At 43.0% G+C, this 57671-nt stretch carries 48 protein-coding genes and 2 pseudogenes; 28 read left to right on the top strand and 22 right to left on the bottom strand.

Annotated features, from left to right (window positions below):
- Positions 1-16 precede the first annotated feature (16 nt).
- Complete coding sequence (locus tag LEP1GSC194_RS02490) at positions 17-409, bottom strand: hypothetical protein (RefSeq protein WP_020772138.1); 393 nt, start codon at positions 407-409, stop codon at positions 17-19.
- Entirely contained in the window at positions 406-1308 is a 903-nt protein-coding gene (locus LEP1GSC194_RS02485) for an SPFH domain-containing protein (RefSeq protein ID WP_232424449.1), read from the bottom strand. Before LEP1GSC194_RS02485 ends, LEP1GSC194_RS02490 begins: the two co-directional genes overlap by 4 nt.
- Before the next feature lie 155 nt (positions 1309-1463).
- On the opposite strand from LEP1GSC194_RS02485, the gene lfb1 reads away from it, so the two are divergent.
- Entirely contained in the window at positions 1464-1826 is a 363-nt protein-coding gene (lfb1, locus tag LEP1GSC194_RS02480) for an LIC10280 family protein (protein WP_017809691.1), read from the top strand.
- Between the two features lie 102 nt (positions 1827-1928).
- On the opposite strand, the gene LEP1GSC194_RS02475 is transcribed toward lfb1, so the two are convergent.
- The 3 genes from LEP1GSC194_RS02475 to LEP1GSC194_RS02465 form a co-directional block, all read right to left on the bottom strand.
- The gene (locus LEP1GSC194_RS02475) at positions 1929-3689 is read right to left on the bottom strand and encodes an acyl-CoA dehydrogenase family protein (RefSeq protein WP_020772189.1); all 1761 of its coding nucleotides are present in this window, start codon (positions 3687-3689) and stop codon (positions 1929-1931) included.
- Positions 3690-3761: 72 nt separating this feature from the next.
- Positions 3762-5384, bottom strand: a complete 1623-nt coding sequence (locus LEP1GSC194_RS02470; RefSeq protein ID WP_020772171.1) for a TolC family protein — start codon at positions 5382-5384, stop codon at positions 3762-3764.
- Complete coding sequence (locus LEP1GSC194_RS02465; protein WP_081605019.1) at positions 5381-8617, bottom strand: efflux RND transporter permease subunit; 3237 nt, start codon at positions 8615-8617, stop codon at positions 5381-5383. Before LEP1GSC194_RS02465 ends, LEP1GSC194_RS02470 begins: the two co-directional genes overlap by 4 nt.
- 294 nt (positions 8618-8911) lie before the next feature.
- Between LEP1GSC194_RS02465 and LEP1GSC194_RS02460 the strand changes: the two genes are divergently transcribed.
- From LEP1GSC194_RS02460 to LEP1GSC194_RS02440, 5 genes are all read left to right on the top strand, one after another.
- The gene (locus tag LEP1GSC194_RS02460; RefSeq protein WP_020772116.1) at positions 8912-9871 is read left to right on the top strand and encodes an NAD-dependent epimerase/dehydratase family protein; all 960 of its coding nucleotides are present in this window, start codon (positions 8912-8914) and stop codon (positions 9869-9871) included.
- 83 nt (positions 9872-9954) lie between these two features.
- A complete protein-coding gene (locus LEP1GSC194_RS02455) occupies positions 9955-10149 on the top strand; it encodes a hypothetical protein (RefSeq protein WP_020772122.1) in 195 nt (64 codons plus the stop codon).
- A gap of 15 nt (positions 10150-10164) precedes the next feature.
- On the top strand, positions 10165-10710 hold the full coding sequence (locus LEP1GSC194_RS02450) for a YceI family protein (RefSeq protein WP_020772173.1): 546 nt from the start codon (positions 10165-10167) through the stop codon (positions 10708-10710).
- A gap of 259 nt (positions 10711-10969) precedes the next feature.
- Entirely contained in the window at positions 10970-11569 is a 600-nt protein-coding gene (locus tag LEP1GSC194_RS02445) for a hypothetical protein (protein ID WP_036040895.1), read from the top strand.
- Between the two features lie 103 nt (positions 11570-11672).
- Positions 11673-12368 carry a DUF1003 domain-containing protein gene (locus tag LEP1GSC194_RS02440; RefSeq protein ID WP_021064663.1) on the top strand — a complete coding sequence of 232 codons (696 nt, stop codon included), beginning with the start codon at positions 11673-11675 and terminating at the stop codon, positions 12366-12368.
- A gap of 49 nt (positions 12369-12417) precedes the next feature.
- On the opposite strand, the gene gpmI is transcribed toward LEP1GSC194_RS02440, so the two are convergent.
- Positions 12418-14058: a 2,3-bisphosphoglycerate-independent phosphoglycerate mutase gene (gene gpmI / locus LEP1GSC194_RS02435; RefSeq protein WP_036040893.1), complete on the bottom strand. Its 1641-nt coding sequence runs from the start codon at positions 14056-14058 to the stop codon at positions 12418-12420.
- A 284-nt stretch (positions 14059-14342) separates the two neighbouring features.
- Between gpmI and LEP1GSC194_RS02430 the strand changes: the two genes are divergently transcribed.
- Positions 14343-16361, top strand: coding sequence for a hypothetical protein (locus LEP1GSC194_RS02430; RefSeq protein ID WP_020772130.1), 2019 nt, complete (start codon positions 14343-14345; stop codon positions 16359-16361).
- A 23-nt stretch (positions 16362-16384) separates the two neighbouring features.
- Here LEP1GSC194_RS02430 and LEP1GSC194_RS02425 read toward each other — a convergent pair whose 3' ends face one another.
- Complete coding sequence (locus LEP1GSC194_RS02425; protein WP_164481570.1) at positions 16385-17227, bottom strand: LA_0442/LA_0875 N-terminal domain-containing protein; 843 nt, start codon at positions 17225-17227, stop codon at positions 16385-16387.
- Between the two features lie 103 nt (positions 17228-17330).
- On the opposite strand from LEP1GSC194_RS02425, the gene LEP1GSC194_RS02420 reads away from it, so the two are divergent.
- Positions 17331-17879: an RNA polymerase sigma factor gene (locus tag LEP1GSC194_RS02420; RefSeq protein ID WP_036040922.1), complete on the top strand. Its 549-nt coding sequence runs from the start codon at positions 17331-17333 to the stop codon at positions 17877-17879.
- Positions 17880-18042: 163 nt separating this feature from the next.
- Positions 18043-19095 carry a FecR family protein gene (locus LEP1GSC194_RS02415; protein ID WP_020772120.1) on the top strand — a complete coding sequence of 351 codons (1053 nt, stop codon included), beginning with the start codon at positions 18043-18045 and terminating at the stop codon, positions 19093-19095.
- Positions 19096-19411: 316 nt separating this feature from the next.
- Here LEP1GSC194_RS02415 and LEP1GSC194_RS02410 read toward each other — a convergent pair whose 3' ends face one another.
- Positions 19412-19861, bottom strand: coding sequence for a DoxX family protein (locus LEP1GSC194_RS02410; RefSeq protein WP_017809732.1), 450 nt, complete (start codon positions 19859-19861; stop codon positions 19412-19414).
- A gap of 628 nt (positions 19862-20489) precedes the next feature.
- On the opposite strand from LEP1GSC194_RS02410, the gene LEP1GSC194_RS21910 reads away from it, so the two are divergent.
- The 4 genes from LEP1GSC194_RS21910 (at position 20490) to LEP1GSC194_RS02385 (ending at position 23948) form a co-directional block, all read left to right on the top strand.
- A complete protein-coding gene (locus tag LEP1GSC194_RS21910) occupies positions 20490-20660 on the top strand; it encodes a hypothetical protein (RefSeq protein ID WP_020772174.1) in 171 nt (56 codons plus the stop codon).
- Positions 20661-20734: 74 nt separating this feature from the next.
- A complete protein-coding gene (locus LEP1GSC194_RS02400; protein WP_036040888.1) occupies positions 20735-22678 on the top strand; it encodes an ABC-F family ATP-binding cassette domain-containing protein in 1944 nt (647 codons plus the stop codon).
- Positions 22679-22882: 204 nt separating this feature from the next.
- A complete protein-coding gene (locus tag LEP1GSC194_RS02395) occupies positions 22883-23218 on the top strand; it encodes a rhodanese-like domain-containing protein (RefSeq protein WP_020772191.1) in 336 nt (111 codons plus the stop codon).
- 475 nt (positions 23219-23693) lie between these two features.
- A complete protein-coding gene (locus LEP1GSC194_RS02385; RefSeq protein WP_173644570.1) occupies positions 23694-23948 on the top strand; it encodes a CopG family transcriptional regulator in 255 nt (84 codons plus the stop codon).
- Positions 23949-24477: 529 nt separating this feature from the next.
- On the opposite strand, the gene LEP1GSC194_RS02380 is transcribed toward LEP1GSC194_RS02385, so the two are convergent.
- Both LEP1GSC194_RS02380 and LEP1GSC194_RS22830 read right to left on the bottom strand, forming a co-directional pair.
- Positions 24478-25092 carry a TetR/AcrR family transcriptional regulator gene (locus tag LEP1GSC194_RS02380; RefSeq protein ID WP_020772167.1) on the bottom strand — a complete coding sequence of 205 codons (615 nt, stop codon included), beginning with the start codon at positions 25090-25092 and terminating at the stop codon, positions 24478-24480.
- 29 nt (positions 25093-25121) lie between these two features.
- On the bottom strand, positions 25122-25529 hold the full coding sequence (locus LEP1GSC194_RS22830) for a hypothetical protein (protein ID WP_020772172.1): 408 nt from the start codon (positions 25527-25529) through the stop codon (positions 25122-25124).
- A 4-nt stretch (positions 25530-25533) separates the two neighbouring features.
- Here LEP1GSC194_RS22830 and LEP1GSC194_RS02370 point away from each other — a divergent pair, with 4 nt between their 5' ends.
- The 8 genes from LEP1GSC194_RS02370 (at position 25534) to LEP1GSC194_RS02335 (ending at position 34144) form a co-directional block, all read left to right on the top strand.
- The gene (locus LEP1GSC194_RS02370) at positions 25534-26208 is read left to right on the top strand and encodes an acetoacetate decarboxylase family protein (protein ID WP_020772210.1); all 675 of its coding nucleotides are present in this window, start codon (positions 25534-25536) and stop codon (positions 26206-26208) included.
- Positions 26209-26325: 117 nt separating this feature from the next.
- Complete coding sequence (locus LEP1GSC194_RS02365) at positions 26326-27507, top strand: acetyl-CoA C-acetyltransferase (protein ID WP_020772199.1); 1182 nt, start codon at positions 26326-26328, stop codon at positions 27505-27507.
- Between the two features lie 147 nt (positions 27508-27654).
- The gene (locus tag LEP1GSC194_RS02360; protein WP_020772136.1) at positions 27655-28101 is read left to right on the top strand and encodes a hypothetical protein; all 447 of its coding nucleotides are present in this window, start codon (positions 27655-27657) and stop codon (positions 28099-28101) included.
- 488 nt (positions 28102-28589) lie between these two features.
- Positions 28590-29753 (top strand): acyl-CoA dehydrogenase family protein, encoded by a 1164-nt coding sequence (locus tag LEP1GSC194_RS02355; RefSeq protein WP_020772165.1) that lies wholly within the window; start codon positions 28590-28592, stop codon positions 29751-29753.
- Between the two features lie 86 nt (positions 29754-29839).
- On the top strand, positions 29840-31261 hold the full coding sequence (gene trpE, locus LEP1GSC194_RS02350; protein WP_020772182.1) for an anthranilate synthase component I: 1422 nt from the start codon (positions 29840-29842) through the stop codon (positions 31259-31261).
- Positions 31261-31839, top strand: a complete 579-nt coding sequence (locus LEP1GSC194_RS02345) for an anthranilate synthase component II (protein WP_020772181.1) — start codon at positions 31261-31263, stop codon at positions 31837-31839. The genes trpE and LEP1GSC194_RS02345 overlap by 1 nt, the downstream gene beginning before the upstream one ends.
- On the top strand, positions 31836-33734 hold the full coding sequence (locus LEP1GSC194_RS02340; RefSeq protein ID WP_020772142.1) for an ABC transporter ATP-binding protein: 1899 nt from the start codon (positions 31836-31838) through the stop codon (positions 33732-33734). Before LEP1GSC194_RS02345 ends, LEP1GSC194_RS02340 begins: the two co-directional genes overlap by 4 nt.
- Positions 33731-34144, top strand: coding sequence for a response regulator (locus LEP1GSC194_RS02335; RefSeq protein ID WP_017808340.1), 414 nt, complete (start codon positions 33731-33733; stop codon positions 34142-34144). Before LEP1GSC194_RS02340 ends, LEP1GSC194_RS02335 begins: the two co-directional genes overlap by 4 nt.
- Here the strand turns inward: LEP1GSC194_RS02335 and LEP1GSC194_RS02330 are convergent.
- Positions 34133-35575, bottom strand: a complete 1443-nt coding sequence (locus LEP1GSC194_RS02330) for a HEAT repeat domain-containing protein (RefSeq protein WP_020772141.1) — start codon at positions 35573-35575, stop codon at positions 34133-34135. The two genes, LEP1GSC194_RS02335 and LEP1GSC194_RS02330, sit on opposite strands and share 12 nt — an antisense overlap.
- Positions 35576-35668: 93 nt before the next feature.
- Between LEP1GSC194_RS02330 and hflX the strand changes: the two are divergent.
- Positions 35669-37496, top strand: a pseudogene (hflX, locus tag LEP1GSC194_RS02325) (GTPase HflX).
- The gene (locus LEP1GSC194_RS02320) at positions 37497-38126 is read left to right on the top strand and encodes an Rpn family recombination-promoting nuclease/putative transposase (protein ID WP_331272591.1); all 630 of its coding nucleotides are present in this window, start codon (positions 37497-37499) and stop codon (positions 38124-38126) included.
- A gap of 80 nt (positions 38127-38206) precedes the next feature.
- On the opposite strand, the gene LEP1GSC194_RS02315 is transcribed toward LEP1GSC194_RS02320, so the two are convergent.
- Both LEP1GSC194_RS02315 and LEP1GSC194_RS02310 read right to left on the bottom strand, forming a co-directional pair.
- Entirely contained in the window at positions 38207-38578 is a 372-nt protein-coding gene (locus tag LEP1GSC194_RS02315) for an STAS domain-containing protein (RefSeq protein ID WP_017810021.1), read from the bottom strand.
- Between the two features lie 79 nt (positions 38579-38657).
- A complete protein-coding gene (locus LEP1GSC194_RS02310; protein WP_020772126.1) occupies positions 38658-39947 on the bottom strand; it encodes a homoserine dehydrogenase in 1290 nt (429 codons plus the stop codon).
- Positions 39948-40103: 156 nt separating this feature from the next.
- On the opposite strand from LEP1GSC194_RS02310, the gene LEP1GSC194_RS02305 reads away from it, so the two are divergent.
- The gene (locus LEP1GSC194_RS02305) at positions 40104-40715 is read left to right on the top strand and encodes an LIC_10572 family protein (RefSeq protein ID WP_036040916.1); all 612 of its coding nucleotides are present in this window, start codon (positions 40104-40106) and stop codon (positions 40713-40715) included.
- A 108-nt stretch (positions 40716-40823) separates the two neighbouring features.
- Positions 40824-42092, top strand: a complete 1269-nt coding sequence (locus LEP1GSC194_RS02300; RefSeq protein ID WP_020772111.1) for an amidohydrolase family protein — start codon at positions 40824-40826, stop codon at positions 42090-42092.
- Between the two features lie 99 nt (positions 42093-42191).
- Here the strand turns inward: LEP1GSC194_RS02300 and LEP1GSC194_RS02295 are convergent, their stop codons facing one another.
- A complete protein-coding gene (locus tag LEP1GSC194_RS02295) occupies positions 42192-44330 on the bottom strand; it encodes an adenylate/guanylate cyclase domain-containing protein (protein ID WP_020772201.1) in 2139 nt (712 codons plus the stop codon).
- A gap of 346 nt (positions 44331-44676) precedes the next feature.
- Between LEP1GSC194_RS02295 and LEP1GSC194_RS02290 the strand changes: the two genes are divergently transcribed.
- Both LEP1GSC194_RS02290 and rlmD read left to right on the top strand, forming a co-directional pair.
- Positions 44677-45285, top strand: coding sequence for an ankyrin repeat domain-containing protein (locus LEP1GSC194_RS02290; protein ID WP_036040913.1), 609 nt, complete (start codon positions 44677-44679; stop codon positions 45283-45285).
- 59 nt (positions 45286-45344) lie between these two features.
- Entirely contained in the window at positions 45345-46526 is a 1182-nt protein-coding gene (gene rlmD, locus LEP1GSC194_RS02285) for a 23S rRNA (uracil(1939)-C(5))-methyltransferase RlmD (protein ID WP_017809512.1), read from the top strand.
- 190 nt (positions 46527-46716) lie between these two features.
- Here rlmD and LEP1GSC194_RS02280 read toward each other — a convergent pair whose 3' ends face one another.
- The 8 genes and pseudogenes from LEP1GSC194_RS02280 to LEP1GSC194_RS02245 form a co-directional block, all read right to left on the bottom strand.
- Positions 46717-49017, bottom strand: coding sequence for an ATP-binding protein (locus LEP1GSC194_RS02280; protein ID WP_020772166.1), 2301 nt, complete (start codon positions 49015-49017; stop codon positions 46717-46719).
- A gap of 1 nt (position 49018) precedes the next feature.
- A complete protein-coding gene (locus LEP1GSC194_RS02275; RefSeq protein WP_020772170.1) occupies positions 49019-50104 on the bottom strand; it encodes a metallophosphoesterase family protein in 1086 nt (361 codons plus the stop codon).
- Between the two features lie 263 nt (positions 50105-50367).
- Positions 50368-51066 (bottom strand): hypothetical protein, encoded by a 699-nt coding sequence (locus LEP1GSC194_RS02270; RefSeq protein WP_020772144.1) that lies wholly within the window; start codon positions 51064-51066, stop codon positions 50368-50370.
- A 74-nt stretch (positions 51067-51140) separates the two neighbouring features.
- Positions 51141-52598: an SBBP repeat beta-propeller lipoprotein, LipL53 family gene (locus LEP1GSC194_RS02265; protein ID WP_020772184.1), complete on the bottom strand. Its 1458-nt coding sequence runs from the start codon at positions 52596-52598 to the stop codon at positions 51141-51143.
- A gap of 203 nt (positions 52599-52801) precedes the next feature.
- Positions 52802-53488 (bottom strand): DNA-3-methyladenine glycosylase family protein, encoded by a 687-nt coding sequence (locus LEP1GSC194_RS02260; RefSeq protein ID WP_017809775.1) that lies wholly within the window; start codon positions 53486-53488, stop codon positions 52802-52804.
- A 19-nt stretch (positions 53489-53507) separates the two neighbouring features.
- Positions 53508-54725 carry a cyclic nucleotide-binding domain-containing protein gene (locus LEP1GSC194_RS02255; protein WP_020772207.1) on the bottom strand — a complete coding sequence of 406 codons (1218 nt, stop codon included), beginning with the start codon at positions 54723-54725 and terminating at the stop codon, positions 53508-53510.
- Between the two features lie 48 nt (positions 54726-54773).
- A pseudogene (locus LEP1GSC194_RS02250) lies at positions 54774-55335 on the bottom strand (tetratricopeptide repeat protein).
- Positions 55336-55630: 295 nt separating this feature from the next.
- Entirely contained in the window at positions 55631-55915 is a 285-nt protein-coding gene (locus LEP1GSC194_RS02245; protein WP_003006342.1) for an LIC10235 family protein, read from the bottom strand.
- Between the two features lie 629 nt (positions 55916-56544).
- On the opposite strand from LEP1GSC194_RS02245, the gene LEP1GSC194_RS02240 reads away from it, so the two are divergent.
- Positions 56545-57231, top strand: a complete 687-nt coding sequence (locus LEP1GSC194_RS02240) for a hypothetical protein (protein WP_036040910.1) — start codon at positions 56545-56547, stop codon at positions 57229-57231.
- The last annotated feature ends 440 nt before the right edge of the window (positions 57232-57671 follow it).

The raw sequence follows: 57671 nt of genomic DNA, 5'->3' as shown, positions 1-57671 counted from the left end.
GCTCAGCCAAATCCGTTCATTTCACTACCAAAGTTGCATTTTCCGAGGAAACGCCGATCGTTACAATCGATCCGGAGTTGAACTTAAGATAGTCCGTTTCAATTCCATCGCTAAAAATAACACCGCCCGACGGCATAAGGGATTCGATCGTTACAATCACGTTCTTTTTTGAAAAAAGAAAAGAAGGAACGTATATTCTTTCCACAATTTTGTATTTGATCTTTTTCGAGATTCTTTTCTGAATCAGATCTAAAGATTCGTGAAAGATTTCGTGTTCGATTTCGTACTCTTCGAACCGTCCTCCCAATCTTTCTATATAAAACCTGGCTTGTTGTTTCGTATTAAATCTTTCGATCAAACCTTCCAGCCGCGTTTTATTTTTTACAAGGATTGCGTATTCTACATTCATTTTTTGGAATCTTTCTTTTCCTGTAAAAGACCTTCCAAAAGTTCCGGGCTTATGTTCAGATTTCCGATTTTTTCTGCGTTTTCCGCAAGTTGTCTAAAAGCGAGAGCGATGTTGAATTTAGGGTCCGGATTGTTGTTCAAGGCGACTAACGTTCTCCAATCGATATCTCGAAACGGTTTCAAGGTCGTTTCCGTCACAAAACCCTGCGCTTCGGCTTCCTTTCTTTGATTTGCGACCTTCGTTTCTATAAACTTTTTCTTTTCCTCGACGGCTATTTCAGTATTCAACTCGCTTTCTTTGATTTTGCGTTCCTGTTCCACGGCGAAGTTTCTTCTCTCATAAATCGCCTGATCCGCTTCTTGTTGCAGCCTTTCCCGAGTTTCGGTTTCCAACGCTCTTTCCATTTCCGGATTGGGACGAATCGCAAGAATATTCACATTCAAAATTTCGATTCCCAATGTGGAGATCGTAGTGGAAGTCTGAAGCCCTTGTAGGATCTGAGTTTCGATCGTCTTTGCGGAACGGATCGAGTCTTTAAGCCCGATTCCGTGGATAAAAGAGGAGGTGGAGGTCTGCGCGTAATTGATGATTCTTTGATTGAGTTTTTCAATCTCGTTCTTTTTATACGTTCCGCTGGAATCGACCGTAAAATCCAAAAGTTCGGAGAGAGCCTTTGGGTTCGAAATTTTATACGTGATCTGTCCCTGAATCGAGACGGTTTGATAGTCGTTCGTAGACTCGTTGAAGATGAACGGAAGGTCGTTACTTCCGAGCGGGATCGCAGCTATCGAACTCGTAGGAGCAAAGTAGAAAAAGGACAAGCCTTTTCCTTCCCTCGAAACTTTTCCATTTTTATAGAGAATGACATGAGTCATCGAATCGAATTGGATATAGTTCATTCCGAACATAATTTTTTTGCATCTCCTCTTTTCCCGGTTTTCGTTTTGAAAATTATGAAATAATTTCTGTATAGAATCCGTTTGTTTTTAGAATTATGAATTGACTTTTTCAAAAATATTCGCAGAATTTCCCATTCTTTAAGGAGAAAACGCAAATGTTTCGAATCGTTTCAAAACTCTTCCTCGTTCTTCTGGTGTTCGGTTTTATTTCAACCGCATACGCGCAGATCGGCCAAATCAACCCGTCGTCAATCAGCGGCAAATACAAGGTTACCGGAACCAATCCGGACGGTTCTTCATACGGCGGAAGTGTTACGATCACAGAATCCAACGGAGAGTATCTTTTTACCTGGACCGTTGCGGGCCAAACTTTTACGGGAACCGGCACCTTGGACGGAACCACGTTAACCGTAGATTGGGGACAAGTCGATCCGGTTATCTACGAGGTAAAAAACGGCGGTAGACTTTTGGAAGGAACTTGGAATGGCGGAAGCGCAACGGAGACCTTAAGAAAATAAGAATATAGAAATATACGAATGAGGTCGATCGCGCCGATACGGCGCGAGAAAACGGGAAAATCGATTCTCCGTCTAAACGTTTTAAACGGAGAATTGATTGTGTTAGGCGGGAACCGCTTGTTTGGAAGCTCTTTCCAACTTGATCAAATTGGCGCTCGCGGTTGCGACGCTATCCAAGTTGTAGGCCCCCGAAATCGCTTTTCGTTTTTCGAGTTCTTTGCCGCTCAACGTTTTGAGGGATCTTTCCAAAAGAAGTCCGCATAAAAAACGCGCGGCTATCTCCACAACTTCAAACGCAAGGGAATCCTTTACGTTTCCGTCATGGATCGATTTGTAAAGTCCTACGCTTGTTTCGAGGTCGCTCCAAACTTTTTTGAGGTCTTCCGATGCGGATAATTTTGAAAGTTCACCTTCTCCGTATTGTCTGAGTTGTCCGGTCGGAGACATTCCCGATATTACACCGCCGATTGCGGCCACAACTTGTAACTGAGTCGTTCCTTCGTAGATCGTCGTGATTCTACTGTCTCTATAAATCCTTGCGACGTCGTAGTCTTCGGTGTATCCGCTTCCTCCGTGAATTTGTAACGCGTCCGAAGCAATGGATACACATCCTTCCGAAGCGTAATACTTGCTGAGAGGCGTGAATAAGTCGGCGAGTTTTTCCCAACGACGAATCGTTTCGTCTTGGTTCGCGTCTCTTTCGGATTTACCCTCCGTCTTGATGAGATGTTCTTTCGGCCAGTGATAGAGATCGATCGCCTTTCCGGTTTCGGCGATGAGAACTCGGGTCGCGAGAATTTCTCTTTCCATACGATCCAGAATTTTCTTTACCGCCGGAATTTGTTCGATCGGTTTTCCGAATTGAATTCTTTCCGATGCGTATTTTTTACCTTCGTAATACGCGGCGGTTGCGATTCCTAAGGATTGGGTCGCGATCGTAAGTCTCGCGGCGTTCATCATTCCCATCGAATACTTTACCAGTCCGTATCCCGTTTTTCCGATTAATTCTCCGGGAGAATTTTCAAAGACGACTTCACAAGTCGGAGAACAGTGAAGTCCCATCTTGTGTTCCACTCCGGCAATGTATACGTCGCTTCCTTTTACGAGAAAAAAAGAAAGTCCTCTCGCTCCGCTTTCGGGAGTTCCGGTTCTTGCTAACGTAAGAATTACGGAAGGCGCATCGATATAACCGCAGGCGTGTGTGATAAAACGTTTTGCCCCGTTGATTCTCCAGACTCCGTTTGCGTCTTGAGTCGCTCTCGTTTGTACGTTCGGAAGATCGGATCCGTAGTTCGGTTCCGTAAGAGCCATCGCCGCGCTGTATTTTCCGGTCGAGATTTCGGGAATCCATTTCTCGCACATTTCGGGAGTTGCAAACCTCTCCATAATCTCCACGATGTTAATGTTTCCATAAGCGAGACAAAACGCCGCGTCCGCTCTTGCCGCAATTTCCATTATAAAAGACTGAACCGTTGCGGGTAATCCCATTCCGCCGTATTTTCTGCTGATCGAAATCGGCATCAATCCCGCGTCTCGAAGTGTGTTGTAACATTCTTCCTGAGCCGTCGGAAACGTTACCTTTCCGTTCGCATATTTAAGTCCGATTTGATCCATTTCCTTACTGCGGGGAGCCACAAATTCTCCCATAATTTCGCCTAAGGATTCCAATACGGATTTATAGTATTCTTTTGCTTCTTCCACGCTGGAAGGGGCATAAGCAAATCTTTCATTGCCGCTATTTTTATATTCTTCCGCGTCTTCGAATTTATGTTCGTATGCGTGGACAATCTCTTTCCAATCGATCAACTCGTCGAAAACGAGTTTGAGATCCTCATTGTCCTGAAAGTAATTACTGATAATCATGTGGGTTCTTACCTCTCAATTATGCCCAATAGTTAAAACCATTTGGAACAGATGTCAAGCGTACAAAGAGAACTAACCTCCCGTCTTATCCTCTTCTTTCGATTTTTTTAATTTTGGCAATTCTCCGATCGCTACGGAATACCAAATCGTATTCAGAGAATGTTGATAATACGCCCTTCGATACGCGATTTCGGAATCCAGAAAAGAAGTTTCCGAGATCAGAAGTTCGAGACGGGAAACGCTTTTAAAACTAAACCCCCTTCTTTGGCCGCTTAGATTGGATTCGGCTGAATTGCGAGCTTTTGAATATAAGGATAACAAACGGGACGAGTTCAAGGAACTTTCATAAGATTTTCGAATTTCGTCCGTCGCGATTCGTTTTGCCTGCGACAATTGTAATTCCGCCTGTCTGACGGCCGACTCCGCTTGTTTGACCCCTGCGGTGATCGTTCCGGCGGACAACAGAGGAACGTTGATCGATAACTGCATCGTGATATCCTTATTCGGGGTCGTGTTGTGTTCGGGAATCGTATAATAGTTGTTTAACGTTACCGAAGGTAAATGTCCGCCCCAGGCCTTTTTCAAATTGAGTTCGGCCATCCTTAGGTTTTCTTTTGCGGCGATCACGTCGTATCGTTTTGAGATTCTTTCTTCGGGCATTAGGTTGTGGGGAATTACGATCACTTCTTTCGGAATCGACAGTCGGAGTCCGCTTTCTCCCGCGCCTACGAGACTTTCCAGGGCCATCTCGGCCTGTTTCAGCTGATATCGAAAGTCCTCAAGAATCGCTTCGGATCTGGAAAAATCGGCTTCGGTTCCGTTTAAATCCGCTCTCGTAATTCTTCCCAAGGAAAAAAGTCTTCTTCGCTCTTGGATCGTTTTATGAACCAATTCCGTTTTCTTTTCTTCCAGGAGAATGACTTCTTTCAACTGTAGAACATTATAATATGCTTGTGCAATTTCCAGGTAGAGGCGTCCGGACTCGTAACGGGCCTCGTTCAGTCTCACATTCGTGAGAGCGCCCGCCGCTTTGTAAGTTGTGTATTGGCTGACTCCGTTTAGGATCGGAATGGTAAGTAAAAGTCTCGTTCCCGGTCCGACCGTGGGCGGTAAACTGCTCGTGGTAGATCCTCCCGTCAGAGGATTCGGTTCGGTATAATACGGATTGAAGTGAGAATTCGGTCCCGGAATTCTATAGAATTTATTGTACACCAAAGACAAGGACGGGAAGAAGGAGGCGAAAGCCGCGGCCTTTTGAGAATCCGCTTGTTGAATCGCTTCTTCTTTGAGAGCGATTCGCTCCGTTCTTTCCACGGCAAAAGAATAAAGTTCGTCTATGGTCAATTCCTGTTCCGGGGAAATACTTTTTATCTTTTCGGTCGTAACTCCGGTCACTTCTTCCAGCCTCGGTTCCACAATTCCGTCGTTGGTTTTGATCGCCGAGTCGTCCGTACAACTCGAGAGGGCCGTTAAAATTAAGACGCTTAGAAAAATCGGATTCAATTTTCTGAAACTAAATTTACACAGAACATTTAAGAAGAATAAAGAAAAAACGTTCTTCTTGAAAGTATTTCCGCTTTTAAAAACCGATCCAAACTTGGAAAGAACATATTTTTGATTCTTTTTCTGAAAATCGTCTTGAGTCGTTATTCCCGAATTGATATATTCTTTTTTTATAATATTGATTCGATTCATTTTTTTTGTTTTTTATATTTGGACTCAAGGGTCGGTTCCGGAAACACGAACGACTGTTTTGTGGAAAATTCTTCCTTTGTTTCCTTCTCTTTTTCGCCGAGATAATAAGCCGCGGGAACAACCAAAAGTGTGATCAAGGTGGAAAGAGTCATTCCCCCTAAGATCGTCACCGCCATCGGAATTCTCGTTTCCGCCCCGGGTCCGAGAGCCAACGCGGGAGGAATCGCAGCCGCAATCGAACTGAAAGAAGTCATAAGCACCGGTCTCAAGCGGATCGGACAACCTTCTTTGACGGATTCTCGAATACTTTTTCCGGTCGATCGAACGTGGTTTACGAATTCAACAAGAAGAATCGAATTCTTTTTTACCAAACCCAAAAGAAGGATGAGTCCGATAAAACTGTACATGTTGAACGACTGGCCGAACAGATAAAGAGCGACTAACGCACCCGTAAAACTGAAAGGCATTGCGAGAAGAATATACAGAGGTTGTTTCAAACTGTTGAACTGGCTCGCCAGAATCATATACGAAAGAAGAATTCCGAATATAAGAGCGAGAGTTAGGCTGTTCCCCGATTCTTTTGCCGTTTTAGCCGAACCGGTCACCGCGACGGAATAACCTTCTGGAAGAATTTCCTTTGCGATCTCGAGAGCCTTTTCCGTAGAAACGGTTTGACCTAAGGCGGGAGCCGGGTTTCCAAAAACACGAATCGCTCTTTCTCGGTTGATTCGAGTGATCGTTTTCAGGGCTTCCTTTTCTTGAACGCTGATCACTTCCTTCAATCGAACAAATTCTCCGAACGTGTTTCGAACGCCGATTTCCGGTATGATCGCGATCGTCTCGCCCTTGTCCTTTTGAATTTTCACTCGTACATCGTAACTTCTTCCGTTCTCCGTAAAACGACTAACGTTCTTTCCGCCCATGAGAGTTCCGACCGTATTTCCTACGTTCGCCATACTCACTCCTCGGAGTGCGGCGGCTTCCCTGTTGGTAACGAGCCTGAGTTCTTTTTGTCCCGCAACGTAATCCGTATCCACGTCCAAGACCGCATTGCTTTCTTTGAGCTTATCCAAAATCTTGACGGAAAGAGCGGATAACGTCTGCCAATCCGGGCCGGTTAACACGAGTTCGACGGGATAACCTCTTCCGGCGGAGAATCCTCTCTGGGAAAGATCCTGAACGGAAAACGTCCCTTCCGGTACGAGTTCTTTTAAATCCTTTCGCAAAATTCCGAAAAGCGCGGACTGAGTGATTTCTCTTCCGGTTTTCGGATTTTTGGGCCTGTGTCCCATCTCTTTCATCGTGATAAAGAACATTCCCGTATTGGCTTCGGTCCCTCCGAAACCGCCTACGTTGGAGATATACTTTTCGATTTCCTTGCGTTGGATCAGATATTGTTCCACTTTTTTCATCGTTTCGTCCGTTCTCTGCAAAGAAGAACCCAACGGCAAACGAGCTCGAACTATAAAACGTCCCATGTCCTGAGGCGGAATGAATTCTTTCTTTAACAGAAAGAAAAATCCGAGCGAAACGAGAAACAAAGCGGTCGTTCCGTATAAAACCCATCTGGGATATTTTAATACGAAGTCGATCGAACGCGCGTACAAATCGGTGCTGTAAACCAGAAAACGTTCTATGGTCGGATCCACCTTTTTAAAAACGGAAATTCTTGAAATCCAGAGGTTCCAAGTATCGCGAGCGTCCGTGGAAAAGATCGAGGACAAGGTCGATCGTTTCTCATCGTTCCGTTTATTTTCGGCATACAGAGAGGATCGCATCGGAGTAAAACTCAGAGCTTCAAAAAGGGAAAGGAGGACCGCGACGGAAATGGTAACTCCGAATTCCAAAAAATACCTTCCGATGATTCCTTTCATAAACGCGACCGGAAGAAAAATCGCAACGACGGCTAACGTGGCAGCCAAAGCGGCGAATCGAATTTCCGAAGCCCCGTCTAACGCGGATTCGAACCAGGATTTTCCCATTTCACGATGTCGCGTAATATTTTCCAAAACCATGATCGCGTCATCCACCACGATCCCGGTCGCAAGAGATAAACCTAACATCGTAAAGGTGTTGATCGTAAAACCGGCGAAGTATAAAAACAAAAAGGTTCCGATCACCGAAGTGGGAATCGCAAGAAGAACGTTCCCCGTGCTCTTCCAATTTCCCAAAAACAATCTGCATACGAATCCCGTGAGAATCGCCGAAAAGATCAGAGTGAATTCGAGTTCGTTTACGCTATCCCTAATATAACCGGTATTATCGTTCGAGACGGTAAGATCGTAACCTTTCGGAAGTTTCGGTTTTAATTCTCGGACCTTCGCTTTAACGAGATCTCCTACTTGGACCGCGTTGGCTCCTTTGAGTTTTTTGATTCCGATTGCAACCGCGGAAATGCCGTTAAACCGGGAAATTCTCCGCACATCGCCTAACCCGTCTTCTACGATCGCTATGTCTTTGAGACGGATCGATCTAAACAAAGGAGAACCGCTTCTCGAATTTAAGAATATATTTCCGAATTGTTCCGCAGTGGGGACCTCTCCCACCGCACGAAGGCTGATCTCGCTCGTTCTGTTTTCCAGCCTTCCGGACGGAACTTCCAAGTTTTGTTCCTTCAACGTATTGACGATATCGTCCACCGCGATCTCGTTTCTGGAAAGTTTCGTCGGATCCAAGTAGACGTTGATCGTTCGATCCACGTAACCTCCGAGGATGATTTCTCCGACTCCCGAAATTTTCTGAAACTTATCCTTCAGAAAATCTTTTACAAAGAGCATCTTTTCCTTTTCGGTCCTATCGACTGCGGTCACGGAAACCCAAATGATCGGCGTATCGTCCGGATTGGATTTTGTGATTACCGCCGGATCCAATTCTTCCGGAAGTTTATTGGAAACTTGAGCGAGTTTCGTTTGAATCTCTTGAACGGCGACGTCCACGTCTCGACTGAGTTCCAATTCGACGGTAACCGTTGCGGAACCGTCCGAGGAGATCGAACGAACCTCGGTGACTCCTTCGACCGTCATCAAAACTTCTTCGATCGGGTCGACCACGTCGGTTTCCATAACTTGAGCGTTGGCTCCGACGAGTGTGAGTGAAACGTTGACGACCGGAAAGTCGACGTCGGGCATTTGAGAAACGCCCATCCTGGAAAATCCGACCGATCCAAAAAGAATGATCGCGGCCATCATCATCCAAGAAAAGATCGGATTGCGTATGGATATTGCGGAAAGCAAGGAGAACCTCTTCAAATTTTAATAAGAATGAATGTATATCAATTCGACCTGTTTTTTCGATCTCGGATCCTCTTTTTTATCCGGAAGCACATTCTGTTTTTGCCGAAATTGTGGGAACTCCCAACAGTCTATTGTATATTAGAAATATCTGAATTCCCATTCAAGTAAGCGGAACTTCGAGCGGATTGTTTTATTATCGCTTTCCCGATAAAAAGAAAGAATGAACGATGGTTGTCATTCGGATTTTGTCTTAAAGTTCTTTTGGCAAAGCGATCTAATTTTTGGAGGTGGAGAATGAAGATTTTTATCACAGGAGCGTCCGGCTTTGTAGGAGAGGCGGCGACTCGGATTCTATCTAAAAAACATACCGTTAAGGCGATGTCTCGTTCGGAAAAAACCGACGCTGTAATTTCCAAAGCGGGAGGAGAACCGGTTCGCAGCGAACTCAATTCCGTGGATTCCAATTCTTTGAAGGGAATCGACGTAGTGATTCACAGCGCCGCGTACGTGGAACAGTGGGGACCGTTCCGGGATTTTTGGAAGGTTAACGTGGAAGGAACCGCTCAACTTTTGGAAGCTTCTCGCAAAGCGGGCGTTAAACGATTCATCTTTATCGGAACCGAGGCCGCTTTCTTTTACGGACAACCGATGGTCGACATAGACGAGTCTTATCCTTATCCGAAAAATTCTCCCTTTCCTTATTCAAAGACAAAGGCGGAAGCGGAGAAGCTCGTGTTAAAAGCCAATTCTTCCGAGATGCAGACTTTGTCGATCCGTCCGCGTTTTATTTGGGGGCCCGGCGATAAAACGGTACTTCCCGTTCTTTTAAAGATGATCGCAGACGGAAATTTTTCCTGGATCGACGGCGGAAAGGCTCTTACGAACACGACTCATATCTACAACTTGGTTCATTCGATCGAACTCGCTCTAACAAAAGGTCGTGGCGGTAAGGCTTATTTTGTCACTGACGATGAAGTATTCAATTTTCGTAATTTTCTCGAATCCCTTCTTGCGACTCAAAAAGTCGTCGCTCCGAATCGTTCCGTTCCGGGATGGCTCGCTCGTTTTTTAGCGAGAATTATCGAAGGAGTTTGGAAACTTTTCGGAATTAAAAACGAACCTCCTTTAACCCGTTTCAGCGCGAGTATCATGTCCCGGGACTGTACGATCAAAATCGACAATGCGAAAAAAGATTTGGGTTATTCTCCTTTGTTAACGGTTCGACAAGGGCTTGCGGAAATGCCGATTCTTTAAGTTTAAGATTTTTTTGCGATTGTAAGACTTTAATTTTTCCCTTATACTCTCGAAGAATTGAAAGAGCGAAAGAGGATTCCATTATGATTCGAAAATGGTTTTGTGTTCTATCGTTATCGATTTTTTGCGTTTCGAATGTGTTAAACGCTCAGACAGTAGCGCCGTCGTCGACCGCAAGGGCTCTTAAAACGACTCGCGAAGATCTTTCCACTCGTAGAAAAATGCTGGAATATCATCAGCTTTCCGGTTTTATCACATTACTTGTGATTACATTTTAAGGAGTTATAATAGAGATGAAAAATTTCAATCGACTCGTTGTTTTACTTTTAGCGTTTTGCGCCACTCAAGGATACGCATCCGAGATTCTCAAAAAAGAAATCAACTTTTTGGCGATTCATCCGATGAAAGAGGTTCATGGAATATGCAAAGAAGTGCAAGTTGATTCTCCGCAGATCCAGATGTCGGGAAGCGGATATAAACTCAATTCTCCCTTTCAAATCAGAATTCCGGTTTTGAGAATTCATTCGGGAGATGAAAGTCGGGATTCTCATATAATGGAAATTTTAGGTTATCCCGAAACGCCCGAGATCGTCGCGATCATAGAGTCCGTCACAACTTCCGGCGAAACGCATTTGATTCGAGGTAAATTGACGATTCACGGGTTGACTCGGGACTTTCAGTCTTCCGGTAAAGTGGAACCGAAGGATCCGGGACAGATTCGAGTATTCGGAAAAGTTGATATTCGGTTCTCGGATTTCAAACTCGAAAAACCGTCTCTGTTATTTATAACGGCAAAAGAAGAGATTGAAATCGGTTATGACTTTTTAATCAAGATCTAATCGAAATTCTCTTTTCGCTGCGAACTTATATGGAAGGATTTTCAAACGTTATTGCTTTCGATCGGCTCGTAGCCTATGTTTCAAAATCGAAATCGAGAATTATTTCTTGACAATCTATAGCGTTTAAAACAAATACGATTGTTTCATTTTTTCTAAAGTAAGGAAAATTTCAAGTTATGCCTTCGTTATTGTTAACCCTCGTTTTCTTTTACATTTTAGGAATGTGTCTCATTCATTACGTGGTAACTAAAAAAGAGATATGATTTTAGGTCATTACGCATCCGCACTGATTCCGTATTCAAAGTTTAAAAGATATCCGTTTTGGATTCTTCTTATCTGCGCCAACGTCCCGGAATTTTTTTGGCTGACTTTGGCCTTTGTCGGAATCGAACCCGTGTTTCCGTCCTCCTTGTTCGAAGCCACGTTTCAAAATCTTCAAGTGCACATGACGTACAGCCATAACCTGATACCCGCGTTCATTCAGGGCGGTCTCGTTGTCGGGGTGATTTATGCGATTTACAAAGACGTTTCATTTTCGATTTGGTGCGGATTTTTAACCGTATTACACGTATTATGCGATTTGATCGTCGGATTTGAGCATCAGTTACTGAGTCCCGGTTCTACGGTCGTTTCCTTGAATTCGTATTATTATTTTCCGCACGCCGCCATTCTGATTGAGTTTGTATTCAGCCTAATTTGTATCTTTTGGTATGTTCGAACCGAAAAGTTAGGCGGAACCCCGGTTACAAAACGTAAATTGATTTTATTACTTTTGATTTTCGGAATCGGAATATTGATGTGGCTTCCGAACGCGACCATTCCGATGAAAAATCTCCTTCCTTTTTTTATTTCCGATTGATCGGACTAGAAAGGATTTATAGGACGAATCTTTTGACGAATCGGATTTTCCCTATGCGGTTTTGTATAACTTCTTTTAGCCCAATCGGGTAAAGGATCAATGGATGAATTTAATTCGATGTGACATCTGCAACCAAATGTATTCCAAGGACAAAATCGTTTCCTCTTTCGCGATCCGTAAAGAGATCGAAACGATTCTTAAGGAAAAAAATTTCCATTGGAACTCTTCCAGTCGAGTGTGTTTTACGGACTACAATTCGGCTCGAGTCAACTACGTAAAAAAACTGATGGAACAAGAGATAGGAAGTATTCAAACGCTTGAACAAGAGGTTGTAAACAGCGTCGAGAGAAGCAACTTGATCACTTCGAATAACAACGAAGCGTACGTCGAAAAATTGAGCATAGGAGATAAAATCTCGGATATGGTCGCCAAATTCGGCGGGAGCTGGGGTTTTATCATTTCGTTTTTTATAGTAATGATTGTTTGGATTTCCGGGAACGCGGTCATTTTGGTAAAAGATCCATTCGATCCTTATCCGTTTATTCTACTCAATCTTATCTTATCTTGTTTGGCGGCGCTTCAGGCTCCCGTTATTATGATGAGTCAAAATCGACAGGAGGCGAAGGATAGAATTCGATCCGAAAACGATTACAAAATCAATTTAAAAGCGGAGATAGAAATTCGAACCTTACACGAAAAAGTAGATCATCTTCTTTTAAATCAGTGGTCAAAGATGATTGAAATCCAAGAAATCCAAATGGAAATCTTAGGAGAGATTAGCAGTCATCTGAAAAAATAAGAAGAATAGGTTCGCAAAAACCGGTGCGACGTTTCGACCCGATTTCGCATTAATTGGAAATTAGAGAAGAATGATATCCTTCCGGAGTTTCAAATCCCATCACGTCCAAGATCGTAGCTGCGACGTTTGCAAGGCCCGGATCGGGTAGATTCGCATTCAGATGAATCTTGTTTTCGGGATCTAAAACGGAAAAAGGAACGGGGTTGAGAGTGTGACTCGTTTTAGGAACCGGTTTCCCTTGGAAATCCCTTTCCACGGAACCCTTTTTGTCCAATTGAAACATTTCGTCCGCGTTACCGTGATCGGCGGTAATCAATAAAACAATATTCCGTTTTTCGCATGTTTTCCAAAGACGTTCCACACAACCGTCCAGAAATTCCATCGCTTGAACCGTGGCCGGATAATTTCCGGTATGACCCACCATGTCCCCGTTTGCGTAGTTCACACGATAAAAATCCTGTTTGTTTTCGTTCAGGGCCTTTTCAAGCGCTTCCGTAATCAGAAGGGCTTTCATTTCCGGACTTTGATCGAATGGAATCACGTCGGATAGAATTTCACGATATTCCTCCGAGCTTTGATCGAAGTAGCCGCTTTTGTTTCCGTTCCAAAAATAGGTAACATGTCCGTATTTCTGCGTTTCGGATAACGCGTACTGTCTCACGCCGGAGTTGACCATATATTCGCCTAACGTTCTATCGATTGCCGGAGGTGCGACGAGAAAACGTTCCGGAAGTTTGAGGTCTCCGTCGTATTGCATGATTCCAGCATATACGACGTCGGGAAGAGGACCGCGATCGAACTTATTAAAGTTTTTTTCGGTGAACGCTAAAGAAATTTCTATCGCCCTGTCTCCTCTGAAGTTCGTAAAAACGACCGAGTCGCCGTCCTGAATTTTACCGACGGGATTTTCGTTTTCCGCAATCACAAAAGAAGGAAGATACTGATCGATCACTTTAGGATCTTCGGCGCGAAAGGTTTCAATCGCTTCTTTAGCGGATGAGAATTTTCTGCCTTCTCCCTTGACGTGGATCGCCCAACCTCTTTCCACCATGGACCAATCGGCTTCGTAACGGTCCATCGTGATCGTCATTCTTCCGCCTCCGGAAGCGATACGAATGTCCGTTCCGTTTTTTCGAAGGGAATCCAGCCAGGTTTCAAAAGGATTCAAATAATTGAATGCGGATTTTTCGGGAACGTCCCGTCCGTCCAGAAGAATATGAAGTCTGATTTTAGGAACCTTATCCTCGATCGCCCTGGAAATCAAAGCCTTCGTATGATCGATATGAGAGTGGACGTTTCCGTCCGAAAAAAGACCTAACAAGTGTAAGGTGGAACTATTCTTCTTTGTATTATCGATAATATCTTTCCAAGCTTGATCGCGAAAGATGTCTCCGGATGCGATCGAGTTGGAAACTAACTTGGCTCCTTGATCGAAAATTCGTCCCGAGCCGAGAACGTTATGGCCTACTTCCGAGTTTCCCATGTCTTCGTCGGAGGGCATTCCGACCGCTTTTCCATGAGCTCGAATGTGAAGAGTAGGGAATTGGTTCCAGACGTGATTTAAAAAAGGAAGTTTCGCACCTGCGATCGCGTTTCCGAATTCCGAGCCTTTGGGAGAATAACCGACGCCGTCTAAGATAACGAGCAAAACCTTTCTAGATCGAAAGGTGTATTTCTTTGAGAGCTTCATGCTAGATTCATGGAACCAGTTGGCTATAGGAAAAGTCAAGAGATTCAAATCTGAAAAAAACTTTGAAATTTGCTTTCCTTTCCCAAATCAAATGAAAAAATAAGAACCCACCACAAATACAGCTCTTATAAACTGTAGTATTTGGACGGCAACGTGCGGAGTTTAGGGATTTCCACACTTTGAGTTTTCGGCTTCGGGACGAACGTAAGGTTTATTCATTCGAAAAGTGTTTTGAAGAACTTGGAAATAATTTTAATAGTTAATCGTTTAACGGTGGAGAGGCGATGAGCAAGCCGGTTTTAAATCAAGCGTTCGGCGGAGGGAGCCAAACGCAAAACTTCTTGAAAGTTAAAAAAATCAACGAAGTAGTCAGTTATTATCTAAACGATCGGCTTACGCATTCCGTTTATAAGGCGGTCGTTACTCAGACCAGTCATAAGAACATTAAATCGCAAAATTTATTTCAAGTAGAATCTAAAGTTCCGGAAGCTCCCGAACTTACGACTGCGGAAGTGGCGTTTCATATCAAACGATTATTGGAAGACGGAGTTGCACTTCAGTTCGCATACTTTTACGTCGATCCTGCCACGTCCGAATTAAGATTAAAACCTTGTTACGTTGCCTATTCGGATGCGGAGTTGGGCGATCTTACCCGCATTTATCTTTCTTTGGTTGATCATTCCATCAATTCGATTCTATCTTATTTGGAAAGCAGGCCGCCGCTTGGAAAGGAAATCTTATGGGAGGACTTGGAAGCGGATTTTAACGGCGAGAATATAGAGAAGTTTAAACTTTTTTTTAATCCCGAAAGTTTTTTCCAAGCCCCGAATATTAGTATTCCATTAAATCCCGAATACGTAAAAGATATGTTGATCGAAATCACGGACGGATTGATTAAAAAAGGTAGAATTAGGGAAATACCGGAATTCGGATATTTGATCGTAAAGGTTAAGGAACTTCAGACGTTATTCGAACTTGTGGATGAATTTCATTTTAAGAAAGTATTTCCTAAATACAAATGGGCCTTGTCGGATTCGTTTGCCACCATTTCTCAAGAGGAAAGAATGCACGCAAACGATCCGTCCGCGACGCCGACTACGCTCTTCGGTAAAAAAAGAGCGAGAGCGATCGAGAAAGCCGTACAAGCCGACTCGGAAAGAAAAATTAAACGTAAATTAATGGGAGTCGAACTCATACAAAATTTAAGCGAAGAGATCGAAAATACGCTTAAGTTTTCGTATCAAGAACAGATTCGAAATCGTTTTCACGAAATGAGCGATCATCTTTCCAAACAAACCGGGCGCTGGGATAAACTCGTATTATTCATTCCCGATGAGGAATTTAGAACCTATCCCCCCGAGTTGAAAAGACTTTTTACGGAAGATCGTCATATCGCTTATTCACCTTGGGAAACAAAGGGAATTACGATTCATTCTTTTATGAGAATCGACATCGAAACCGTTAAATCCGTCATAAAATCACTGACAATGACGTCTAACGTAGAGGCATGGAAGATATTAGGCATTCGTAATTTGATCGAACTGAACGAAGACGCCATTCATTCGATTTTTAAGGACGAAGAGTTCGTAAGGAATTACGGAAAGGTACTTCGAAAAGGTTACGTGAAGTATTTTCCGTGGTACTTTGCGATTTTGGATTTTATAGGAATCGCAAAACTTCTTCAGGATATATTCTTTCAAACGGCAAAAGAAAAAATTCGGTCGGAACAATCCTTTTTCAAATCGAAGAATCGAGATTCGGCTTTCAAATTGGAACAAACCAAAATCCAGGAAAAATTGAAAGAAGATGAAAAAATCAAATCTTTGGAACAAAAGTCGAAACTTTCGGAAGCGCTCAATCTTTTTTATTTTGAAAAAAATATTCCGCCTGCGTTGAAAGACATACTTTACGAAGTTCCCGGATATTCTCCCGAACTGATCCATCAGATAGTGGATCGTGAAAAATTCGTTCTGATACAGGAGCCTTCAGGAGACAAAATGGATTCGATCCTGATTTATCCGGACGACGAGTCTTTTCGTTTCAGAGCGAAAGAAATCCATAAGGTTTTAACCGAAAAAAAGAAGAATTTGGAATTTAAACTCAGAAGTAAAGAAGAGGATTTTCAGAACGAAAAAATTACGAAAATCTTAAAACATCTGGATTCTTGGTTTGCTTCCAAGCCGGATCAGGGACTCAATTCGAAAGAAGCTAAGAACACCTCCAAAAATTCAAATGAAGATCCTTATGAAAATTTTAGAAAGGAAATTGTAAAAATTAAAGGGAAAGAAAAAGTTTCTTTGTAAAGATTTTATCCTTTTTAAAAAAATTAAAATTGAACCGTATAAACGACCGTAGGCGTAATTTCCGTAAGCCCGTTAAGCGGACTTCTCGTTACAGCGGCTGAAAATTTCCATCCCGCCGGATTGGGATCTGAAAGTAAGGATTGTATCTTTTCGTAATCCCTGGCTAATAAAAACGTATAAATCAATTGTAATCCGTAAACGGCGCCTAACAACCATTGGGCTTGGTTGTATTGGGATGTAGCGCGGTCATAGTTGCTGAAATAAGGATTTGTTGCGGTTGCAGTGACCAAAATTCTCGTAACGAGAGCGGTTGCGCGGATCGTTTCATCGGAAGTGACCGGATTTAAATTCGGATCGACGAACGCGGCAACGGTAATTGCGGCGGAATTGGTTTTATAATTGTTTTCTTCCGTTACGGCTTTTTCTTTACAATTGTTGGCGTATAACGCAGCGCCGGCGAATAATAAAAAGCTGATCATCGCCCATCTTTTTTGTCCTACTTTCCATTGACCCCAACCAGGAAGAATTGCGGATCTGCCGGTTACACTCCATTTCGTTTCTTTCCAAGTATATGAAGTTGCAGTTTGTTCCGTTTTGTTATCGACGGGCAATTTCGCATTAACGGCTTTTTTTGGTTCGTCTTTTTTTGGATCCTTCAAATTGATTTCGGAAATTTCGTTTTTAAGAATGGTTCGTACTTTCCCGTTGATTTCTATTTGAACTTCGGATCTCGATTGACTTACGATTTTACCCTGAAGTGTTTTTCCGTTTTTAAGAACGATCGTACTTGCTGGCAACGGTAAAGAGATCAGAATCATTAAAATGAAAACTCCCGAAGAAGTTATACGTTTAGACATTCGAGACATATAATTATGATTCTTAATCATGGAATTTTAGAATTCATCTTTTATACAAGAAATTATCTTTTTGCTTGAAAAAACAAGTAGGAATCGGCGATCCTTTCATACCGTGGCAAACACTTCCGAGTTGGAAAAACTCTACAACCACAATAAAGATGATTTATTTCATTATATAAAAAAGTCTTTCTACGACGAAAATTCTGCACAAGACATTCTGCACGATTCGTTCCTAAACTTTTTTCGATATTATGAAAATAAAGGCATCCCCGATCCTACTTCTTGCAGGATGATTCTTTTTAGAATCGCTAGGAATTTAATTATTAACCACGCAAAATCCTACTATCAACGAAATGTATCTCTGATAGGCGAAGATACGGGCAATAATTTTGCGTCTAAATCCCCAAGCCCGGAATTTTCCGTAATGGAAAAAATCGATCAAGCGGACGTCAAAAATACGATGAGTTCTCTTTTAGAAAAGATTTCTCCGGAATACAAAGAGGCTTTGCTTTTAAGATATCAGCAGGATTTGAAACTGGATGAGATTTCTAAAATTCTTGGGATGAGTATATCCGGCGTTTCTAGACTTATCGAAAGGGCCGAGAAAGCCTTGGCTCAAGAAGGCAAAAAGATAGGCTTCCTACCTGGAAACTACATATAGAATCTTCTGTTCGATCGTCTTATATTTTAAAAAAGAAAGAATTCAGACTGCTGGTGATAAAAAAAAATCAGAAATGAAAAAAAAAAGCTCAAATAGACTTCCTAAGTTTGTTTAACAAACAGGAAGCAGACGGAATGAATCCCAGAATCTGGGAAGCATGAATATGGAAGAACATAAGACAAATCTCCCCGAATTTGAAGGGTACGCGAGATTCCTTAAAGAAAAGGATTCCGTAACTCAACTCCCTGCTTTCGATCCAAATTGGATCGGAGTGAAACCTCGCTTTATCGTGGAAGATAAAGTTATGAGTGTTCCGACCGATACAAAAGTTCTTCATTTTTCAAAGCTTATGTCATTCGCGGCGGCGGCCATATTATTATTTGCGATCGGAGTTTGGATTAGTTTTCGGATTTCGAAATCTGAGCCTGAGATCGTTCAAGGAACTCCTCTAAAAGCGGTGGTGATTTTTGTAAAAGGTCAAGTCTCCGTTATGCGAGACGTTGAGACAAGGTTACATCAAGGCGATCTTTTGAATGAATCGGATATCGTTTTGACCAATGCCGGTGGTGCGTTGGATATCGGTTTAACCGATTCAAGCGTAATTCGTGTAAAAGAAAATAGCAGATTGATTTTGAAAGAGCTTAGAGAAAACGACAACGGTTCTCAAATTAGAATGAACTTAGCATCCGGTAGATTGTTGAACGTAGTTGAGAAGGAAAAGAAAGGGAGCAGTTTTTACATAGAAACCGCTTCCGCGGTTGCGGCCGTGAGGGGAACTTCTTTCGAAGTAGACGCTTCCGAGAGCGAGTCCGTAATTTTCGTAGTGGAAGGAGCGGTGGAAGTAACTTCTTTAAACGTCGACGGGAAAGTATATATCTTGGAAACGACTAAACGTGTAACCGTAAATAAGGACGGAGAAACTGAGTCGATTGATCTTTCTAAACTAAAAGCCACACTTCCCGAGTACAAAGACATGAAAAAGAATCTTGAAAATCTGGATAGTGAACTTCTTCTAGACGTTCGGAATTTGAAATCCGCGACAACCGAAGAGGAATTGAGCAGGATTTATGACCTTAGTATTGAACGTATCATTTTGAAAGACGGAAGAGAGTTGAGAGGTGTTGTCGTTTCTCAGAAAAAAGGGAAGCTGGTGGTTCAGACTTTGAAAGGTTCTTATATTCTGGATGAGGAGGCCGTGGATAAGATCAAATATTGACTTGATCCCGAACTTTTACATTTTTATAAAAACGGAAGGCCGTTTGAAGTTGGTTTCAAACGGCCTTTTATTTTTGATGAAAGAATATTCTAAAATTCTAATTAAGGGAGCCTCTAAAAACCCGCATTTTTTTGAAAATCTATATTAGAGTTGTTGAAAATTCCATAATGGAGGTTAACAAAACTGCTTCAATCGTCCATTTCAATGAAGCAAAAACAGATGAGGAATTAATCTTTCAACAACTCTAATATAGAATGTTTTAGAAGAGCGTTTTGCGCCTATCCAAATATCGAAACGGAAGTTTTTAGAGGTTCCCTTAAGAGTCGATGTGATCGTAGATCCATAAATCTAAGGACCAGGTACCTCCTCCGAAAAGCAAAAGTGCGATTCCTATGGAAACCCCGAGAATGTGATATTCAAATCCTTCTCCGCCTTGATTGCCGAACCAATTCATAAAAAAGCCGATTTCTTTGTGAGTCCATCCGGCCACTGCCAATGTACATGTAATTCCCAATACGGAAAGTCTTGTGAAAAAACCCAATAGAAGCGCGATAGATCCGAAAAATTCGAATACGATCGCTAAGATGGCGAGCGCGGTCGGAAATCCGGCGATATTTACCAGATAATCCATGGAAGCTTCGTAACCTACACCGCCGAACCAACCCAAAAGTTTTTGAGCGCCATGGGGAAATATGCAGATTGCGAGGCCCAATCTAAGAAAAAAAGGGGGGTAGGATTCTTGGGTTGAGAAGAAACTTTGAATCATAAAGGGCTCCTGAGAATTCTATCCGTTGTCAGTGTTTGAAATAGAGAAGAAAACAAAAAATTACAGTGAAACGTGTTTGTGGGAACTCCCACATTTTTAAACGAACGGTAAACTCGGATCTCTTCCGTGCCCTTGAAATGTGGGAACTCCTGCAAATTTCCTCCAAGGTTTTGGAACAAACTCATAGTGAGATAGAGCGGGATAAAAAAGCGTGTTTCGTAAAATAAAAGGGGGAGTTCCCACATTTTAGAAAATTATGTCTCATTTAATGGAGATGGGAAGGAATCCTTTAACAAAAAATGATCTCTTTGGTACCGGAATTTGAATGCGGGTGTCGAAATGAGATTTTTACAAAAATGAAATACGAGTTTATACTAGACATAAGTGCAATTTAGAATTTGAGATTTATTGAAAATCTCTCTCAAAACATTAGGATGTGGGAACTCCTGCATTTTTAGAAAAACGGATTCGGATTGGAGATACGAAAGGAACCTTACAAGTCCTAACTTGTGGATAAGGACAGTTTTACCGGTTATTTTGATCGGATCAAACTGGGTTCTCCGTTAAAATCGTTGTCGAATTCCCCCAATTCTAAAAATCTGGCATAAGATTATTTGGCGGAACATTCATGTCTGAAGAAACTCAAGAAAAGAAAAACAAAAAGATCAATAAAATGACCGTAGCGGAAATTAACTCTGCAATTCAAACCTCAAAAGAGAAAATGAACGGCTCTTCCAGTAAATACATTTTGCATCTCAATGCAAGATTGGAAGAACTCGCGACAAAAGGTAAGAAATAATTTCCTAACTCCGGTCCGTCGGTTTTCGGCGGTTCGGGTCCGCGCCGTTTTTACCTTTCTGAACTTTTCTACCCTTGCTTCAATTCATCGACATAAAACACCAATACGCTTCGGCCGTATTGTTTAGCGGATTTTCCTGGCATATCAAACCCGGTTCGCGCGTTTGTCTCGTCGGTCCGAACGGATCCGGCAAATCGACTTTATTTAAAATCGCAGAGGGAAAGTTCGTCCCGGACGACGGAACTGTGGCAAAATCGAAAAATACCGAAATTTCGGTATTTCAACAACTTCCCGATTTCGATCCGGAAGCCTCGGTCATCGACACCGCATTAGAAAAACATAAACATTATCGCGAATATTCAGATCGGTTGAAGGGAATCAATTGCAAGTTCGATCTTGTTCCCCACGATTCTAAAGAATTCACCGCAGTTCTAGACGAACAAAGCTCTCTGGAAGAATACGCTTTTACGTATGGAGTTCACGAGCTTGAAGCCAAGGCCCGCAAGGTTTTAGGCGGATTAGGGTTTTCTAATGTTCAAATGGAAATGAAAGTCCGGGAATTTTCTCCCGGTTATCAACACCGTTTAGGTCTTGCGATCACCCTTTTGAATCCGAGCAATTTATTGTTGTTAGACGAGCCTACGAACCATTTGGATAATGCGTCGAAAGAATGGCTGGCGGCTTATCTTAATTCCACCGGACAATCTTTCGTGCTCGTGACTCACGATCCCGAATTTTTGAATGCGACTTGCGATACGATCGCCGAACTTTCCCCTTCCGGAGTGATCGAATTTCGGGGAACACTGGAAGAATACTTCGAGCACAAGAACGAACTTCAAGAAAAACTTCGAGCCCAGTTTCAAAAGGAAGAGGCCTATCTCGAAAAAAGAATGGAATGGATCGAACGATTTCGTTCGAAGGCTACGAAGGCTAGACAAGTTCAATCCGCGATCAAAAAACTCGAAAAAAGAGATAAGATAGAAGCACCTCAGGAATCCTTCTGGAATTCCAAGTCGGATTATCGTTTTAATTTTATTTCCTCGGGAAAAATAACCGTAAGGATCGAAGACGGAGGTTTTTCGTATTCCGGTAAAGCTCCGCTCATTTTTAGCGACGCTAATCTGGAAATTTCCGCGGGCGATAAGATCGCCGTTGTCGGCCCGAACGGAGCGGGAAAGTCCACGTTCCTTCGTTGTTTATTAGAAATTCATAAACTGACTTCGGGAAAAATTTATTACGGACCGAAGACAAAAATCGGTTACTTCTCTCAAAATCATCACGAAGAATTGGATCCTTCCAAAAATCTGCTTCAAACCGTGATGTCCGCTTATCCGGATCTTACGGAACAACAGGCAAGAAGTCTTCTCGGTTATTTTTCTTTTTCGGACGATTCCGTTTACAAACAAACCAGTCTTCTTTCGGGAGGGGAACAAAGTCGTCTTCGTCTCGCGATGCTCGTTCGTTTTCCCGCCAACTCGATTTTTTTGGACGAGCCCACCAACCATTTGGATCTTGTCGTTCGGGATAACCTGCTTCGAGCTTTGATGGCTTACGAGGGTTCCCTTTTGATCATTTCCCACGATCCGGAATTTTTGAAGGATCTTTGTAATCGTACGATTTCCGTGGACAAAGGGCAAATCCGAGACTTTAACTGTACGTTCGCCGATTATCTCAAATACGATCTGGAAGAGACGGCGCCTTCGAAACTGCAAGGTGGAAGTTCCTCTTCGAAAAAAGAGCAAGTCGATCAAACTCGTTCTAAAAAAAATTCGGACAAAAACCGAATCAAAAAAATTCAGAAAGAATTGGAACAGATAGAAACCAAAATTGAACTTTTGGAAAAGTCAAAAAAAAACTTGGAAGAAGTGTTGGCCGATCCCGGCTTTTTTAAGAATCGTAGTTATCAATTGGAACTAGACAACTTAAACGAAGCTAAAAACGAAATCACACGTTTGACATCCGAATGGGAGTCGCTTCAATTCGAGTTGGAGGAACTTTCAGATCAGTCTAAGCCGTAACCCGATCGGAATCCGTTGAAACGACGATTACGTATCCTAAAAAACGATCCTTTGTTTTGAAATACCTTTATCGTATAATAAGAGGTTTTTGAGATTGATACGCGTACGCCTTAGAATCCATTTGAATTTGAAGTTTGATTGATTGTAATCGGACAACTGATTTGGCGATATCCTATTCTATTTTTATATTGAGGAACATGTTGTATGACCCCTAAAGAACTGAAATCGAGATTGGATTTGAGAGAAACAGGTAAGGACTCGTTTTATCTTTTGGACGTGAGAAACCCGAACGAAGTGGAAATTTGTACGATCGAAGGAACCGATCTTCTGATTCCGGTCGGAGAACTTTCGAACAGACTTTCCGAGATCGATCCTTGGAAAGAATCCGGTAAGGACGTGATCGTGTATTGTCGTTCCGGAGGACGTTCCGGCGTTGCATGTGGGATTTTAAAACAATCCGGCTTTGCAAAGACGCATAACGTGGAAGGCGGGATTCTGCTTTATTCGGACGATGTGGATTCTTCGCTTACGAAATACTGAAAGTCGATCCCTATTCAAAACCAAAGACGTGTCGTCGTTTTTATACTCCGGCTGTAAATTATGAGTTAGGCGAGCAGTTTTGCGAATAATTTTAGCGTAGTGTTACGGACGTCCGTGTCCGCTTTTCAGTTAATGTTTCGTAAATTGGAAAATACACACTATTTTGCATATAAAGATATGTATTGACATGAGTATTCATTTTTGAGTATTTTATGAATAGATGGAGTTCGAATGGGATCCTGTAAAAAATGAAGAAAATCTGCGAAAGCACGGGATAGGCTTCTTAGAAGCTCAAAGAGATTTTTGGGACCCGAATCGGATAATTACTTTGGATGTTCTCATTCTTCAGATTTCGAAAAGAGATACTTTTGCTTTGGTCTTATTGATTCATATGTATCAACTGTAAGATTTACAGTAAGAAACGATAAGATTAGGATTATCGGAGCAGGTTATTGGAGGCAGGGTAAGAAAGTTTATGAAAAAGAAAACAAAATACACTGATGCACCGACATCAATTTCATCTTCTATAAAATCGTCTATGGTAATTGAAGATTTCTTGCCTCCACCAAATAGACTTGTTTTGAAGGAGGATAACTCAAGGATTACAATTGTTCTTAGTAAAAAGAGTATTTCATTCTTCAAAGAGCAGTCCAAGAAGTCCGGAATTCCTTATCAGGCAATGATTAAAAAGGTATTGGACTTATACGCTGAGTATTATGCTCATAAATAGAGTTGTTGAAAAATTCCATAGTTCAGATTAACAAAACTGCTTTAATCGACCATTTATGGTTTAATTTTACTATTGGGAACCTCGCCTAACTTTTGTTACTGTACTTCGGTATTACTGATCTCTATAAAATTGAGTACCGTAAATTTTCATCGCAAAACACCGTTTCAACGCAAAGTATTGGGCACTTTCTTATATAACTTACGAGTAAATGCAACAAATGAAGATGAACCGACCTGGATACCGTATTGCACTGAAAGTCGAAAACGAACTTCTTGTCTTTGAGTGATATGTATTAGACTTTGGGAATGTGATTTCTACGTTTCGGAGAAATTTACGCGCAAAGGATCGATGCGGAGTCAATAAATTTGTGATTCGGTTCTTTTCGTATATAAAGAGAGATTCGAAATTTATTGACTGAAGCTGAGAGCCTGGTGGTCGGGCGGTTTCAAAAAGACTTTTTTTTATCGAAAAGTTTAGCCCGACCATGCGCCCACGTTATTTCGTGAAACATAATTTCCGCTTACGACGTTCATTCCCCTAAAAGAATTTTTCGGAAATACGAAAAACCTTCCGCTAAGGGATCGTCCTTTCCGCCTCGGCGACGTTTGAGCATATTCGTAAGATCTAATACCATCAATCCGTACATCCAAGCCCACATCGTTCTTGCGATCGCGGGATATTCCGCTTTGCGAAGTTTGAATTCGCGGCTGGTACAGCCGTTCCGAATGGTCTCTAAGAATACTCGATAACTGGTGGGTAAACTCGGAAACGCTTTTCTGTGCATATGTCCGTGAACCGTATTAAACATCACTTTGTGCAGTTCTTTGTTGTTTAAGGAAAAATCCCAATAAGCCCGTGCGATTCCGGCTAACTGTTCAAATGCGCTCTTTCCGTTTTTCTGAGCGTTCCGCAAAAGTTGGGTCAGCTCGGTTTCTCCCTTGGCGATTAGTATCTGAATGATTTCTTCCTGGCTCTTAAAATGAGAATACGGACTTGCTACGCTACAATCTAATTTTTCGGCGATCTTTCTCATCGAGAGTCCGTCGATCCCTTCTTCTTGTAGGATCTCCATCGCTACCTGAACGATGTTTTCCCGATTCAGACTGTTTCTGGATCTTCTTTTGTGGCGAACTACAGTAGTCATTGTGTTGAGTTTTTACTTTATCAAAAAGGTCAGGCTGCGATCTTTAGAGAGTCGTTTCTCTTTAGTTTTTTCGGGTTGGCTTTGATGATCCCAACTTTATGCGACCCCTGTGCGATCTGAAAGCAAAAATCCACTTCCCAAAATAGGCTTTTTTTGAGGACTTGGACAAAAACGAGTAAACTGAGTAGAATCGTCTGTTTTTGAGGCTTTTTTCTAGTTTTGTAGGTGGCATCCGTGGTGGCAAAAAAGGCTGTAAAAAAGAAATTTGTGGGAACTCCCACATCTAAATCTTCGAAGGTTTCCAACAAATCTGTGGGAACTACTACTTCCATTCGAAAAAAAGAAACGTCTTCATCTCTGAAACCCGGATCAAAGAATCGAAAGCCACCTAAATCGACCGGAAAATCCTCTTTCAACGGGAAGAAAACCGCCGCCATATCCATGCGAGGGAAAGAGATTGATTTCTCACGGGATTCTCAAGGGGCCTCTGCGCCTTGGAATTTAAACGGAGAAGGTTTTTTATTTCCTCTTTGGGCAAAAAAGGACTACAACCGGGAAATGGGATTTTTCACCGACGAGGATTCCAAACAATATCTAGGCGGACTGGGTTCCTTGATGCTCGTAAACTATGAGTCGAGCGACGTAGGTCCTTATTACGAACTTCTTTATGTTCCCGGAAGTTTCGAATACAAGAACGATTCCTACAAACGAATTACCCGCATTTTTGTCTCCAGTCAGAAGTCGGTGGAAGAAGGAATTCGCAACTGGGCTATTCCCAAAGAAAAGGCCGATTTTATTTGGACTCAAGAAGGAAACAGAACTAAAATTTCCGTCCTTCGCGGGGGAAAGGAATTCTTTCGGGTAACGATTTTGATCAAAAGTTTTTTCTTTCCGGTCACGACAAAAATTCTTCCTTATACTCTGCTTCAAAAGTCTTCGGACGGATATTTGCGCACTCGATTTGTCGGAAAAGGCAAAGGAAGAATCGCTACGATTCTGGAAATTTGGAGCGACGAGGCGGTTTTTCCGGACGCGATTAAAGGCGGAATTTTTAAGACGGGAATTTATACGAATCCGTTCGAACTCGTGTTTTCTCAGGCGAACAAGGTCGACTAACGTTCGAGGTTGTTTTGCGCGACTTTGAGCGGTTTTGCGTAACGTGTGTGGACGAGTTTGCTTTTGCGAGCGACTAAGAATTTAAAAATTGGAATATTAGAATTATCAGGAGTAATTATGGAAGAAGCGGTCATACTGGACGGAATTAGAACGCCGTTCGGAAATTTCGGAGGAACTTTGAAGGACCTCAGTGCGGTGGATTTGGGGGTTTTGACTTCTAAGGCGATCTTGGAAAAAACGGGAGTTTCTCCGGATGCGATCGGAGAATCCATTTTTGGAAACGTGATTCCGACCGGAAAAGAGGCGATTTACCTCGCCCGTCATATCGGTTTGAAAACCGGTCTTCCTTTGGGAGTTCCGGCATTGACTCTCAATCGTCTCTGCGGTTCCGGTATGGAAGCGATCATTCAGGCCGCAAAAAAAATCTATCTCGGAGACGCGGACGCGGTTCTTGCGGGAGGTGTGGAATCTATGAGCAACGCGCCTTACGTTGTGCGAAACGCTCGTTGGGGAGTTCGTTACGGTTCCGCGGAATTTGAAGATACTCTGGAACAAGGACTCACCGATCAATACGTAGGTTTGATCATGGGGCAGACTGCGGAGAATCTTGCGGATCAGTATAAAATTTCCAGACAAGAACAAGACGAATGGGCGGCGACTTCTCAAACTCGCGCGGAGAAGGCGACGATAGAAGGTCGTTTGAAAGAGGAAATTCTTCCGGTGACGGTCGGAGGTAAAAAACCGATTACATTAGAAAAAGATGAATTTATTAAGGGCGCTGCTGGCGCCGAAAAACTCGGAACCTTGAAAGCCGTATTTCGAGACGGCGGAACCGTAACTGCGGGAAATGCTTCCGGTTTGAACGACGGGGCCGCGGCTACGATCGTAACTTCCTCTTCTTACGCAAAAAAGATCGGTAAAAAACCGCTCGCGATTATTCGCGGTTACGGTCACGCGGGTTGTGACCCCGCGAAGATGGGCATCGGTCCTGCGCTTGCGATTCCTGCTGCGTTAAAAAAAGCGGGCCTGAAACTTTCGGATATGAGCCTTGTGGAAGTCAACGAAGCCTTTGCCGCTCAATATCTCGCCGTTCAAAAAGAACTCGGTCTTAACCCGGATATTACCAACGTAAACGGAGGAGCCGTTGCGATCGGACATCCTTTGGGGGCTTCGGGCGCGAGAGTTACGATCACTCTTGCCTACGAACTTCGAAGAAGAAAAGCAAAGTATGGCGTTGCTTCTCTTTGTATCGGAGGCGGTCAAGGAATTGCAATCGTCTTGGAAAATCCGGAAGCGTAAGTTAAGGATTTCGTCTAACGTTTTATCCGAAAGCCCGGCGATCCCGGGCTTTTTCTTTGGAGGAATTCAAATTGGTTTTTTGAATGATCCGCTTGAAAAAACGAGTCCCTACAGTTCGGCGAAAACTCATATAGCAAAAAATCTCCCATGTTTGAGATAAAAATTTTTATAAACCAATTTCGATGGTTCGCGTTAGTCGCTCTTTTAGGCTTCAATCGGGAAATCGTCTCCGAATGTTCCCAATGTTATACAATCGTTTACGTTCAAACGATGGAAAAATCGGGTAAAAAAGGAAACTTCTTCTTCGACGTGCGTCCGGAAATAGAGGATTCCGCTGGAAAACTCCCCCCGATCCGTTTGAACGGTTCGGGACCGTTCGGGGAGCTTGAAATCGATAATGTATGGAAAAGAACCGGATCGGTTATCTTTTATCGAAAGATACGGAGATCTACCGATGAGTTCGGAGATAAATCCTATTGCAGTCGACAGAACGGCTTTACTATAAAGGCCGCTTCAATCCGCCGAATAACGATTATTCGACACATTCAGGATGTATATTCGCCGATCCGTCCTTGTAAGAGCGAAAGAAAATAGCGTAATGAAATGTGAGGAGACGGAACGGGTAGGATTTGAATTCGTTTAAAAATTTTCCGATATTTTATCCTTTTGCGTAAATCGGAGTTCAATGGGAGAAATTGTTTCATTGTAAAGCCCTATCCACCGGTCCCTGGAATGAATGCAGGAGTTCCCACAAAACTTTGAAAACGATTGGATTTTTATCTGAAAACGGGGTAACTTCCAAGATTGGTTTTAAAAGTGAAAAGATTTCGAATTCATTCGAAGTTGGTCCTACTTCTAAGACCGAATGGATTTCCTTTCAAGCGTCTGCGTAGGATTTAGCTTTCGTACCTTCTTGACGGTAAAGGATTCTCTTCGAATCCTGCATACAGAGCTTTTAGTTCCAGGTTCCAATACCGATTTCGAGGCCGTACTGGAAGAGCAAATTCCGGCTATCGGCGATCCAGGCGGGAATGCCAGGAACCATCGGATGAGCTCAATTTCGACCAAGGTGTGCTATAGAAATGGAATTTGCACTTTCCAGTGAACAGAAAGAGTTACGTGATCTTACCAGAAAATTTGCCAAAGAAGAAATTCGTCCTAAGGCTGAACATCACGATCATACGGGAGAATATCCACTCGAAATCTTAAAAAAAGCCTGGGAAATCGGGCTGATGAATCTTCATATCGAACCCCGATTTAACGGGGCGGGTATGTCCGAACTTGACGGGGTTGTTATCGGAGAAGAATTATTCTGGGGATGTTCCGGTGTGGCGACAGCAATTCTTGCAAACAATCTCGCCTTAGCCCCCGTTCTTCTCGGAGCAAGCGATAGGATCAAAAAAGAATTCATTCAACCGATGACGGAGGAATTTAAACTCGCGGCTTATGCGGTGACCGAACCGGGGGCGGGATCGGATGTCGCGGCGATTCGTACCTCCGCAAAAAAAGTCGGAGACGAATACATAATCAACGGTTCTAAAATGTGGATCACGAATGCGGGATACGCGGACTGGCTTTTCGTTCTTGCAAAAACCGATCCTTCCGCAGGTCACAAAGGGATCACCGGATTTATTGTGGATGCAAAATCTCCCGGAATCATCGTAGGAAAGAAGGAAATCAACATGGGACAGAAATGTTCCGACACCCGCGGAATTACATTCGAAGACCTGAAAGTTCCCGCGTGGCAGATGGTTGGGCGAGAGGGCGAGGGTTTTAAAATCGCTATGGGAGCTTTCGATTGCACTCGTCCCGGAGTTGCGATCGGCGCCGTAGGAGTTGCACGTGCCGCGATGGAACATGCCATCGACTACGCAAATACGCGTAATACTTTCGGTCGTCCGATCATGGACAATCAAGGAATTTCTTTTATGATCGCTGAGATGGCCCGCGACATCGAAGCCGGAAGGCTTCTTTGTTATCAAGCGGCTTGGATAATCGATAATGGTTTCAGAAACACATATCAAGCGTCGATTGCGAAAATGTTCTGCGCGGATATGTGTATGAGGATTTGTACGGACGCGGTTCAAGTTCTAGGAGGATACGGATTTAACACCGAATATCCGGTTGAAAAATTAATGAGGGATGCAAAGATTTTCCAAATTTACGAAGGTACTTCTCAAATTCAAAGAATGATCGTTTCTCGTTTCCTCGCCGACGGAAAGGGAATCGAGGGGCCGAATCTCTGAAAGAATTTTCTCTCACATTCGAGGAATTTTCCGCGCTTGCGGAGCGCGGAAATTTAATTCCCGTCTTCAAACAGATTTTTCTGGATATGGAGACCCCGGTCTCCCTGTTTGCAAAATGGGGCTGCGAATCTTCGCAGAATTCTTTCCTCCTCGAATCCGTGGAAGGCGGAGAAAAACAGGGAAGAAATTCTTTCCTCGGTAAAAATCCTTCTCGTCTTCTTCAAGGCAAGAACGGACTTTTTTACGTTACAATCGGAAACGAACCCGCGACCGAAATCATCACTTACGATCCTTTGGTTCTTTTGGAAAATCTTCTCGGAAACGACATTTACGTCCAAGACCATCGTCTTCCTCCGTTTGCAGGCGGCGCCGTAGGATTTTTGTCCTTTGCGGCGGTTCGTTATTACGAGAATATTCCGGATACGAAACCGGACGACGAAGACGCCCCCGATTGTTACTTTGCGATCTGCGACGAACTTCTCGTAGTCGATCATATCGATCACGTTTTAAGAATTGTGGTTAACGCAAGGATCGGAGAGTATCCTTCCCTGAAAGAATGTTACGATTCCGTAATCGACAAAATCGATTCCATCGAAAATGAAATCATCAACGGAGTCGTTCCGGAAGAGATTAGAAATCCTAAAAAAGTAAACGGAACTTTACAATTAAACCCGAATATTCCGGACGAGGAATATAAGAAAAATGTGGAGAAAGCAAAGGAATACATCCAGGCCGGGGATATCTTTCAGGTCGTCCCTTCCCGAAAGTTACAATTCAAACCCGAGGTTTCTCCCTTTCAAATTTATCGCGGCTTAAGAACCGTAAATCCGAGTCCTTATATGTATTATCTTAAGTTAGGTGAGATTACCATTGTCGGAAGTTCTCCGGAAATTATGGTGAAATACGCGGGCAATCAGACGTATCTTCGTCCGATCGCGGGAACTCGTCCGCGCGGCGCAAATTCGAACGAAGACAAATTCTTGGAGGAAAATCTCCTTTCCGATCCTAAAGAAATATCGGAACATATCATGCTCGTAGATCTCGGGCGTAACGATCTCGGTAGGGTTTGTAAACCGGGAAGCGTTCGTGTGAACGACTTTAAGGTTATTGAAAAGTATTCGCACGTTATGCACATTGTAAGTCAGTGTTCGGGCGAACTTGACGAGGAAAAAACGATCTACGATTTGATCCGCGCGACGCTTCCGGCAGGAACCGTTTCTGGCGCTCCGAAAATCCGCGCGATGGAAATCATCGACGAACTCGAAACGACTCGAAGGGCGATCTATTCGGGAGCTTTGGGTTATATCTCATTTTCCGGAGAAAGCGATCTCGCCATCATCATTCGTACGATCGTATTTTACGGGGACACCGCGTTCCTACAAGCGGGCGGCGGAGTTGTCTATGATTCGGTCCCCGAATTGGAACTGGAAGAAACAAAAAACAAAATGGCCGCCCTTTTAAAAGCGGTGGAGTTCGCGAGAAACGGACTCAAAGGGGAATGGAAATAATGCTTCTCCTGATCGATAATTACGATTCTTTTACATACAATCTCTACCAGTATTTCTGTCAGATCGGAAACGTAGTCGAAGTTTATCGAAACGACAAAATCACGTTAGACGAAATTAAGGAACTCGCACCGAAAGGGATCATTCTTTCTCCGGGCCCGGGCCGTCCCGAGGATTCCAAAGTTTGTTTGGAAGTGATCCGCGAACTCGGCGGTAAACTTCCCATCCTCGGAGTTTGTCTCGGACATCAGGCGATCGGCCTCGTTCACGGAGGTAAAATCGTATCGGCTCCTTCGATTATGCACGGAAAAATTTCCCTCATCGAACACGACGGAAAGGATATCTATAAGGGAATTTCTTCTCCTTTCGTCGCGACTCGTTATCATTCTCTCGTCATTCAACCGGAAAGTGTACCGCCGGAACTTGAAGTGGCTTCTAAAACTCCGGACGGGGTGATTATGGGAATCCGCCACAAAACCAAAAAACATCTTTACGGAGTTCAGTTTCATCCCGAATCCATCATGACCAACGCGGGTCTGGATCTGATCAGAAACTTTTCCTCGATCATTCAGGAGTTATGAAGTTTTTTTTCAGACTTCTATCCTATTCCGTACATTACAAATATCGATTCACATTGGGAATCGTGTTCGCATTGTTGACCGCCGTTTTAAACGCGGTTTCCCTCACCGCGCTCATTCCCTTATTCGATTCCCTCGGAAACGACAAACAAACCCGTTTTCAACTTCAGACGACTTTGCCCGAGCAGAGAATTCTTCTCAAACAAAAAGTGTTCGGCAAGGATTCCTTGGACGGACTGGAAAGAACCAAACTTCTTTTGATCGACGCGAAAGAATGGGTGAACGATAGAACCAAAGGACTCGAACCGAAAGAGGTCGTTTGGGCGATCTGTGTCATCGTTATGCCTTTGTACGTTCTCAAGTTGATCGCGTATTTGTTATCCGTGTTTTGTATCGCGACCGCGGGATATAAGGCCGTACGCGACATTCGACAAGAACTCTTTGAAAAGAATCAGCTTCTTCCTTTAACTTACTTTTTTAAGGAAAAAACCGGTTTGATGATGAGTAGAATCATCAACGACGTGGAAATCGTTGCGGCGGTGATTTCCAGCAATTTCAGGGACGCTACGATTAACTTTTTCTACGTAGTAACGCACTTAATGGTTTTATTATATTTAAATACCGAATTATTGTTGATTGCTTGTCTTACGGTTCCGGTCATCATTCTTCCCGTGACTTTATTTACGAGAAAGATCACCAAATCCACCGCTAGATTTCAGGAGAAGATGGCCGATCTGAACGCGAATATTCAAGAGATGATTTCGGGAATCAAGGTGATCCGCGTTTTTAATTCGGAAAAGTACGAACAGGAAAAATTCGGAAAGATCAATCAAAACGTTTACCGGAGAAATTTTAAAGGTCAGTTTTATCTTCAGATCGCTCCGTCTTTGGTGGAGTTGACTTCTTCGATCGTGGTTCTCGGTTTTTTTGCGGCGGGTGCGAGCCTCATTTACAACGGAAGGTTCACTCAAGGCGAGTTTATGGCCTTTCTTTTGACTCTTCTTTTTTTACTCAGACCTCTTACTCAGCTTTCTCAGATGGTCGGAAAGATCACTCAATCGGTAACTTCGGGAAAAAGAATTTTCGAGATCATCGATCTGGAAACGGAAGATCATAGTGAAGAAAGTAAGGTTGGAGCCGCTCCTCTTGCACAAAATATCGAATTTAAGAATTTATTCTTCTCTTATCCGGGAACCGCAACCGCGGTTTTAAAGGATATCAATCTCAAAGTGAAAAAGGGCGAGACGATCGCTCTCATCGGTGCGAGCGGTTGTGGAAAGTCCACATTGATGGACTTGATTCCGAGATTTTTCGATCCTACTTCCGGATCGATCGAGTTTGACGGAATCGATATTCGCGACTTAAGTCTAGGAGATCTTCGTAAAAAAATCGGGATCGTAACTCAGGATATCTTTCTATTTCACGGTTCCGTCGCGGATAACATCGCCTACGGAAAACCGGGCGCGACCCGCAAGGACGTGATTCGCGCAGCGCGGCTTGCACACGCTCACGACTTTATCAAAAAGATGGATAACGGATACGACAGCATCTTAGGAGTTCGTGGACTCAATCTTTCCGGCGGACAAAGACAAAGACTTGTGATCGCAAGAGCCCTTCTTCGAGATCCGGAGATTATGATCTTGGACGAGGCAACTTCCGCCCTCGACGTCGAATCGGAAAGATTGGTAAGCGACGCACTGCGAAGATTGTATGCGAACCGAACTACATTCGTAATTGCTCATAGACTTTCCACGATCAAGGACATTTCGAGAATCATCGTGATGGACAACGGAAAAATCGTGGAGGAGGGGGATCATAATTCCTTATATGAGCAAAACGGAATTTACCGAAAACTTTCCGACAATCAATTTGCGGCCAATAACGGAGTATTACCATGAAGAAGATCGTTTTGATCGTGGACGACAACGACCGTTACGCGAACAATCTCAAAGTTTGGTTTGAAAAAAAGGGATTTGAAACCGTAAGAGCCGTGGACGCCGCTCAGGGTTGGGAAATTTATTCCAAAGATAAAAATCGATTTCATACGATCGTAACCGATATCACGATGGAAACCCAGACGTCGGGACTTTGGATGATCCGGAAGATTCATAAGGACGGTTATAGGGGAAATAAAATCATCGCCACAACCGGTTTTGATTTTCCGGGTGTGATGTTTTTCTCCTCTTGGATACTGCCTCGGTTTGCTGGAATCGGTTGGATGGTTCCGAAAGTCCCTTTGAAGGAAGGAACGGTCGTGTTCCTTCCCACTTCTTTAAAACGAAACGTATCTTTCGAATCAGTTCTCTAAGGGGGGACCTTCTTCCGCGGAAGGTTCCGTGTTGTCGTTCGAAGGAGCGCTCGGATCGGTTTCTTCCATTTCGGAAGCGGGAGTGAATCTGTTCGGCTTTCTTTTAAATCTTTTCCCTTTTTTCTCTTTCATTTCCTTTGGAGGAGGAACGATCGTTCTGATTTTCAGATATCCTCCAAACACCCAAGACTCGAACGTTTCGTAATAACTTTCCGGATTTTTAGATTCTAAAAGAAGAAGATAATAATGATCTTCCGCGAATTTATCTCCGACTTTTTGGATGAATCTGCGATCGCTCTTTTTCAGGATTTTTCCGACTTCTCCGGCGGAAAGGGGACGCAGTTTACGGGAAGTGGGATACGGATTTTCCTGAGACGAGGCTCCTTCCACGTTTACGGTTCCGAATTGATAAAAAGCCTTTCTAAGATGCAATTGCGCCAAAATTCTTTGGGATAATTCATCGGAAGTCGAATTTTCTAATATTCTAATGAATGAATACGTTCCGTAAAGACTCGTATTTTGGCCGATCGCTTCGATGATATTTTTTACGTATTGGGGTTTTGTTTCCAAGGTTTGTTCCAATATTCTCAAGGAAGCGCGCGTCTTATGAACCCCAAGAGCTTCGATCGCGATTTTTTGAAGTTCCAGATCATCGGAATTCAGATACGTTTTGAAAAGTTTAAGATCTTCGTTTATCTGAAACGCCGCGAGTCCCAAGATGGAGGCTTTTACGATTTCTCGTCTGGAAGAGCGAATTCCCTGCCGCAGAAGAATGTCTCTTGCCGAAGGGTCCTTGGTTTTACCCATTCCTCTCCAAGAGGAAAATTGAATATCCGGATCGTTGGATTTGATTCCGTTGAAAAAATAATCCAGGGAAGAGGGCGATCCGATATCGGCTAACGCTTTGTAGGCGGCTTGCCTGACGGCTTCCCCGTCCCTCTCGATAACGTGATGTAGAGTTTTTACTCCGCCTTTGCCCATTCTTCCGATCGCTAAAACCGCCGCGGCCCTGACTCTCGGAATCTGATGAGTGAGAGCCATTCGGTCCAGAACCTTATAACGTTTTTCGGTTTCCGCTCGAAAAACCGTAAGAATTCCTTTTTTGATCAAAAGATCGTATTCGATTTCCTGCCGTTCTTTGGGAGTTAGATCCTTTCTTTTTCTTTTTTCATAGGAGGAAATTCCGTCCGATTCTTCCGTGAGGTTTCTGGGATCGTCTATGTTCAAACTTCCCGAAGTATTTTCGTTCGTTGGCGATTCTTCTTCCGGCTCGGAATTTTCCGTGGAATCTTCCGAAGTGTCCGTTCTCTGAAAAAAACTTTGGTCTTGAAAAAGTTTGCTGAACGATTCCGCTTTCAATCCGGAAAAGTTTAGGGAAGAAAGAAAAATAACGTAAAGAGATAAGTTTTGCAGTTTGGAAAATGAGAACATCGGGTGCCTTTGATGGTTAAGATTTTTCGCAAGGATGCTATTCATAAGTTCGACCGATTTTTCAGATTTTTCCTGTTTTTTTCCATGACAAGCATGATTTCCGAAAACCCGGAATGCTTGACGGAAACCGAGAATGCTGCTAAGTTTTATCAAAGGGAGAACATTCTATATTAGCAAGCTCAGCGGTAACCTCAACGGCCTCAAATCCAACCAAATTCAAAGACTTAAAAAAATTTCCGAAAAAAGAATCCGGGAAGACGTAATCGTTAGTCAAGAATTTGCGCGCACTCTCTGTGAATTATCCTTAGAAATCGGCAAACAAATCGGAGTCCTAATCGATCGCTCAGGCCACGTAACGCATGTGTTGGTCGGCTCCGACAATTCGATCGAAATTCCCTTTTTGGATCGACTCCGTACTTCCGAAGCGAGGCTTCGAGGTCTCAGATTGGTCCACACACATTTAAAGGGAGAATCTTTGAACCAGGAGGATTTGACCGACTTGGCTTTGTTGCGTTTGGATTATTTAACCGCAGTCGTTATGGATTCCTTTGGAAATCCGAACGGATATTATTCCGCGCATCTCAATCCGGAGTCGGAAGACGAACTTTGGATCGTTCTTCCCAAACGATTCCCCGGACAATTGACGGAAGGAATCCTGGAAGAAATCTTAGAAATAGAATCCAGACTTTCCCGTTCGAAAAAAAATCTCAAAGACGCTCAGAAGGAAAACCGCGCTTTCCTAGTAGGCGTTTATCCGGAAAGAAACGTAGGCAGACATCCTTCTTTGTCTATGGAAGAATTGAAAGAGCTTTGCAGAACCGCGGAGGTTCACGTCGTGGATACGTTTATGCAGAGAAAAAATCGCCTCGACCCTTCCACGGTTTTGGGTAAAGGAAAATTGCAAGAGATCATTTTGAAAGCGATTCAGAAACACGTGGAACTCCTCGTGTTCGATCTGGAACTTACGCCTTCTCAAGCGAAAAAAATTTCGGATATCGCGGACATCAAGGTGATCGATAGAACACAACTCATTCTTGATATATTTGCAAGAAACGCGAAAAGCAGAGACGGTAAACTTCAGGTGGAATTGGCGCAGCTCAAATACCTGAAAGGGCGTCTAACGGAGTTGGACGATAACATGTCCAGGTTGACCGGGGGAATCGGAGGAAGGGGGCCGGGAGAAACAAAACTGGAAATCGGAAAACGTAGAGTCGAAGAAAGAATTACAAGACTCGAAGTGGAACTCAAATCTCTCAAAAAACGAAGGGAGATCAGTCGAAGACAAAGAAAGAAAAACGAATTGCCCGCCGTAGGCATCGTCGGTTATACGAATGCGGGAAAGTCCACTCTCTTAAACGCTCTGACAAACAGCGACGTTCTTTCCGAGAACAAACTTTTCGCCACACTCGACCCTACCACGAGAAGAATTCGTTTTCCCGAAGAAAGGGAAATCGTAGTATCCGACACCGTAGGTTTCATTCACGATCTTCCTCCCGAACTTTCCAACGCGTTCAAAGCGACTTTGGAGGAACTGGGAGACTCCGATCTTTTGGTACACGTCGTGGACGTTTCCAACCCGGATTACAAACTTCAGATGGAAGCGGTCGAAAAGATTTTAGAAGAATTAGAACTTTCTCATATACCGATGATCCAAGTGTTCAATAAAATCGATAATCTCGAGAAGTTCAAAACTTGGGCGGTTGAAAACGATTCGAACGGTTATAAAAAATCTTCCCGCCCTTCCGTAAATCACGGTCCGGGGCTGGAGGCGATTTCGGATTTGAAAGAGGATTTGGGAATCGACGTTCACTCGGATACGGTTTTAGTTTCCGCGTATCAAGGTTGGGGTTTGAAAACTTTTCTGGATCTTTTGGAGCAGAGAATCTACGATCACTCCCGCTACGGAAATCTTCGAATTTAGATCTCTTATCTTTCCAAAATATACAATAGCCAAATCAAGAATAACGGTTCTTATTCCGTAGTGCTTCCGTTTGTATTTTATCACGGAGAAAAGAAATGGATATTGGGCGAGTATTTCCTGAATCAATTTTCACTCAGTCAAGAAGAACAAATTCTAAAAGACTTTATCCCGAATTTCAGGATCGACCTTTTTGATTTGTCCGGGGTGGATTTAAAAAAGAAATTGGAACGTATAACGCTTCGAGTAGTGTTGGGTGTGGTTCAGAGGATTCGGGATGGAGAATTGGATTTTATAGCTCACTTACCCGCTTTATTTTCAGTTTTAGTCAACATAGAGGATGAATCTAAAAGAGTTGAAATCCTAAAGAAATTGTTATTGTATATTTATTGGGTGCGGGATTTTAAACCGTCCACATTGAGGGAAGTCCTTCATACAGCGAAATTGGAACAATACGAGGAATTGACTATGACAACAGCAGAACAATTGATCGCCGAAGGAATACAAAAGGGAATCGAGAAAGAAAAACTGGAAGCGGCCAGCAAGATGTTTGATGAAGGGATCAAAATCGAAGTAATTCTTAGAGTAACCGGGTTAACCGAAAACGATCTCAAAAATCACGGATTCCTTTGAATAAAAAGAAATCCCTCTTTTAAACGTTCCCCATCAAACCCTTTTAGGCGCTATAAGTCGAACGTTAAGTCGTTTGATCGTCAAGAAAAGGCCCTTTCTGCTTCCTCAACGGAGTGATAGATCTGTACTTTTTTAGGAAGTTCCATCAAACGAATTACGTTTTCCAGAAAGTGATTGAGGCCGCCGATCACGATTTTGCCGGAATGTTGATCCACAGTTTTGATCAAGGTGAGAATCGTAGCGACTCCTACGCTGTTGATGTATTCGAGATTCGAGAGATCTAAGATGATGTTATAAACTTCGTCTTCGAAGATGAAATGGATTTTGCGGGAAATCTCGAAAGAGTTGGAGTTAGTCACCTTTCCGTTGAATACAACGAGTTGGACTTCCTTATCGGGGAGACTTGTTCTTATCGTCTCAATGTACAATGAATCAAATTCTACTCTCGCCATGAAAATTCCTTTATCTCTTCGGGTAAATTTTTCCTCTTAATAATTGAAGCCCGATTTTCCCGTAAATATCATATCGATCTCAAAGTTTGTCTTCTAATCGAATTGCAACCGAAGTATGTCGGATTAAAGACAATTCGTCTATGATCTTCAATGATTTTTTTATATTTTCTTCCGTTGCGGGATGTGTAATCACGACAACCTCAACGGGTTCTTTTTCAGTCTCATTTTGTCTCACGGAAGAGATTGAAATTCCGTGATCTCCCAACACCTTGGAAATTTCAGAAAGAACTCCGGGCAAATCCACGGTCGTAAATCTGAGGTAGTAACGCACCAAAGAACCGTTAGCTTCCGAGATAACCGCTTGCGGAAAAAGATTGTTTTCCGCAATAATCCCTCCGTTTCTTCTCGCTCCGTAATAAAGAACGTCGGAAACGACTGAAGAAGCGGTCGGTAAAGCTCCGGCTCCCTTTCCCACAAACATTCCCGGTCCCGCATAGACGGTTTGATAATAAACCGCATTCATCTCGTTCATAATATTGGCAAACGGATGTTTGATCGGAATCATCACGGGTTGGACTCGGGCCTCGATCTTATGAGACAACTTCCGTACGAGTCCGAGAAGTTTGATTCTATAACCGAGTTCACTCGCAAATTGAATGTCCAATCCGCTGATCTTTGTTATACCTTCGATTTGTACACTCTGTAAAGGAATTTTTTCGGAGAACGCCAAACTTCCTAGGATACTGATTTTGTGAGCGGTATCGATTCCTTCCACGTCGAAGGTTGGATCCTTTTCCGCAAAGCCTAAGTCTTGAGCGATGCGCAAAGCTTCCGAATAATCCAGATGTTCGAGTTCCATCTTGGAAAGAATAAAATTTGTCGTTCCGTTGAGAATGCCGTATAACGAAAGAAACGAATCGGAACCAAGACCGGATTTGATCGAGCGAATTACCGGAATGGCTCCGGCGACGGACGCTTCCATTCCGATTTCCAAATTGTGTTCCCGCGCGAGAGAAAACAACTCGTCGCCTTTTTGAGAAAGTAGGGCTTTGTTTGCCGTAATCACCGTTTTTCCGTTCTTTAACGCGTCTTTTACGATCGAATAGGCTACGTCCGTTCCGCCGACGAGTTCTAAGATCATATCGATTTCAGGATCGGTAACGATTTTTTGATAATCGGATTCTAGTTTACAACTTGGAAAACTTTGAAGTTCCTTTCTGATTTTTTCGGGAGTTCGAGTACAAACGGAGGAAAGAATCAGTTCTATTCCGAATTTTTCGCGGTATTTGGTACTTTCTTTTTTAAGAATTTCGATGACGCCTGACCCGACGGTTCCGGCTCCGATCAATCCAATACGAATGCGTTCCATGGTTTACCATCTTCGTAGTTTGCAGGGAGGATTCACTCAATTTTCAAAGTAGAAGCGGCGTTCTTGAAAGGGTTGAAATTTTATTTTAATTTACAACGAATCATTTTTCTGGTACCAATCAAAGATAAGTTCTTAAATTCAAAAATACAGGTCCAAATGGCAAACAAAAGAAGGCCTCCTAGAAAAAAGCATAATTCAAATCAAAAGGGTCCGGGGGGAAATCGGGAAAACCCCGATTCCAACCGAGGCGGGAACGAACAGAGAGGAAGACATTCTCACCAACAGCGTCAGCAGCAAGGAAAGAATTTTCAAAGAAATCAAGAGTTCCATCGCAGAAGTCAGGAACTTGCCGTGGAAAAAGATTCCGCTCCTAAGGCAAGAATACCGCGAGAAAACGGGAAGTTCGTGATCCGTGCGATTCTTAGCGTTAGCGTTTTGCTTTTAGGAGTTTTCAGTTATTTCATTTGTGAAAACTATCATACGAAAACTCCCGTCTACGGAAAACGCGGTTGGGACGATTCATTTCATCGATCGGCAACTTGGACCGAAGCAAATGGAATTTGCGATGAAAAGGGAAAACGCCTTCCCGGAAAAGATCAGCTTAAAACTTTCAGCAAAAGGGCGGATCAGAAATTAAAAAGCGCGGGCGTGTTCTGGTCTTCCAGCCAAGACGGAGCAACGGGTTATTACTTTTCGGTTAATTTCAAGGACGGTTCGGAAACGAGTAGTCCGGGAACGATGAAGTATAACGTGATCTGCGTTAAGTGAAATCGACAAGTCTCTTTTCAAAGTCCAAAACGTAAGACAATTCTCATTCGATACGAATTTTTCCAAGTCGACCGATTTCGTATCGATGAAAATTTCCAGGAACCCTTCATGATTAAGAAAATATCCGGCAGAATCGTCACTCACGACAAAGATTTTTTTGGAACCGTGGAATGGGATTCTAATACGGGACTGATTCTCGAAGTTCGCGAGTATACCGACACGGTTTTAAACGTAAAGCCAAAGGACGAAGAGATCCGATTCGATTCCTCCGAGGCCGTAATCTTTCCGGGTTTCGGAGATATTCACATTCACGCTCGCGAAGACGAGAGCGGCAAACACACATACAAGGAAGATTTTATTTCCGCAAGCGCCGCCGCGGTCAATGGAGGAGTGGTTCACGTCGCCGATATGCCGAATAATCCGATTCCACCCGTCGATGAAAATACATATTCAAAAAAGCGCAAGTTAGCCGATCGTTCTCCGATACACATAACGTTGTACGCGGGGATCGGGCCGAACACAAAACCTTTAAAACAATCCGTCCCCTATAAGGTTTTTATGGGGCCGAGCATCGGAGAACTTTTTTTTCATAACGATCAAACTTTGGAAGATACGATCCGCAACTATACGGGAGAGAATATAAGTTTTCACTGTGAAGATCCGATAATTCTGGAAAAACATCAGGACGAAAAATTTCACGAGGATAGGAGGCCTTCCGAGGCGGAAACGACGGCGACCGACTTCGCTTTATATCTGATCGAAAAATACGATCTCAGAGGCAAACTTTGTCATTATTCCACGGGAGAAGGTTTGAACAAGATCAAACTCGCTAAACAAAAAGGGATCAAGATCACCTGCGAAGTTACCCCCACACATTTGTTTTTCGATAAATCCATGTTGACTCCCGAAAATCGTCATTGGTTTCAGATGAATCCTCCTCTTCGAGACAAGGAAGATCGGGAAAGAATGCTCGAAGGAATCAAACAAGGTTGGATCGATTATCTTGCGACCGATCACGCTCCTCATAGTATCGAAGAAAAACAAAAGGGTACGAGCGGGATTTCGCAACTGGATACGTATTCACTTTTTGTAACATGGTTGATTTTGAAAGCGGGGGTGGAGTTGAAAACGATCGCAAAGATTTGCGGGAAAAACCCGGGCGACTTTGTGAACGAATATCTTCCCGAAAAATTCGGAAAAGGTTTCGGAAGAATTGAACCCGGGTATTCGGCGAATTTCACCGTTTTGAATTTAAAAAAGCCGAAGAAATTTTTAAAAGAAGAAATCAAAAGTAAATCCGGCTGGTCTCCTTTTGAAAATTTCGAATTTCCGGGATCGATTGAGGCGGTGTTTTTTTTGGGAACTCGTGTGAAGTGATCGGAAAATTTTAACCCTGACATCCGATCTCTATCCGCTGACTCCTAGTACGCGGGAACTCCAACAAACGTCCTTTCAGGTTTTAGGACAAATTCTTTGTTAATCCCCTAAAAGTGTAATCCCTTGCCAGTTTTCAGGAACTCCAAACCTGCAATTATGCACCGACTTTTCCAAGTAGACTCTCGCCGCTTGATCGGCTCGGTTTTTTTCCAGGATTCGATTGAAAACGACGCAGGCTTCCTCGAAATGTTTTTCCCTGAACAAAAGAATTCCGCGTTCGAATTCCTCTCTTGTGTTCATATAAGAATTGATTAGATTTTCGGGAAGTCCGTTGAATACTTCCAAAACCGTATAAATGCTTCTTTGATCTCGAATCTGAATCCGATCCACAACTCTGTAAAAATATCCGGATGAATTTGTTAAACGAAATAAAGTCGAATCGGTGATCAACAGGGAAGAATCGTACATTCTCGAAAGTTGTCCTATTTTCGACGCGACGTTCACCGAAGGCGAAATGACGGTGCTTTCCATCCTTTCCGCCTCTCCGATCGTTCCGAGTAAAATCGGTCCGGTATGAATTCCGCTACCGGACCGGACCGGATCTTTTCCGTTTGCGATTCTTTCCCGGTTAAACTCTCTTAAAATTCGTTGGATTTCGACGGCGCTTTCCAAGGCCTTTTCGGGTTGCGGAGGAAATAAGGCGAGAAAAGCTTCTCCGAAATATTTATCGATAAATCCGTCCCTTTCACGAATCACAGGACCGACCTTACCTAAGAAGGAATTGATGAATTCGAAATTTTCCTTTCCGGTCATCTTTTCGGAATGATCGGAAAAAGTCCGGATTTCGTTATAGAGAAGGCTCATCTCTTCTTCCACGATGTCCCCGAGTTTGATATCAAGAATATCATGTTTATTTAATATTTTTAGCAATTCCTTCGGAACAAAAAGTCTGTATGAAGAATTCACTTTTTTTAAACTTTCGGACATGTCTTGCACCGCGTCGAAAGCCAGAGAATATCTTTTGGCTAAAAGAAAGGCTTCGGAAAAAATGAGAGCGATCAATCCGAACGGAGCGAGAATGAACGTAGGTATGATTCTTTTATTGTAAAAAACATCCTGACTGTATGCGAGAAAGACCGCGGACATTCCGATTAGGATCGCGATGGCCCCGGGTTTTTTTCGAATCAATGCGAGAGCCAATGCGTAAAACCCGATTGCAAAACATAAAAATGTAAAAACGTAATAGGATTCGATGGTTCCCGTAAAAAAAACAGGGTCTTGAGAAACGACTATCAAGGAAAAAATCGAAGCGATAAATACGATCGCGTAATAAATTTCTTTTTTTATCTCTTCCGGAAATAAGGCTCGCAAAAACGCGGTTGTAATCGGAGGAATCAGATAAAAACTTAAGTAAACGATTCGCATATGTGCGATATACGAAACTCCTGGAAAAATCACATGAATAAGATTTTGCCCTGTGCTGATTTCTCTGAAACAAAACACAAAACAAAGAATTCCGAAATACAAAAGAGCCAGGTCTTTCTTTCTCAAAAAATAAAGAGTGAAATGATACAATGCCATCGCGATTAAAAAACCGAGAAGAAAAACGTCCACGGTCATTCTTTTTTCCCTGAGTCGAATGATCTGATCTTCGTTTCCGAGGATCAAACGCGCCGTCAATCCTCCTCTCGCGTGATAAAAATTGGAAAGAGGGATTCGAATTTGAAATTCTTTCTTTTGAACTCGGAACGGTAAAATTTTTACGTTCCATTCGGGAGTGGAAGTCTCCTGTGTTTTTCCGGGAATACCTTGAGATCCGATTTTGGTTCCGTCGATCCAAACCTCGTACGCGGTTTCGGAGGTTTCCGCTAAAATAGCAAGACTTGCCGAACTTTGATCTTCGGGGAGAATCACTTTCAAAAAGTATGTTGCGATTCCGGTGCCGGGATAATTTTTTCCATCCGATTCTTGGATTCGAGTCCAGGCTTTAGGGACGGGTATGGTTCGATTTTTTTCCGAATCAATATTCGGATTTTCGGTAAATTCATTCCAACGAAAGTTCCAATCTCCTTGTAAGGCAACCGGACCGTATACTTCAAGATTCCAAGAGGAAAGATCGATTACTCCGGAAACGGCGGAGATACGAGGTCGCTCCGATTCCAGCGCACATTGATTGAAAACAAAAAAGAGTCCGAAAAAAAACAGAATTCGTCTTTGGAAAAAGGTTAAAAAAATCATGGAGCTTTTCTTGATTCTCTGCTGCAATTTTGGACCGTCTCGTTACTCACAAAGTTACCCGGATTTGAACATAAAATCCGAAGTATAATTAAGATAAACATCGGAAAAACTTAACTCCTCTATACGTCGGCTCTTGGTGCGCTAATATTCACTACTCAGGACTATATAATAGAGTGTTTCGAATTCCACCTCTAAAACGGCGATTCGTCTCAAAATTTATAGACTCTATGAACATGGGGGATCAATCAAATAGCTCCTAAAAAGGACGATTATTTTCGAAAGTCGATCGATATTCGATTTTTTTTAACGATTGTGATTTATGCAAAATCTCTTATACTACGCGCAAATGAAGCAGCATCAAAAATCAAACGCGGGGGCAAATTCCGAGACGCGAGATATCTCCGAAAAACATAGAATCGCATCCTTTTGGAAACGGTTTCTTTTTTTTGGCGCAGTTCAAAACGGAAACGTTTCACGAATTCATTCTCTTTTGCAAAGCGGATTTGATCCGAACCTCAATCGTTATCACGGTGTGACCCCTCTTTCTCTCGCGGTGAAATACCATCGATTGGAAATCGTTCGCGTACTCATGGAATATCACGCGGACCCGAATCTTTCCGACGACAAAACCGGATTGACTCCGCTCATCCATTGTATCTTGGAAGATTTTTCTCCGGAGACGATGTCGGCTTTGATCGAAGGCGGAGCCGATCTCGACCAAAGAGACGGAAACGGAATGAGCCCTTTACATCATTGTATGAACGAAGGAAAGCTCGAACCGTTACGATCGCTTTTGGAAAAGGGAGCCGATCCGAACGTTCGGGATTTTGACGGAGTCACTTGTATTCATCTTGCAAAGTCTTCTCAGGGAATGTCCGAGTTTACCGAACTACTTTTAAAACACGGAGCCGATCCGATCATCAAAGACAAACACGGAAAAACCTATCTGATGTAGTCGGCTTTAAAAACGAATTCAATTGACAGGTTATCGAGGAGCGAAAGCTTGAAAGTAAAATGAAACCTCCCGAAAGTCAGTCCTGTCAACATTACCCGGAATGCGCCGGTTGCGATCGATTGCATATCGGTTACGAAAAACAACTTCAACACAAACAGGAAGAGATCGAAAAACGGTTCGGAGGTTTTAAGGGACTTGAAATCCGAAAAATCGTAAAGAGCCCGAAGGAACAGATGTACCGTCATAAGGTTCAACTTCCCTTCGGACATCGTAAGATCGGAAAAAAAACCGTTCTTACTCTCGGACTTCATAACAAGGAAAATACTTTCATCATCGATCAAAAGGAATGTAGAATTCAAGACGCCGACTTGACGACCGTGGCTGCGGCGATAAGGCACTGGGCGCGCACCGAAAATCTCAGTCCGTATTATGAAAAAAACGGAAGCGGACTTTTAAGACATATCGTACTCCGAAAAGCGAACGCTTCCCAGGAGATTTTGGCGGGAATCGTCACGAACACGGACGAGATTCCGGGAAGAAAAAATCTCACCAACAGCTTACATTCGTATATTAAACAATTCTTAACTAAAGAAAAGTCGAAGGCCGAAGTCGTGGGAATCCTGCAAAACGTGAATCGTAGAAATACGAAGGTCGTCTTGGGCGAAAAGGAGACGACTTGGTACGGAAGACATTTCGTGAAGGAAAAGATCGGTAATCTTGATTTTCAGATCGGTCTTTCCACTTTCTTTCAAGTCAACCCGTTTCAGATCGAAAACCTTTATAATCAGGTATTGGAAGGGCTTTCAAGCGGATCGAGCGTGGTAGACGCTTATTGCGGGATCGGTACGATTTCCTTGTATGTCGCCGCAAAATCCGAAAAAGTAATCGGGCTGGAGGAAAATCCGAATTCGATCCGTTCCGCGATCGGGGCCGCAAAGGCGAACGGAATTGAAAACGTGACGTTTATCAAGGGAAAGGTTTTACACACCTTACGAACCGCCTTGAACGAAAAGCCGGACGTTGTGATTTTGGACCCTCCTAGGGAAGGGCTTGATTCGGAAACAAAAAAGATATTATTAAATTCTAAAGTGAATAAGATACTTTACGTTTCCTGCAACCCGGAAACCCTTCGAAGGGACGCGATCGAACTTACGAAAAATTTTAAATACGACAGGATAACTCCGGTGGATCTGTTTCCGCATACGAGTCATCTGGAAAGTGTTTCCGTTTTTACGAGATGATTTTTATTAGAGTTGTCGAAAAATTAATTCTTCATCTGTTTTTGCTTCATTGAAATGGTCGATTGAAGCAGTTTTGTCAATCGCCACTATGGAATTTTTCAACAACTCTTTCTAAAAAAGAAATCAAATATCAATAAATGATAAACTTGATAAAGTTCAACAAAGGACGATTCGAGCTGAAATCGAATTTTCAAAGCGGAATCTTTTTAGAATTCCTAAAAAACTTGAAAACTTTCTCCGCGAGTTCTTCCTGTTTCGTAAAAAAGCAGATTTGATATTCCGTTTCTTCCTGAAAGGTTTTGAGATACGAAAGAGCGGACTCGATTCTAGTTTGATCGAGATGAACGAAGGGTTCGTCTAAAAGTAGAATTCCGTTTTTAGGAACGGTTTTACGCGCCAAGAATAACTTGAAAATCAGATAGAAAGTAGCAAGGGTTCCGCCGGAAAGATGATCGATGGATCTGAATGTGCCGGACTCGTCCTTCATCTTGATCGACTCTTTTTTATCGATCGCTTCGAAAGAAACTTCCCGTTTCGGAAGTAAAAGATCGATTTCCTTTCCGATTTCGGAAGCGACAAATACAAACTGAGCCGATTGGTCCTTGGAGATTTCTTCCACGAGTCCCTGGGCGATTTTGGCGGATCTGCGTCTGGATTCCATTTTAGAAAATTCTAATTCTTTATCGCTCAGGGATTGAATCGTATCGATCAGATCCTTTTCTTTTTCCGGAAGGGAATCCCGAATCCGCGCGTCTTCCACTTGAATTACAGTATTCAAATTTCTTAATTCGTTATCCAACGATTGAAGTTCGTTTTCGAGTTCCTTTTTTTTAACGTCTCTGAATTGTCTTTCCGGGTCGTTCGGAAATTGTGTCGGAACGTCCTCCATCGTTATGATCGCCGTTTTTTGTCTGATTTCCAGGTCTTCCAGACTTTTGGCGACGTTATCCGTAAGAATTTTTTTCAAACCCTCGGAGAAGTTTTTGGATTGAGCCTGAAACTCCGCGACTAGTTTGTGATAGTCTTGGATCGTCGCCGAACTTCTATCCTTCAACCAGGAATTTCTTTTGGATTCGAGTCCGGAAATTTTTTCGGATTCGAGTTTTAATGACGATCGAATCGGATCCAATTCGCCGTTTAAAGTACGGATTTCCTTTTCTAAAGATTCGATTCCATGAGCGTTGAGTTCGTAGTTTTGGATTTGTTTTGCGAAAAATTCCCTCAGATTTTCCATTTTTTCTATGATAGGAATCGAATATTCCGGAAACGTTAAGTTCCATTGGCCTGAAATTTTGAGGACAAAGTCTTTTTCCTTTTCGGAACTGTATCGAAAAACGACGGATTCTCTTTTTTGCGAAATTAGAAAAACTCCGAGAGCGATCAAACCGCCGGAAATCAAGGTTCCGCTCAAAGCGGCAAAGGTTGAGAGTTTGGAAAATAAAAACGCGCCGAATAAACCCAAAAGACCGAATCCGACTAAAACGAATCCTAAAAGTTTTTTCTCGGAGTGAATCGATCGAATCTCTTCGTTAAAACCGTCTTCCCGAAGGGTTCTATCGATTTTTTCGTTCCATTCCTCCGCTTTTTGTTTTCTCTTTTGAAGGACGGAAAGTTGATTCAGGAGCCGATCCAATTCCTTCTTTTTGGAATCGATCGCGTTTTCTTTGTCTTTGAGTAGGGACTGAGAAGAGGAGAAGGCGCTCCTTGATTTTTCGATTTCTTTTTGAAAACTTTCGAAAGCGGAAGACTCGTCCTTTGCATAAAGAAAGTTTTTTTTGATCGATTCTTGGATGGATTTTAATCTCTGAATTTCGGAAAGAGAATCCAAAAGTTGAATCTTCTTTCGAATTTTAGAATCCAAAGCGGAATCCTTTTCGATACGGGCGAGTTCGTTTTTGATCTCGGTCTCTTTGTTCCGATCTTTGAGATGTTTTTCCTCTTTTTCGACTTTGCTTTTATTTCTGGAATGTAAGTTTTCGATTTCGGAAACCAACGCGATCCTTTTGGTTTTCAAATCCGAAATATCCTTTTTGAGGGATTCGAAAAAATTCGAATCCTTACTTCCCGTTTTGGGAGAATGGATTTTTTTGAACGAACCGGAGATTCCTTCCAAGTCGACTCCGCTGTTTAAAAGTTTGCTTCGAAGAAAATCGGGTTTGATAAACTTATCGTTGTTAAACGCAAATTCCAGTTCTCCTTCCCGGAGAGAAACGCAGTGAACGAACTGAGGAGCCGCGTCCTTGGAAAGATCGGGAACATTCCCGACGATTTTATAACCGTCCAAACATTTTTCACCGTAACGGGCAAGAATACTTTTTTTCGGTTCTTGACTCGCCGTAAGAAACTTGCTTCCGATGGCGAGTCGGAGCGCGTCGAAGATCGTGGTTTTTCCGGATTCGTTTTTACCGAAAAAGACGGTGACACTTTCCGAAAGATCGAAATTCTTTCCTTCGAATTTTCCGAATTTGAGGAGTTGAACGCCCGAGATCATCTTAATTTTTCCCCGCATTTTCTTCGATCTGTTCGAGACCTAAGACTAAAATTTCGTTCCAATCGGGAGAATCCGCGCCGTTCCAGTTCGTCTTTTTATCCATTAGCTTTTCGTAAAATAGTTTTGCGATCGGGTTGTCGATCAATGTGGACGAGGTTTTGAGATCTCCCGTTTTGATATCCAATTTTCTGCAAACGAGGGATTCTCCGAAACGAAACAGAATTTCCGAGACGGTATGTTCGTCTTCCACGATTCCGGAAACATGGATACGAACGAAATCCCGCTTGGAAACTAGAGAAGGAATTTTGGAAAGTTCCGGAACTTCGCCCGTGAGAGTTGCGGAAACGGAAAATTCCTTAAATTCTCCGGCGGAGGAAAGGATCTTTTTTTGAAGGACGGGGGTTCCGTTTTTTCCGAGGGATACGATGTTGACGGAACGCGGACCGAATTCACCGGAGGAAACGACTCTCGGCGAACCGGGGTAGGCTTTGAGAAGGGAGCCGGATCTTTCGGAACGTTCGGAGTGAATATGGCCGAGCGCCAAATAGTCGAACTTGGCTTCCTCAAAAGGTTTAGAATCCAAAATCGAATCGGCTTCTTCGGGGGAGGGACCGAGGTATTCCACGAGTTTGGTATCGGTTCCGTGAAGGAGCGCGATCCGGTATTGAACCTTCTTTTCGTTGAATTGAATATTCGAATAATCTAAAGTTCTTTTGAAGGGAAAGCCGAAGAACTCGGCGTCGACGCCGTCGACTTCCTCGGTCCAAAGTTTGTAGTGATCGTTTTTTTGCGGATACGACATCGGAGAAAGATCCGCGGAAATCGGAAACGTTCCCTCCGGAATTCCGAGCTCTTCGTGGTTTCCGGGAATATAAAAAATTTTCCCGGAGAAAGTTTTTAAAATCTCTTTCACTTCCTCTTTCAGCGCGGCAATATCCGAGTTTCGATCGAAAAGATCTCCGCAAAAAAGGATATGAGTGCATCCTTCTTCCGTCGCGCCGGAAATAATTTCTTTCAAGACGCAAAGAGAATAATCTCTTTCCTTTTGACTGAGGTGAAGGTCCGCCGTGTGTAAAAATCGAATCATGATCTGGTTCCTGCCGTCAAAGTTTATCCTCCTCCCCGGACAATATTGGAAAGGACTTTGAAGATTTTTTTTCGGGGCTTTCCGTCCGCTTCGCGGACGGTCGCGCTGCTACGGGCTCGCGGATTCCCGCTCGGTCTTCGTCTACGCCGAAGACGATCCCCTCTGCATCGCTAAGCCGGGGAAATACGTTGTAAAGTCTGACTCCTAAAACCCCGACATCCGAATCCTAAACCGCCGATCCCTAACATCTATCCGTTGAATTTTTAATCGGCCTGATCTAAAAAAGAAATCAGATGTTGTTCCGCGTATTGAATGACTTTTTGAATTCGATCGGAAGCGTTCCATTTTTCGGAGATCATCCTAGGCGCGCCCCAAAGAAAAATCGCTTCTATAAAAACTTTGCGAGGATCCGGAAAGAAGGATTCGATTTTGATTTCGATTCCGTGGTCTTCCGAGTCTTGGGGATTGAGGGGAGGCAGAACAAATCTGAGTCCGCCGCCTAATATGGGTCTTCCGAGTTGTTGCAGGTTGTCTTTGCTCTGACGGAGTCTTTTTTCCCAAATCTCGCCAAACGCGTGTTCTGTGGAAGAGTCCGTTAAAAGACGAACGGTAAGGTCGCTCTTTACCACGTTTTTTCCTTGGATCTGCCAGACCTTGTCGAACGCTTCGATTACTCTTTCAAAGTCTTCTTCGATGGATTCCAACGAGCCTTCCGGATTTTCGGAAATGACGAGCAGTTGTGTGATATTCGGTCCGGCGTTGACGATCTGAACGGTCAGGATCGATTGAGAAAGTTGTCTTGTGAATACGTTTTGATTCGGTGCGTAGTTGGTTCCCGTGATTTCGATTCCTAGTTCTTCCAGATTGGATTGGAACTGAAGGATCTCGGATTTGGATCGAACGACGACCGGTAAAAATAGATCGCTGAGTCCGACATGAATGAGGCTTCGATTTCGGTTCATGATTTGCAGTCTTTGAGTCCTTTGTCTCAGACGGATCTTTTTTGAACAGAAAAGAAACGGAATTCGGGTTGAGGTTATTTGTATTTCAAAACGAATAAATCCTGAAACCCGCGGCTGGGAATTTCGTTTACGGTGCCGTCCGTCGTTCCGGAACAATAGAGATTTCCTTTTAAGTCGAGTCCGATTCCTACGCCGTACATAGATACGTCCGGAGTTCCGATTTGTCGAGCCCAAACGATTTCTCCCAAAACGCCGTGTTTAGTTAGAAAAACGTCCTGTTTTCCGTAAGAACCGTTGACTCCATCTATGATATTTCCGCTGGTCCAGCCGGTCATAAAAACGTTCCCACTCGCATCGGTTAAGATTGTGTTGATCACTGTCTGTTTCTGGGCATCGTCGTCGGTTGGACCGAATTGTTTGATCCATTGTTGAACTCCGGACGAATCGTATTTTACTAAGGTTCCGCGAAAGTTTTTTCCGGTCTCGGAGTTGGATTCTAAATTAGCGTTGCTACTTCCGCCTACAAAAACGTTGCCCGACGGATCAATGCTGATAGATTTACCTTCGATCGTTCTTAAAGCGAGGCCGAGTTGAGCGAAGACTTGTCGATTACCGTCGGGATCGTATTTAAGAATTAAAAGGTCGAAGTTTCCGATGCCGGGTATCGAATCCGTCGCAAAGTTTCCTTTTACTTGGTTGGTCGTATAAATATTACCCGTAACCTTATCAACGGCGACTCCGCCCGGATGAACTTGTCCTCTTGTGATCGAAACCTGTTTGACCCAAATTTGATTTCCGTCCGTATCGAATTTGAGGATGAAACTGTTGAGTCCGCTCTTCGGGCCGCCGAAGGGTCCGATGGAATTTCCGACTATATAAGAGTTTCCGAATGTATCTACTGCGATTCCCGTTGAGTAAGTTAAATAACTTACTCCTTTGGCGCCCGTTTGTTGGGTCCAGACTTGGGTTCCTTCGGAATCGAATTTGATTACGAACATATCCTGCCCGCTTGCGCGAGGGCTCACAAAATTGCCTTTTGTATTACCGATTACATACGCGTTTCCGTTCGGATCGAGTGCAACTCCTGTAACATCTAGAACCCCCGCCGGAACTCCTATTTGTTTGGTCCAGATTGGATTTTTATTAGAATCGTACTTTCCAAGGATGATGTCCCTGATTCCGATCCGACTCGGGTTGTAAACGGCGCCGTCCGTCGTTCCTGCGACGTAGGAAAAATCGTTTTTATCCACGGCAAAGCCGACACTGGCGCCGCTTATTGCGTTCGGGGCTCCGACCAACAAGGACCATTCCAATTCTAAGGCGTTTAAATTTTTGCGAAAGGAACCGAACGAGGTGGTTTCAGTTTCGTCTTCGATTTCGGCTCCCGTTTTTACTTCGGTCTCGAAGTCGACTCCTTCTCGGAATAAAAATTGAATCCAGTAGTCTTTTGTTTCCGGATTGGACGAATTGATGATTTGTGTTGGACCACAAGCTTGAAAGAGTATAAAAAGAAAAACGAAAATCAAAATCATAATATTTTTCCTTATTTAGCCATTTTAAGGGCGCTAGTGTGAAATTAAGGAAAGATTTTGTATAGAGATTTCGGTAGGAGTAGGGTATAACATCCTACTTCCGTAGGATTGTAGAATACTTTAGAAGGGCATTGTGCCTTATCCGAATATCGAAGCGAAAAGTTTTAGAGATTCCTAAAGGAAGTCCTAATGGGACGTCGTCTTCAGCCCCAGCCCTCTCCGCCGTCCAGGTCCGCCCAAAGATACCAGGAAAGAATCGTTCTAAAGGGAGAATAGCTCTTTAAGAAATGTTGAATTTCCTTTTTGTTGTCCTTGGAAATCCCGTAGTGTTTCTCGACGGATTTTCTAAGAATCAGATCGTTGATGGAAAAATGATCCCAACGATCCAAGGCGAAGATCAGGACCATTTCCGCGGTCCAAGGCCCCACACCTTTTAAGGAACAAAGAAGGTTTAGAACATCAGAATCTTCTAATTTACGAAGTTTGGAATCCGTGATATTCCGTTTAAAATAAGCTTCGGCGATTCGTTGGATCGTTTCGGTTTTGGCTTGGGAAACTCCGATCTTTCTCATATCCGAGGTCGGAATCCTAAGGATTTGTTCCGGAGAAGGGATTTTTTTACTTTCCGCCAAAGCGATCAATCTGCGTTCAAAGGTCAGGGCTACTTTGACGGAGAGTTGTTGTCCCAGAACGGATTTAATCAAAACCTGATAAGGGGTTCCGATGGTTCGTAGTTTACAAGGTCCGACGTGATCGATCAGTCTTTTTGTGACGGGATCTTTTTTGCGAAGCCAATCGGACGCTTTTTTAAGACGAACGTCCCTATCTTTTAAAGCGATAAAAGAACTTTTTTTAGGATTGGCGGATCGGGAGGAATCTGGAAAAGGCATTCAAGTCGACTAACACGGGTTATACTCTTTTTTTGAGTTTGTTTTCCATCTGAGATTTTTTTCTGTAGACATGAACTAACTTTTCCAGTTCGACCAAATCGGTACAACTGAGTTTGCCTTGATCGAGTTTGATCCATTTGTTTTTGGTCAAAAGGTCCAAAACCAAGTTTTCGTCCTTAGGATAGGAAAGACCGACCATTTTGATCAAGTCCTTCGTGCCGATTTCAAAGTTATACAAAACTTTCGGAGTGATTTTGATTCTATTCTTTTCAACGAGAGTCAACAAAGTATCGGCGATTCTTCCCTGAGGGTCGTTGATCATCAAGTTCGCGAGTTGTTTATAAGCGGTCCAAATTCTTTCGGAGAGAAGTGTGATCAGGCGGGTTGCGAGTTGAGGTTGAGCTTTGACCATCCCTTCGAAGTTGGCCTTGTTGATCGCGAGAACTTGAACGTGGCCCCACGCGATCGCCGAAGCGGATCTAGGTTTGTTATCGAGAAGAGCCATCTCCCCGAAGATGTCTCCGTTTTGAAGAACCGCGAGCAGCACTTCGTTTTTATCCACGATTTTAGTGATTTTAACCTTACCGTTTTGAATGATATACAGTTCTCTGCCGGGTTCGTGTTCGCAAAAGATCATTTCGTTGTCTGCATACATACGATTGAACTTGGTGAGATCGATCGCGGGAGCCTGCATCGGCTGATTCATCGTTTGTAATTTCAGTTTTGCGTGAGTCGCAAACGGACCGTTCGGAAGATATTGAAGATATTTTTGGAATGCGTAAGCGGCGTGAGGGTTGTTCTTCTGATTGAAGTAATTCTCTCCGATGTTGTAGAGTTCGTTCGGATCTTCTTCGACTGCGGAACGGAACGTAAGACGTGTGATCGTCTGGTCGAATTGGCGGAGTTTCATGGAAAAGTAGCGGATGATTTTCATCGCTACCGGAGTGTTTCTTTGAATGAGGGTTCCGAATTGATCGTAACTCACTTCGATCACCGAAACGTCGGTGAGAGCCACCGCAGATTCGATCTGAGCGTGTTGGCTCATAGCGGCGACAACGCCGAAAAAATCTCCGGGGCCTTGAACGGAATTCGGGTCTTCGCCGACGACCGGGTTTTCTCTACCGATTTTTACCTTCCCTTCTCGAATAATAAAGAAACTAGGAGAATCCTTTTTACCCTCTACAATGATGTAGGAGCCCTTCTGGAAATTAACGATTTGGAAGATCCCTGTGGACATGCTGTTATGTTAATATTTTTTTTGAAAATCAGAGTTCAACTGTTTTCATTATCGGTTTTCAGGAATCGAATCTCGAAAAAAAGAACTACTTTTCTCCGCATTCCGACATTTCCGTCTTTGAATCGTTTAAAATCTCCCATTCCGAGAGTTCAGAGGAGGCTTTTTCGGCGAGTTCTCTGGAAAAGGACTGAGTGCAGATCGATTTAAAAACTTCTATTGCTTTGTTCTCTTCGCCGATTTCAAGATAGAGTTTACCCGCTTCGAAAAATGCGTTTAAACCCAGGGAAGAAGTCGGTTCCTGAGAATACTGATGTAGATTGATTTCTAGGACTTTTTCAGGACGCCCAAGTCTGGAATAATTATTTTTTAAAATCTGATAGGCCTTGTTTTTAAATTTACTCGATGGAAAAAGAATCAGGAAATTTTTAATTTCCTCGATGGACTTATGAAATTTCCGGTCCTTATACGCCTCTTCCGCGATCCTAAGAAGATTTTCGGCCTGGGTTTCCTGAAGGGGATTGGCTTCCGATCGCAAGGATCCGGAAATGAAAATCCAAGTTAAGAATAAAATGATAGGAACTCTTGCCCCAAAATTTGCGGAACGATTTATAAAAGCACCTAAAATGCGGGAACTCCTACGAAGATAGGATTGGCCGGGAAAGGATGGTTTGTCGTCGGAAATGTTCCGATAGAGGACAAGTCGCTGAGTTTCTTTCGGGGAATGTTCCGAATATCGCGATTCGCAAATCGGAACGGAATCTCGAATCGCCTTTCCAAAAAGGGAAGTTTGAAACTTATGACGAGTTGTAAGTATAATGAAGAATCTTATGGCCTGCAAGATAAAACTCCGAAGGAAATATTCCTTCTATTATAAGGATTATCTGCAGGTTTTTCGAAAAGGTTGATTACTTTTTCTTATCGATTGTCTTACGATGGTGTTCGCAAAGCCTGTAGAGTTTTCCGGAAGAAGGGTTTTTCTTGGTAACCTTCGTTCCGCATACGATACAAAGGCCATTGTTTCTTCTTTTTTGATACAAAAGTTGAACTCTTTCAGCGCCGGACAGGTTATATTTACTGACCTGTATTCTGAATCCTTTATATAAGTAATTTCCCACCGCTTCAATGGATTGGGATTTAACACCCGTTACGAGGGACTCAAGATCGTCGTTCGAGATTTTTTTCGGTTTCATACAGATATTTATGACGAAATCACCTAATTAAAATTACAGAAAAAAACAAAGACTAAGCCTTTTTTTTACGAATGACGTAAAAAACAAAACATCTTTTATCTTGAACCGAGTTTAAAACGCAATCATTTGAAATATTTTTTCTAAAATAAAATTCATATCCCAAAACTTAGCGAACTCAAATTAAGAATCGGTATCGTTCTTTCTTAGTAAAAAACGATTTGCCTGATTCTATTTCATATGACTTGAAATCGCCATCAAGCAATTTTTCTGTCGGATCATCGGCCGGGACAATTATAAAGTTCATCTTAGGATTTTTGTGATCCGACGGCTTTCTCGTTCTTGCAGGAGGCAAAACAGGTTTTAGGGCGAATCCTAAAACTCGATTTTTGTTAAAATGGAAACCGGACTTTGCCAGGGACTTTAACGTGAGTTTAAGAAAATCAAAAGACGTATGGCTTCGATTTCTAATCTACAAACTAGAAAGATTTCCGATTCTTTTTAAAAAGGAATCAAACGATTCCGCAGGAATTCCTACGATTAAAAGTGGGAAAACGACGAAAGGCTTGCAAAAAACGAAAAGTCTTTCAGAATTAAAGGGAAATTTTGTGGAAGAAGTCAAGGAGGATTGTATGGAAAATCGAAGATTGTTCTCAAATGAATCACACCAAAGTTCCCTTCGAACTCGGAAACGAGTTCTTAGGAATTTCAGTTTTGCATCTAGTGTTTTTTTTCTTATTTTTTTTGTCTTATTTACGAACGTAGGTTGTAAGCCGAGTGCAAAAGATCAAATTCAAAAGATATTGTCCGATCGCCAAATTCCGGTCGAAGAGAAAATTCGTCAAACGTCGTTTCTTTTGTTAGGTGACCGTTTGAAAGAAATCGAAATATCTCCGAGTATTGCCCCGGACGGAAATACGACGGATAGGGTGAGAGTGACTCTTGCTGTAGGAGGGAATACCGCTCTTACTTTTTTAGGACAAAAAGAATATAAGGAAAGAATGAAATTGGAAGTGGCATTGTTATCCTTCCGAGTTTTACAAACTCTCAAAAATCTTCCTATAGAAAGTTTTCGGGTAAGCATCGTAAAACCGTATTATGTGAAAAATTCTCCGACGGATTCCATTGAAGAGTTCGAAGTGTTTCGGGCAACAATGGAAAAAAATTCCCTGATTCGGATCAAAGGATTTGAAACCGTGGATTCTTTTGCTGCGGATTCCTACGATTCTCCCGAACCTGCCGTTCTGGACGTAATGGTTCAAATCGTTCAGTCTTGGAAAGTGGAACTGGACGAATTGAATCGCGTGGAACTGAATTGATAAGGTTCTTTACCGCAGAAAGTTCCGTTGTGCTATCCGGAGGCCGATTCATGGGAGGCACCATCTATGCGTTTCTTTTCGTAATGACTTAGCAAGGTTTTCTTACTTGTTTTACTTGCAAATAGGGAAGGGCAGGTGCTAAATATGCGGGAACTCACACGATCCTAACTAAAGTGAATTCGTGGAGAAAGTTTGGGCGAACCCAGCCTTACCGGCCGGACCGTGCTTTCCGCTAACTCAATATTTCTCCCGTCGAGCGACCCTAGAAGCGAGACGTTCTAACTCTTGCATCGCTCTAAACTCAGCAGAACGCTTTTTAAGGGGCGCGTTTAAGAAACTCATGCAACGCTCTCTCCTATGTTTCTTGTGTCAAGCCCTCCCGCTATTTTTTTTTTACATAAGACCATATTGGGCTAATTTTCGATTTAATATATTTTCGG

Source organism: Leptospira alstonii serovar Sichuan str. 79601, assembly GCF_000347175.1.
GTDB classification, from domain to species: Bacteria; Spirochaetota; Leptospiria; order Leptospirales; family Leptospiraceae; genus Leptospira; species Leptospira alstonii.
Note: the sequence above shows the minus strand (reverse complement) of the source record. Positions and strands in the feature narration are given on the sequence as shown.

Coding starts and splice junctions, on each gene's coding strand:
- LEP1GSC194_RS02490 (WP_020772138.1), bottom strand. CDS start 409: ATGAATGTAGAATACGCAATCCTTGTAAAAAATAAAACGCGGCTGGAA.
- LEP1GSC194_RS02485 (WP_232424449.1), bottom strand. CDS start 1,308: ATGAACTATATCCAATTCGATTCGATGACTCATGTCATTCTCTATAAA.
- lfb1 (WP_017809691.1), top strand. CDS start 1,464: ATGTTTCGAATCGTTTCAAAACTCTTCCTCGTTCTTCTGGTGTTCGGT.
- LEP1GSC194_RS02475 (WP_020772189.1), bottom strand. CDS start 3,689: ATGATTATCAGTAATTACTTTCAGGACAATGAGGATCTCAAACTCGTT.
- LEP1GSC194_RS02470 (WP_020772171.1), bottom strand. CDS start 5,384: ATGAATCGAATCAATATTATAAAAAAAGAATATATCAATTCGGGAATA.
- LEP1GSC194_RS02460 (WP_020772116.1), top strand. CDS start 8,912: ATGAAGATTTTTATCACAGGAGCGTCCGGCTTTGTAGGAGAGGCGGCG.
- LEP1GSC194_RS02455 (WP_020772122.1), top strand. CDS start 9,955: ATGATTCGAAAATGGTTTTGTGTTCTATCGTTATCGATTTTTTGCGTT.
- LEP1GSC194_RS02450 (WP_020772173.1), top strand. CDS start 10,165: ATGAAAAATTTCAATCGACTCGTTGTTTTACTTTTAGCGTTTTGCGCC.
- LEP1GSC194_RS02445 (WP_036040895.1), top strand. CDS start 10,970: ATGATTTTAGGTCATTACGCATCCGCACTGATTCCGTATTCAAAGTTT.
- LEP1GSC194_RS02440 (WP_021064663.1), top strand. CDS start 11,673: ATGAATTTAATTCGATGTGACATCTGCAACCAAATGTATTCCAAGGAC.
- gpmI (WP_036040893.1), bottom strand. CDS start 14,058: ATGAAGCTCTCAAAGAAATACACCTTTCGATCTAGAAAGGTTTTGCTC.
- LEP1GSC194_RS02430 (WP_020772130.1), top strand. CDS start 14,343: ATGAGCAAGCCGGTTTTAAATCAAGCGTTCGGCGGAGGGAGCCAAACG.
- LEP1GSC194_RS02425 (WP_164481570.1), bottom strand. CDS start 17,227: ATGTCTCGAATGTCTAAACGTATAACTTCTTCGGGAGTTTTCATTTTA.
- LEP1GSC194_RS02415 (WP_020772120.1), top strand. CDS start 18,043: ATGGAAGAACATAAGACAAATCTCCCCGAATTTGAAGGGTACGCGAGA.
- LEP1GSC194_RS02410 (WP_017809732.1), bottom strand. CDS start 19,861: ATGATTCAAAGTTTCTTCTCAACCCAAGAATCCTACCCCCCTTTTTTT.
- LEP1GSC194_RS21910 (WP_020772174.1), top strand. CDS start 20,490: ATGTCTGAAGAAACTCAAGAAAAGAAAAACAAAAAGATCAATAAAATG.
- LEP1GSC194_RS02395 (WP_020772191.1), top strand. CDS start 22,883: ATGACCCCTAAAGAACTGAAATCGAGATTGGATTTGAGAGAAACAGGT.
- LEP1GSC194_RS02385 (WP_173644570.1), top strand. CDS start 23,694: ATGAAAAAGAAAACAAAATACACTGATGCACCGACATCAATTTCATCT.
- LEP1GSC194_RS02380 (WP_020772167.1), bottom strand. CDS start 25,092: ATGACTACTGTAGTTCGCCACAAAAGAAGATCCAGAAACAGTCTGAAT.
- LEP1GSC194_RS22830 (WP_020772172.1), bottom strand. CDS start 25,529: ATGGCGGCGGTTTTCTTCCCGTTGAAAGAGGATTTTCCGGTCGATTTA.
- LEP1GSC194_RS02370 (WP_020772210.1), top strand. CDS start 25,534: ATGCGAGGGAAAGAGATTGATTTCTCACGGGATTCTCAAGGGGCCTCT.
- LEP1GSC194_RS02365 (WP_020772199.1), top strand. CDS start 26,326: ATGGAAGAAGCGGTCATACTGGACGGAATTAGAACGCCGTTCGGAAAT.
- LEP1GSC194_RS02360 (WP_020772136.1), top strand. CDS start 27,655: ATGTTTGAGATAAAAATTTTTATAAACCAATTTCGATGGTTCGCGTTA.
- LEP1GSC194_RS02355 (WP_020772165.1), top strand. CDS start 28,590: ATGGAATTTGCACTTTCCAGTGAACAGAAAGAGTTACGTGATCTTACC.
- trpE (WP_020772182.1), top strand. CDS start 29,840: ATGGAGACCCCGGTCTCCCTGTTTGCAAAATGGGGCTGCGAATCTTCG.
- LEP1GSC194_RS02345 (WP_020772181.1), top strand. CDS start 31,261: ATGCTTCTCCTGATCGATAATTACGATTCTTTTACATACAATCTCTAC.
- LEP1GSC194_RS02340 (WP_020772142.1), top strand. CDS start 31,836: ATGAAGTTTTTTTTCAGACTTCTATCCTATTCCGTACATTACAAATAT.
- LEP1GSC194_RS02335 (WP_017808340.1), top strand. CDS start 33,731: ATGAAGAAGATCGTTTTGATCGTGGACGACAACGACCGTTACGCGAAC.
- LEP1GSC194_RS02330 (WP_020772141.1), bottom strand. CDS start 35,575: ATGTTCTCATTTTCCAAACTGCAAAACTTATCTCTTTACGTTATTTTT.
- LEP1GSC194_RS02315 (WP_017810021.1), bottom strand. CDS start 38,578: ATGGCGAGAGTAGAATTTGATTCATTGTACATTGAGACGATAAGAACA.
- LEP1GSC194_RS02310 (WP_020772126.1), bottom strand. CDS start 39,947: ATGGAACGCATTCGTATTGGATTGATCGGAGCCGGAACCGTCGGGTCA.
- LEP1GSC194_RS02305 (WP_036040916.1), top strand. CDS start 40,104: ATGGCAAACAAAAGAAGGCCTCCTAGAAAAAAGCATAATTCAAATCAA.
- LEP1GSC194_RS02300 (WP_020772111.1), top strand. CDS start 40,824: ATGATTAAGAAAATATCCGGCAGAATCGTCACTCACGACAAAGATTTT.
- LEP1GSC194_RS02295 (WP_020772201.1), bottom strand. CDS start 44,330: ATGATTTTTTTAACCTTTTTCCAAAGACGAATTCTGTTTTTTTTCGGA.
- LEP1GSC194_RS02290 (WP_036040913.1), top strand. CDS start 44,677: ATGAAGCAGCATCAAAAATCAAACGCGGGGGCAAATTCCGAGACGCGA.
- rlmD (WP_017809512.1), top strand. CDS start 45,345: ATGAAACCTCCCGAAAGTCAGTCCTGTCAACATTACCCGGAATGCGCC.
- LEP1GSC194_RS02280 (WP_020772166.1), bottom strand. CDS start 49,017: ATGATCTCGGGCGTTCAACTCCTCAAATTCGGAAAATTCGAAGGAAAG.
- LEP1GSC194_RS02275 (WP_020772170.1), bottom strand. CDS start 50,104: ATGATTCGATTTTTACACACGGCGGACCTTCACCTCAGTCAAAAGGAA.
- LEP1GSC194_RS02270 (WP_020772144.1), bottom strand. CDS start 51,066: ATGAACCGAAATCGAAGCCTCATTCATGTCGGACTCAGCGATCTATTT.
- LEP1GSC194_RS02265 (WP_020772184.1), bottom strand. CDS start 52,598: ATGATTTTGATTTTCGTTTTTCTTTTTATACTCTTTCAAGCTTGTGGT.
- LEP1GSC194_RS02260 (WP_017809775.1), bottom strand. CDS start 53,488: ATGCCTTTTCCAGATTCCTCCCGATCCGCCAATCCTAAAAAAAGTTCT.
- LEP1GSC194_RS02255 (WP_020772207.1), bottom strand. CDS start 54,725: ATGTCCACAGGGATCTTCCAAATCGTTAATTTCCAGAAGGGCTCCTAC.
- LEP1GSC194_RS02245 (WP_003006342.1), bottom strand. CDS start 55,915: ATGAAACCGAAAAAAATCTCGAACGACGATCTTGAGTCCCTCGTAACG.
- LEP1GSC194_RS02240 (WP_036040910.1), top strand. CDS start 56,545: ATGGAAAATCGAAGATTGTTCTCAAATGAATCACACCAAAGTTCCCTT.